The 57,671-nt window shown below is 72.9% G+C and carries 44 protein-coding genes and 1 pseudogene (2 of these 45 cut by a window edge); 27 read left to right on the top strand and 18 right to left on the bottom strand.

From position 1 onward, the window contains the following. Together ACMTAK_RS07135 and ACMTAK_RS07140 are read right to left on the bottom strand one after the other, a co-directional pair. On the bottom strand, positions 1-143 hold the start of the coding sequence (locus tag ACMTAK_RS07135) for a class I SAM-dependent methyltransferase (RefSeq protein WP_413805389.1). 721 nt of this gene lie to the left of the window's left edge; only the first 143 of its 864 coding nucleotides appear in the window; its start codon is at positions 141-143; its stop codon lies beyond the left edge, outside the window. A 353-nt stretch (positions 144-496) separates the two neighbouring features. Further along, complete coding sequence (locus ACMTAK_RS07140) at positions 497-634, bottom strand: hypothetical protein (protein WP_413104709.1); 138 nt, start codon at positions 632-634, stop codon at positions 497-499. Here ACMTAK_RS07140 and ACMTAK_RS07145 point away from each other — a divergent pair. Beyond that, a complete protein-coding gene (locus ACMTAK_RS07145) occupies positions 633-1,658 on the top strand; it encodes a CapA family protein (protein WP_413805390.1) in 1,026 nt (341 codons plus the stop codon). The genes ACMTAK_RS07140 and ACMTAK_RS07145 overlap by 2 nt on opposite strands. 21 nt (positions 1,659-1,679) lie before the next feature. Here the strand turns inward: ACMTAK_RS07145 and ACMTAK_RS07150 are convergent, their stop codons facing one another. Together ACMTAK_RS07150 and ACMTAK_RS07155 are read right to left on the bottom strand one after the other, a co-directional pair. Next, complete coding sequence (locus tag ACMTAK_RS07150; protein ID WP_413805391.1) at positions 1,680-4,295, bottom strand: ATP-dependent Clp protease ATP-binding subunit; 2,616 nt, start codon at positions 4,293-4,295, stop codon at positions 1,680-1,682. 110 nt (positions 4,296-4,405) lie between these two features. After that, a complete protein-coding gene (locus tag ACMTAK_RS07155) occupies positions 4,406-5,464 on the bottom strand; it encodes a PP2C family protein-serine/threonine phosphatase (RefSeq protein ID WP_413805392.1) in 1,059 nt (352 codons plus the stop codon). A gap of 191 nt (positions 5,465-5,655) precedes the next feature. Between ACMTAK_RS07155 and sigJ the strand changes: the two genes are divergently transcribed. After that, the gene (gene sigJ / locus ACMTAK_RS07160; protein ID WP_413805393.1) at positions 5,656-6,528 is read left to right on the top strand and encodes an RNA polymerase sigma factor SigJ; all 873 of its coding nucleotides are present in this window, start codon (positions 5,656-5,658) and stop codon (positions 6,526-6,528) included. A 74-nt stretch (positions 6,529-6,602) separates the two neighbouring features. Further along, positions 6,603-7,685, top strand: a complete 1,083-nt coding sequence (locus ACMTAK_RS07165) for an NAD(P)/FAD-dependent oxidoreductase (protein ID WP_413805394.1) — start codon at positions 6,603-6,605, stop codon at positions 7,683-7,685. Positions 7,686-7,699: 14 nt separating this feature from the next. On the opposite strand, the gene ACMTAK_RS07170 is transcribed toward ACMTAK_RS07165, so the two are convergent. Further along, positions 7,700-9,160, bottom strand: a complete 1,461-nt coding sequence (locus ACMTAK_RS07170) for an aldehyde dehydrogenase family protein (RefSeq protein WP_413805395.1) — start codon at positions 9,158-9,160, stop codon at positions 7,700-7,702. A gap of 138 nt (positions 9,161-9,298) precedes the next feature. Continuing rightward, a pseudogene (locus ACMTAK_RS07175) lies at positions 9,299-9,808 on the bottom strand (ABC transporter substrate-binding protein); the annotation flags it as partial. Positions 9,809-9,872: 64 nt separating this feature from the next. Between ACMTAK_RS07175 and ACMTAK_RS07180 the strand changes: the two are divergent. Then, positions 9,873-12,287, top strand: a complete 2,415-nt coding sequence (locus ACMTAK_RS07180) for a tetratricopeptide repeat protein (protein ID WP_413805396.1) — start codon at positions 9,873-9,875, stop codon at positions 12,285-12,287. 111 nt (positions 12,288-12,398) lie between these two features. Here ACMTAK_RS07180 and ACMTAK_RS07185 read toward each other — a convergent pair whose 3' ends face one another. The 6 genes from ACMTAK_RS07185 to ACMTAK_RS07210 all read right to left on the bottom strand — a co-directional run bounded on the left by ACMTAK_RS07185 (position 12,399) and on the right by ACMTAK_RS07210 (position 16,863). Continuing rightward, positions 12,399-12,728 carry a hypothetical protein gene (locus ACMTAK_RS07185; protein WP_413805397.1) on the bottom strand — a complete coding sequence of 110 codons (330 nt, stop codon included), beginning with the start codon at positions 12,726-12,728 and terminating at the stop codon, positions 12,399-12,401. Positions 12,729-12,835: 107 nt separating this feature from the next. Next, positions 12,836-13,408, bottom strand: coding sequence for a hypothetical protein (locus ACMTAK_RS07190; protein WP_413805398.1), 573 nt, complete (start codon positions 13,406-13,408; stop codon positions 12,836-12,838). Between the two features lie 154 nt (positions 13,409-13,562). Beyond that, positions 13,563-13,889, bottom strand: a complete 327-nt coding sequence (locus ACMTAK_RS07195; protein WP_086881029.1) for an MmcQ/YjbR family DNA-binding protein — start codon at positions 13,887-13,889, stop codon at positions 13,563-13,565. Positions 13,890-13,953: 64 nt separating this feature from the next. Next, positions 13,954-14,730 (bottom strand): GNAT family N-acetyltransferase, encoded by a 777-nt coding sequence (locus ACMTAK_RS07200; protein ID WP_413805399.1) that lies wholly within the window; start codon positions 14,728-14,730, stop codon positions 13,954-13,956. A 64-nt stretch (positions 14,731-14,794) separates the two neighbouring features. Beyond that, complete coding sequence (locus ACMTAK_RS07205) at positions 14,795-15,730, bottom strand: pseudouridine-5'-phosphate glycosidase (protein WP_413805400.1); 936 nt, start codon at positions 15,728-15,730, stop codon at positions 14,795-14,797. Beyond that, positions 15,727-16,863 carry a PfkB family carbohydrate kinase gene (locus ACMTAK_RS07210; RefSeq protein ID WP_413805401.1) on the bottom strand — a complete coding sequence of 379 codons (1,137 nt, stop codon included), beginning with the start codon at positions 16,861-16,863 and terminating at the stop codon, positions 15,727-15,729. The genes ACMTAK_RS07205 and ACMTAK_RS07210 overlap by 4 nt, the downstream gene beginning before the upstream one ends. Positions 16,864-17,053: 190 nt before the next feature. On the opposite strand from ACMTAK_RS07210, the gene ACMTAK_RS07215 reads away from it, so the two are divergent. The 3 genes from ACMTAK_RS07215 (at position 17,054) to ACMTAK_RS07225 (ending at position 19,718) form a co-directional block, all read left to right on the top strand. Next, positions 17,054-17,971 (top strand): ATP-grasp domain-containing protein, encoded by a 918-nt coding sequence (locus ACMTAK_RS07215; protein WP_413805402.1) that lies wholly within the window; start codon positions 17,054-17,056, stop codon positions 17,969-17,971. After that, positions 17,968-18,801, top strand: coding sequence for an ATP-grasp domain-containing protein (locus ACMTAK_RS07220; RefSeq protein WP_413805403.1), 834 nt, complete (start codon positions 17,968-17,970; stop codon positions 18,799-18,801). The genes ACMTAK_RS07215 and ACMTAK_RS07220 overlap by 4 nt, the downstream gene beginning before the upstream one ends. 161 nt (positions 18,802-18,962) lie before the next feature. Then, entirely contained in the window at positions 18,963-19,718 is a 756-nt protein-coding gene (locus ACMTAK_RS07225) for a thioesterase II family protein (protein WP_413805404.1), read from the top strand. 23 nt (positions 19,719-19,741) lie between these two features. On the opposite strand, the gene ACMTAK_RS07230 is transcribed toward ACMTAK_RS07225, so the two are convergent. Then, complete coding sequence (locus tag ACMTAK_RS07230; RefSeq protein ID WP_413805405.1) at positions 19,742-20,956, bottom strand: DUF4032 domain-containing protein; 1,215 nt, start codon at positions 20,954-20,956, stop codon at positions 19,742-19,744. 173 nt (positions 20,957-21,129) lie between these two features. Between ACMTAK_RS07230 and ACMTAK_RS07235 the strand changes: the two genes are divergently transcribed. Then, positions 21,130-21,903, top strand: coding sequence for an SDR family NAD(P)-dependent oxidoreductase (locus ACMTAK_RS07235; protein ID WP_413805406.1), 774 nt, complete (start codon positions 21,130-21,132; stop codon positions 21,901-21,903). 61 nt (positions 21,904-21,964) lie between these two features. Then, the gene (locus tag ACMTAK_RS07240) at positions 21,965-22,711 is read left to right on the top strand and encodes an AraC family transcriptional regulator (RefSeq protein WP_413805407.1); all 747 of its coding nucleotides are present in this window, start codon (positions 21,965-21,967) and stop codon (positions 22,709-22,711) included. Between the two features lie 16 nt (positions 22,712-22,727). Here ACMTAK_RS07240 and ACMTAK_RS07245 read toward each other — a convergent pair whose 3' ends face one another. The 3 genes from ACMTAK_RS07245 to ACMTAK_RS07255 form a co-directional block, all read right to left on the bottom strand. Then, the gene (locus ACMTAK_RS07245; RefSeq protein WP_413805408.1) at positions 22,728-24,599 is read right to left on the bottom strand and encodes a CASTOR/POLLUX-related putative ion channel; all 1,872 of its coding nucleotides are present in this window, start codon (positions 24,597-24,599) and stop codon (positions 22,728-22,730) included. Positions 24,600-24,706: 107 nt separating this feature from the next. Beyond that, complete coding sequence (locus ACMTAK_RS07250) at positions 24,707-27,397, bottom strand: SpoIIE family protein phosphatase (protein WP_413812816.1); 2,691 nt, start codon at positions 27,395-27,397, stop codon at positions 24,707-24,709. Positions 27,398-27,644: 247 nt separating this feature from the next. Beyond that, a complete protein-coding gene (locus ACMTAK_RS07255) occupies positions 27,645-28,019 on the bottom strand; it encodes a hypothetical protein (RefSeq protein WP_413805409.1) in 375 nt (124 codons plus the stop codon). Between the two features lie 243 nt (positions 28,020-28,262). Between ACMTAK_RS07255 and ACMTAK_RS07260 the strand changes: the two genes are divergently transcribed. Further along, positions 28,263-29,642, top strand: coding sequence for a Gfo/Idh/MocA family protein (locus ACMTAK_RS07260; RefSeq protein WP_413805410.1), 1,380 nt, complete (start codon positions 28,263-28,265; stop codon positions 29,640-29,642). 58 nt (positions 29,643-29,700) lie between these two features. After that, the gene (locus ACMTAK_RS07265; protein ID WP_413805411.1) at positions 29,701-30,384 is read left to right on the top strand and encodes a DUF4232 domain-containing protein; all 684 of its coding nucleotides are present in this window, start codon (positions 29,701-29,703) and stop codon (positions 30,382-30,384) included. Between the two features lie 38 nt (positions 30,385-30,422). On the opposite strand, the gene ACMTAK_RS07270 is transcribed toward ACMTAK_RS07265, so the two are convergent. Both ACMTAK_RS07270 and ACMTAK_RS07275 read right to left on the bottom strand, forming a co-directional pair. Then, complete coding sequence (locus ACMTAK_RS07270; protein ID WP_413805412.1) at positions 30,423-36,791, bottom strand: SDR family NAD(P)-dependent oxidoreductase; 6,369 nt, start codon at positions 36,789-36,791, stop codon at positions 30,423-30,425. An 83-nt stretch (positions 36,792-36,874) separates the two neighbouring features. Beyond that, entirely contained in the window at positions 36,875-38,221 is a 1,347-nt protein-coding gene (locus ACMTAK_RS07275; RefSeq protein WP_413805413.1) for a beta-ketoacyl synthase N-terminal-like domain-containing protein, read from the bottom strand. Positions 38,222-38,745: 524 nt separating this feature from the next. On the opposite strand from ACMTAK_RS07275, the gene ACMTAK_RS07280 reads away from it, so the two are divergent. From ACMTAK_RS07280 to ACMTAK_RS07355, 16 genes are all read left to right on the top strand, one after another. Beyond that, positions 38,746-39,237, top strand: coding sequence for an Lrp/AsnC family transcriptional regulator (locus ACMTAK_RS07280; protein ID WP_020866202.1), 492 nt, complete (start codon positions 38,746-38,748; stop codon positions 39,235-39,237). A gap of 133 nt (positions 39,238-39,370) precedes the next feature. Beyond that, positions 39,371-40,180, top strand: coding sequence for a dimethylargininase (gene ddaH, locus ACMTAK_RS07285; protein WP_413805414.1), 810 nt, complete (start codon positions 39,371-39,373; stop codon positions 40,178-40,180). Then, positions 40,180-41,466: an ornithine--oxo-acid transaminase gene (gene rocD / locus ACMTAK_RS07290; protein ID WP_413805415.1), complete on the top strand. Its 1,287-nt coding sequence runs from the start codon at positions 40,180-40,182 to the stop codon at positions 41,464-41,466. The genes ddaH and rocD overlap by 1 nt, the downstream gene beginning before the upstream one ends. A gap of 308 nt (positions 41,467-41,774) precedes the next feature. Next, on the top strand, positions 41,775-42,371 hold the full coding sequence (locus ACMTAK_RS07295) for a hypothetical protein (protein ID WP_413805416.1): 597 nt from the start codon (positions 41,775-41,777) through the stop codon (positions 42,369-42,371). 77 nt (positions 42,372-42,448) lie between these two features. Then, positions 42,449-44,791, top strand: a complete 2,343-nt coding sequence (pabB, locus tag ACMTAK_RS07300) for an aminodeoxychorismate synthase component I (RefSeq protein WP_413805417.1) — start codon at positions 42,449-42,451, stop codon at positions 44,789-44,791. A 26-nt stretch (positions 44,792-44,817) separates the two neighbouring features. Next, complete coding sequence (locus ACMTAK_RS07305) at positions 44,818-46,410, top strand: AMP-binding protein (protein WP_413812817.1); 1,593 nt, start codon at positions 44,818-44,820, stop codon at positions 46,408-46,410. A 74-nt stretch (positions 46,411-46,484) separates the two neighbouring features. Further along, the gene (locus ACMTAK_RS07310) at positions 46,485-48,074 is read left to right on the top strand and encodes a class I adenylate-forming enzyme family protein (protein WP_413805418.1); all 1,590 of its coding nucleotides are present in this window, start codon (positions 46,485-46,487) and stop codon (positions 48,072-48,074) included. A 1-nt stretch (position 48,075) separates the two neighbouring features. Next, on the top strand, positions 48,076-49,293 hold the full coding sequence (locus ACMTAK_RS07315) for an FAD-dependent monooxygenase (RefSeq protein ID WP_413812818.1): 1,218 nt from the start codon (positions 48,076-48,078) through the stop codon (positions 49,291-49,293). Between the two features lie 153 nt (positions 49,294-49,446). After that, positions 49,447-50,280, top strand: a complete 834-nt coding sequence (locus ACMTAK_RS07320; protein WP_413805419.1) for an aminotransferase class IV — start codon at positions 49,447-49,449, stop codon at positions 50,278-50,280. Positions 50,281-50,356: 76 nt separating this feature from the next. Beyond that, the gene (locus ACMTAK_RS07325; protein ID WP_413104678.1) at positions 50,357-50,854 is read left to right on the top strand and encodes a carboxymuconolactone decarboxylase family protein; all 498 of its coding nucleotides are present in this window, start codon (positions 50,357-50,359) and stop codon (positions 50,852-50,854) included. Positions 50,855-50,908: 54 nt separating this feature from the next. After that, positions 50,909-51,523 (top strand): Rv1733c family protein, encoded by a 615-nt coding sequence (locus ACMTAK_RS07330; protein ID WP_413805420.1) that lies wholly within the window; start codon positions 50,909-50,911, stop codon positions 51,521-51,523. Between the two features lie 103 nt (positions 51,524-51,626). Continuing rightward, a complete protein-coding gene (locus tag ACMTAK_RS07335; RefSeq protein ID WP_413805421.1) occupies positions 51,627-51,917 on the top strand; it encodes a DUF1876 domain-containing protein in 291 nt (96 codons plus the stop codon). Positions 51,918-52,138: 221 nt separating this feature from the next. Further along, a complete protein-coding gene (locus ACMTAK_RS07340) occupies positions 52,139-53,395 on the top strand; it encodes a cellulase-like family protein (RefSeq protein ID WP_413805422.1) in 1,257 nt (418 codons plus the stop codon). A 161-nt stretch (positions 53,396-53,556) separates the two neighbouring features. Next, positions 53,557-54,939, top strand: a complete 1,383-nt coding sequence (locus ACMTAK_RS07345) for an MFS transporter (protein WP_413805423.1) — start codon at positions 53,557-53,559, stop codon at positions 54,937-54,939. Beyond that, the gene (locus ACMTAK_RS07350) at positions 54,930-56,102 is read left to right on the top strand and encodes an anhydro-N-acetylmuramic acid kinase (RefSeq protein WP_413805424.1); all 1,173 of its coding nucleotides are present in this window, start codon (positions 54,930-54,932) and stop codon (positions 56,100-56,102) included. The genes ACMTAK_RS07345 and ACMTAK_RS07350 overlap by 10 nt, the downstream gene beginning before the upstream one ends. A 161-nt stretch (positions 56,103-56,263) precedes the next feature. Next, a protein-coding gene (locus ACMTAK_RS07355; protein ID WP_413805425.1) for a hypothetical protein crosses the window boundary here: on the top strand, positions 56,264-57,671 show its 5' portion. 575 nt of this gene lie beyond the right edge of the window; 1,408 of the gene's 1,983 nt are visible here — the first part of the coding sequence; its start codon is at positions 56,264-56,266; its stop codon lies off the right edge, out of view.

Consider the following 57,671-nt stretch of genomic DNA (forward strand, 5'->3'; position numbering starts at 1 on the left):
TCGAGGACGGGGTCGTCCGCGTCGGCGGCGAGAATACGGAGCGCCAGCGGGTCGTAGAACACCCGGCCGGCCTCCAGCTCCTGGTGGGCGGCGCGAAACGCGGCCGCGCCGCGGGCGGTGATGCTGGGCCGGCCGATCTGCATGGAACGTCCTCCCCCGAGGTCCCACCGCGGATGCCGCGAGCGACACCTCCATGGTGTCAGCTCCGCGCCCCGCGCATACCGCTAACGGCCTTTGTTCACAACGGAGTTACCCGATGAACGGCCGTCCGGGGACCGCCCCGGCGGCGGCGCCGCGCGGCGGGCGCGCATTGTCCCATCGATGGACTCAGGACAGGGGTTGACCGGGCCCATCGGGTGCAACCTGTCGGCCGAACCGGTGAAGCTCCCCGCCACTCCGCTAGCCCCTCTGTTGTCGTGCAATAAATATGACAATCCGACAATCAGAACAAAAGGGTCCGGCATGGCCGGACCAGTGCGGAGTGCACCGTGTCCCATCACCCACGCCATCGGACGGCGCTCCTGGCCGTCGCCCTGCTCGGCGCCGCCACCGCGTGCGGCAGCGGGACATCGGCCGCCCCGAAGGCCGAGGCGAAGCCCTCGAAGACCTCGGCGGTGGCCAGGAGCGGGTCCATGAAGAACTTCACCCTCGTGGCCACCGGCGATCTGCTGGCGCACGCCTCGGTGATCCGGCAGGCGAAGGCGGACTCGGGCGGTGAGAGCTATGACTTCCGGCGCATGATCCGGGCGGCCGCGCCCATCGTCGCCCAGGCCGACCTGGCCATCTGCCATATGGAGACCGTCTACGGGGCCACCCACGGGCCCTTCACCGGCTATCCGACCTTCAAGACGCCTCCGCAGCTCGCCTCGGCCGTGAAGGACATCGGCTACGACTCCTGCTCCACCGCCTCCAACCACACCCTCGACGCCGGGCCGGAGGGGGTGGTCCGCACCCTCGACGCCATGGACAAGGCCGGGCTCAAGCACGCCGGATCGGCCCGTTCCGCCGCGGAGAGCGTCCGTCCCACGATCATGGAGGCCGGTGGCGCCAGGGTGGCCCATCTCGCCTACGCCTACGGCACCAACGGCATCCCGGTCCCCAAGGGCAAACCGTGGCTGGTCAACCTCATCGATCCGGCACGGATCATCAAGGACGCGCGGGCCGCGCGCCGCGCCGGGGCCGATGTGGTGGTCGTCAGCGTGCACTGGGGCACCGAGTGGCAGCAGGCGCCGGACAAGCTCCAGCTCTCGCTCGCCAAGAAGCTCACCGCCGCCAAGGACGGCGGCCGCCGCGACATCGACCTGATCATCGGCACCCACGCCCATATCCCCCAGGCGTACGAGAAGGTCAACGGCACCTGGGTGGTCTACGGCATGGGCGACCAGATCGCGGGGGTCATGCCCGACAAGCGGGGCCAGATGGGCTCGGCGGCGCGCTTCACCTTCACCCCGCCCTCCGCCCCGGGCAGGGCGTGGCAGGTGAAGAAGGCGGAGTACATCCCGCATGCCGTGGACAACGACCCGATCACCTTGGTGAACCTTCCCCGGGCCCTGGAGAAGAGCCCCGGCAACCCGGGTTACACCAGTGCCCTGAGCACCATCCAGGAGGCGGTGCTCAGCCGGGGAGGCAAGAAGGACGGCCTGTCCATGGGGCGTTGACCGGACTCGCTCCGGGTGGCGCTACCGCTCCGCCCCGCCCGGCCGCTCCGTGTGGCCCGGCGGACCGGGCTGACCCGTCCGGTCGGCGGCCTCCCGCGTGTGGAAGGTCAGCCGGTCGTCGCGCACATCGACCCGGACCCGGCTGTGCGCGCGCAGCTCGCCGCCGAGCAGCATCCGGGAGAGCGGATTGTCGACCTCGCGCTGGATGGTACGGCGCAGCGGCCGGGCACCGTACTCCGGCTGGTGTCCGTGCTTGGCCAGCCAGTCGACGGCGGCCGGGGTGAACTCCACGCCGACGTCCTGGGCGTGCAGCCGGCGCCGGGTCTCCTCCAGCAGCACATCGGCGATCTGCCGCAGCTGGTCGTCGGCGAGCCGGCGGAAGATGATGATCTCGTCGATGCGGTTGAGGAACTCCGGCCGGAAGTGCTCCCGCAGCGGGCGCAGCACCCGCTCCCGGCGCGCCGCGTCGTCGGCCTCCTCGCCACCGCCACCGCCGAAGCCCAGGGGGCCACCGCGGCCGGTGATGGCCTCCGAGCCGAGGTTGCTGGTCATCACGATGACGGTGTTCTTGAAGTCGATGGTGCGGCCCTGGGCGTCCGTCAGCCTGCCGTCGTCGAGCACCTGGAGCAGGATGTTGAAGACATCGGGGTGGGCCTTCTCCACCTCGTCCATGAGCAGCAGCGAGTAGGGCTGGCGGCGCACCGCCTCGGTGAGCTGTCCGGCCTCCTCGTGTCCGACGTATCCGGGTGGCGCGCCGACCAGCCGGCTGACGGTGTGCTTCTCCTGGTACTCGCTCATGTCGAGGCGGACCATGCGGTCCTCGCTGCCGAAGAGCGCCTCGGCCAGTGCGCGGGCGAGTTCGGTCTTGCCGACGCCGGTGGGGCCGAGGAAGAGGAAGCTGCCGCTGGGGCGGTTGGGGTCGGCGAGTCCGGCGCGGGCGCGCAGGACCGCGTCGGCCACGGCGGACACGGCCTCCTCCTGCCCGACCACCCGACGGTGGAGGTGCTCCTCCAGGCTCAGCAGCCGTTCGCGCTCCTCCTGGGTGAGGCTGGAGACGGGGATCCCGGTCTGCCGGGAGACGATCTCGGCGATGTCCTCGACGGTGACCTCGGCGACGCGCCCGCCGTGGTACTGCGTTCCGGACGCCTGCGCGATCCGGTTGTTCAGCTCGGCGATCCGGTCCCGCAGGGAGGTGGCGCGTTCATAGCTCTCGGAGGCGACGGCCTGATCCTTGTCCCGGGTGAGCTGCTCGACCTCCCGCTCCAGGGCGCGCAGATCGGTGCCGCGGGCGCTGGAGCGCAGCCGTACCCTGGCTCCCGCCTGGTCCATGAGGTCGATGGCCTTGTCGGGCAGGAAACGGTCGGTCAGATAGCGGTCGGAGAGCTCGACGGCGGCGAGCAGCGCCTCGTCGGTGTAGCGGACCTGGTGATGGGCCTCGTAGCGGTCGCGGAGGCCGCGCAGGATGGCGACGGCGTCCGCGGAGGTGGGCTCGGGGACCATGATGGGCTGGAAGCGGCGGGCGAGCGCGGCGTCCTTCTCGATGTACTGGCGGTACTCCCGGAGCGTGGTCGCGCCCATCACATGCAGTTCACCGCGGGCCAGCGCGGGCTTGAGGAGGTTGCTGGCGTCCATCTGGCCGCCCTCGGAGCCACCGCCGCCGGCGCCGACCACCGTGTGCAGCTCATCGATGAAGATGATCAATTCGTCGGAGTTGGTGCGGATTTCGTCGACGATGCTGGTGACGCGCTGCTCGAAGTCGCCGCGGAAGCGGGTGCCGGCCACGACGCTCGCGATGTCGAGCTGGACGACCCGGCGGCCGAGCAGGATGTCCGGCACATCGGCGTCGGTGATCCGCTGGGCGAGCCCTTCGACGACGGCCGTCTTGCCGACTCCGGCCTCGCCGATGAGGACGGGGTTGTTCTTGCCGCGCCGGGCGAGCACCTCGATGCTCTGCTCGATCTCCTCGTCGCGGCCGATCACCGGGTCGATCCGCCCCTCGCGGGCCAGTTCGGTCAGGTCGCGCCCGAACCGGTCGAGGTTCGGGGTCTTCCGCTGGTCCATGACGGGCCTCTGGTCTGCCGTGGGGGCGCTCGGGGTGAGGCCGCCGGTCGGCGGGCCGGGGGCCCGGGGTTCGAAGCGGGCGGCGCCCAGGATCTGCCCGGCGGTGGACTCGCGGTTGGCGGCGAGCGCGATCAGCACGTGTTCGGGGCCGATGTACGAGGAGCCGCGCGAGCGGGCTATCTCATGGGCGTCGAGCAGCGCACGTTTGACGGCCGGGGTGACGGCGACCGAGTTGCGCGGCGGCCCGCCCCCCGCCTCCCGGTCGATCTCCGCGGCGATCCGGTCGGGGTCGGCTCCGGCGCGCGAGACCATGGTGCGGGTGGGCTCGGCGGAGAGCGCCGCCCGCAGCAGATGTTCGGTGTCGAGGTCGGTGCTGCCGTGTTCGGCGGCGTAGGAGGCGGCGGCCGAGACGAGATGGCGTGCGTTCTCGCTCATCAGCCGGCCGAAGTCGACATGGCGTGAATCGGGCCGCTGCCCGGCCGGCCCGGTCCCGAGGAAGCGTGCGAGGAAGTCGCCGAGTGGATCCGGCCCGAAGTCCTCGGGGCCCTGATTCGGGCCCTCGTTCCCGCTGCCCATATGACCAGTTTACGAGCGATCGGGGCCGATGTCCGTTCCTGGGCGGTTCCGCGGGCGGGCACCGCGGCCCGGCCACGGCTTCCGGGCGGCGCCCGGCGCCACCGGGTGCGTCAGCGCTCCGCCCGGTGGCGTTCGAGGACGACCAGGGCGGCGTCATCGCCCTGGTGGCCGCCCGTGTGGCTGAGCAGATCGCGGCGCAGACGGTCGATGAGGTACTGGGGGCCGCCGCCGTCCGCTCCGGGGAGCCGCTCGGCGAGCGGGAAGAAGGTGCCCTCGCTGTTCCGCGCCTCGATGACCCCGTCGGTGTAGAGCAGCAGCCGATCGCCCTCGTCGAACGGGAAGTCCTCGGTGTGGTAATTGCCGGCAGCCAGGTGGCCGAGGCCCAGCGGCAGTGCGGGCGCCTGGCCCTCCAGGGCCTTGACCCCGGAGTCACACAGCAGGAGCGGCGGTGGATGCCCGCAGTTGACGAGGCGGACCACCGGCCGGTCGTCGGGGATCTCCAGCACGGCGGCGGTGACGAACGACTCCCCCGCCCCGGGCGCCTTGTCGCGGGGTTCGGTCCGCTCCGCGGACAGCGCGGTGTCCAGGTGGGACGCCAGATCGGTCAGCGGTACGGGCCAGTGGGCGATCGCGCGGAAGGCGCCGAGCACCAGGGAGGCGTCCGCGACGGCGGTCAGCCCGCTGCCCCGGACATCGCCGATGATCAGCCGGGTGGCGTTCGAGGTGCGCGCCGCCGCGTACAGATCGCCGCCGATCTCCGCCCCCGGCTCGGCCGCGAGGTAGACCGAGGCGATCAGCAGCGGGCCGACCCTGACGGGGAGCGGACGCAGCAGCACGCGCTGCGCCACATCGGCCACCGCCCGCACCCGGTTCAGCTCACGCATGTGCCGGTCGAGAACCGCCCGGAACAGCACGATCATCGCCGAGACCAGGGCCAGGGTGATCACCTCGGTCAGGCGGCCGGGAAGGCCGAGGAACCCCTCCGAGGCGTTCGCCGCGATCTGCGCGACGACGGCCAGCAGCCCGACGCACGCGGTGAGCACCGGACCGGCGAACGAGGCGGTCATGGCGGGGGCGGCGATCAGCAGCGGGCTGAGCCGGACACTTGCCGGGGCCAGCACGTCGCCGAGCGTGATCAGCCCGATGACCAGCAGGGGGATCACGACCAAGAAGCGGGTCCGCCACCTTGGCCGGCGCAGATCCGAGGGACCTTGCCGCGTGTGCACATCTACTGCTTACGCCTGCCGTGGCCCCCGCGCCAACCCGCCGGCCCGGGGCACGACCGCGCCCCCGGGAGGCGGCTGTCACACTTCCGGCCGCCGTCTCGTCCTCCTTCTCAGGCCGAGGAGAGGATCGGGACATGGCAGAGCTGACCGCATTCGAAGAGCAGCGCGACCGGCTGTGGGCCGTCGCGTATCGCATCACCGGCTCGGTCGCCGACGCCGATGACGCGGTGCAGGAGACCTGGCTGCGCTGGCAGGCGCTGCCCGCGGACGAGGTGGCCGACCCCCGCGCGTATCTGACCACCGTCATCAGCCGCATCTGCTACGACCTGCTGGGTTCGGCGCGGGTGCGGCGCGAGCGTTATGTCGGCCCGTGGCTGCCCGAGCCGGTGGTGGCGGCCGGCGGTCCGGAGGACCGGGTGACGCTGGACGAGTCGGTGGGTCTCGCGCTGCTCACCGTGCTGGAGCGGCTGACTCCGGCGGAGCGGACCGCCTTCATCCTGCACGATGTCTTCTCGGTGCCGTTCCCCGAGATCGCCGAGGTGGTGGGCCGGAGCCCGGAGTCCGTACGGCAGCTGGCCTCCCGCGCGCGCAAGCGGGTCCGGGCGGAGGCGCCACGGCGCTCGGTCGACCGCGAGGAGCACCGGCGGGCCGTGGACGCGTTCCTCCGAGCGGTCATGGGCGGCGACATGGACGGGCTGCTGGAGATCCTGGATCCCGAGGTCGTCTGGCGTTCGGACGGCGGCGGCAAGGTGGCGGCGGCCCGGCTCCCGGTGCTGGGGAACGAGAAGGTGGCCCGCTTCGCCCAGCGGCTGGCCCGGGGATTCGACCCGGCCACGATGCTGGTGCACCACCGCGACGTCAACGGCGCCCCGGGCCTGGTCATCGTCGACAGCGCGAGCGGTCAGGCCGTGGTCTTCGCGTTCTCCGTACACCAGGGTGTGATCACCGAGATCGACGCGATCGCCAACCCCGACAAGCTCCGCCACCTCGACCTGCCGAACCTGTGACCGGCATCACCGTCACATCTCGGGCCGCCGTGTCGTCCTCCTCGTGAACACCGACCGGCAAGGAGGCCGCCCACATGGAGAAGCAGCAGGTCCTAGTGCTCGGCGCGGGCTATGCGGGGCTGATGGCAGCCCTGCGGCTGGCCCCGCACACCCGCGTCACCCTGGTCGATCCGAACCCCGCCTTCACCGAGCGCGTGCGGCTGCACGAGCGGGCCGTCGGACGGCCCGACATCACGCATCCGCTCGACGCGCTCACCCGGCGGGCCGGGATCGTCCACGTGGCCGCCCGCGCCACCGAAATCGATCCGGCCGCCCGGCGGATCACCACCGACGACGGCCGCCGGCTCCCGTACGACCGGCTGGTGTACGCGCTCGGCAGCCGCACCGCCGACCCCGGTGAGCGCGCCTACACCCCGGAGACGGCGGCCGAACTGCACAAGCGGCTGCTGGACGGCCCGGGTGAGCTGACGGTGGTCGGCGGGGGACTCACCGGCATCGAGCTCGCGGCCGAGATCGCCGAGTCCCACGACGCCTGGAGGGTCCGGCTGATCACGGGCGAGGAGGTCGGCGCGGGGCTGTCGGCCAAGGGCCGCGCCCATGTCCGTACGACGCTCACCGGGCTCGGTGTCCGGATCGAGGAGGGCCGCCGGGTGGCCCGTCCGGAGGACATCGACGCCGACGCGGTGGTCTGGGCCACCGCGATGACCGCGAACACCGCGCTGGCCGAGGCCGCCGGGATCACCCTCGACCCGGGCGGCCGCGTCCGCGTCGACGCCACCTTGCGCTCGGTGTCCCATCCGGAGATCTACGCGGTGGGCGACGCGGCGGCCATGACCGCCCCGGCCGCCGGTGCCCTGCGCATGGCCTGCGCCACCGCGATCCCGTCCGGTTCGCACGCCGCCTCCTCGATCATCGCCGAGACGCGTGGGCGGGAGCCCAAGCCGTTGCGCTTCCGCTACGTGGCGCAGTGCGTGAGCCTGGGCCGCCGGGACGGGCTGATCCAACTGGTGCGGGCGGACGACTCCCCGCGCGAGACGGTGCTGCGCGGTGGCACGGCCGCGCGCGCCAAGGAGCAGGTGGTGCGCTCCACGGTCAGGGCGCTGCGGCTGGCGGCGCGCCGTCCCGGGGCCGTCCCCCTCATTCCCGGGATCGGCTGACGGGCGCGCGGTCGTCAGAACGGGTAGTGGGCGTGCTGGGTGGTGAGGGTGATCCACCGGGTGTCGCTGAACGCCTCGATGCCCCAGCGGCCGCCGAACCGCCCGTACCCCGAGTGCTTGACGCCGCCGAACGGGGCCTGGGGTTCGTCCGCCACCGACTGGTCGTTGATGTGCACGATGCCGGTCCGGACACGGCGGGCGACCTTGAGCCCATGGGTCCCGTTCTCGGTGATGATGCCGCAGGTCAGGCCGTGATCGGTGGCGTTGGCCAGGGCCACGGCCCGATCGTCGTCGGTGAAGGTGTCCACCACACAGACCGGTCCGAAGGCCTCGGCGTGGTGGATGTCCATGTCCGGGGTGACATCGCTCAGCACCGTCGCCGGGTGGACCGCGCCGTCCGGTTCGCCACCGCCGGTCAGCACCGTGGCGCCCTTGTCCACCGCGTCCTTCACCAGGGCCGCCACCCGGCGCGCCGAGTCGGCCGTGATCAGCGGGCCGACCACGGTGGCCGGTACGGCCGGGTCGCCGCACGGCAGGGCGGCCACCTTGGCGGAGAACTTCGCGGTGAACTCCTCGGCGAGGCTCTCATGGACGAGTATCCGGTCGCCCGACATGCAGATCTGACCGGAGTTCATGAACACGCCGAAGGTGGCGGCGTTCACCGCGTGGTCCACATCGGCGTCGTCCAGGACGATGATGGCGTTCTTGCCACCCAGCTCCAGCACGGCAGGCTTGAGGTGCCGCGCGGCGAGTGAGCCGATGGTCCTGCCGACTCCGGTGGAGCCGGTGAAGTTGACGATCCGTACGCGGGGGTCGGCGATGAGCGCCTCGGCCACCTCGGCGGCGTCCTCACGGGCGTTGGTGACCACGTTGAGCACCCCGTCGGGCAGCCCGGCGTCGCGCAGCACATCGGCGATGAAGAGCCCGCAGGCGAGCGGGGCGTCCTCGCTGGGCTTCATCACCACCGTATTGCCCGCCGCCAGGGGCGCCGCGACAGAGCGGACCCCGAGGATGACCGGGGCGTTCCAGGGGGCGAAGGCCGCGACGACACCGGCCGGTTCGCGGACGGCGAGCCCGAGCGCGCCCGCCTCCTGGGCGCTGAGCACCTCACCGCGCGGGGCGGTGATCGCGGCGGCGGCCTCGCGGAGGATGTTCGCGGCCAGGCCCACGTTGAAGCGTGCCCAGGGCGCGGTGCCCCCGGTCTCCTGGGCCATGATCTCGGCGGCCCGCGTGGCGCGCGACTCCAGCAGGTCCGCCGCGGTCAGGAAGATCGTACGGCGCTCGAACGGGGCCAGCTCCGCCCAGGCCGGGAAGGCGGCGTCGGCGGCGGCCACCGCACGCGCCACGTCCTCGGCCCCGGCGGCCGCGACGGTGGCGAACACCTCCCCGGTGTAGGGGTTGAGGTCGTCGGCGGTGCGCCCCGAGACGGCCGGGGTGTCCTTGCCATCGATCAACAGATCGCGGTGGAGGGTCATATCGGATGTCCTTTGCGGTGCCTCGCCCCAAGGGTGTGTTCGCGCAGTGAACTTCGGTTCACTCCGCGCGGACCGTCAGTCTCCGACGCACCCCGGGCAGTCGTCAATGCGGAGGGCGCCGACGGGGCCATCGCACCCCGCCTCGCGGGCGGCGGCACGGACGGCGGGGTCGGCGAAGGGGCCGGAGCGGGTGTTGAGGAAGAGGGCGGTGGTGCGGGCGGTGGGCACCTCGCGGAGGGTGGCCTTGTCGAGGGTGGCCGCCTGGGAGACCGGGACCGCCTCGGCCATGTCCACCTCGCCGCCGCGCAGCGCGTTGGTGCGCGCCGTGCCATCGGCGATGAAGCGGACGTCGAGGCCGGAGGCGTGGGCCAGGCCGCCCCAGTAGTCGTCGAAGCGGTGAAGGGTGGCGCGGGTGGTACCGGTGGCCCTGGTCAGCGTGGACGGACCGGTGGCGGTGCCGGCCGGATCGACCGCCGCCGTCCCGCCCACCGTCTCCCCTTGCCTCGTACCGGCCTTCGTGCGGTACGCCTTGGGCGAGAGGACGGCCAGGCTTGCGGAGTCCGCGGTCGCGGTGGTGACCCGGACCCGCCGCTCCCCCACCGCCTCCGCGGTGGGCGCGCCCCCGGTGAGCGCGGCGGGCGGCGGATCGGTACGCAACAAGCCCGCCCGCCGATCGCACTGGCAGACTGGATCCCAAGGGGAGGAGGGGCCGATGGGGCGGGCATGGCCGTCGATGCAGGAGCTGATCCAGCGGCGCAGGAACGCCGGATTCGTGGGCCGGCGCCGGGAAGTCGACGCGTTCAGGGACAATTTCGGGCTGTCGCCGGAGGACGCGCGGCATCGCTTCGTCTTCCATGTGCACGGCCACGCGGGCGTGGGCAAGACCTGGCTGACGCGCCGACTGGAGCAGATCGCCCGTCAGGAGTACGGCGCGCTGACCGCCCGTGTCGACGAGACGGCGAGTTCCGCACCCGAGGCGATGGCCACGATCAGCGATCAATTCGCCCGCCAGGGACGGCAGTTGACATCCTTCGACCGACGGCTCGCCACCTATCGGCAGCGCCGCCACGAGGCGGAGTCGGTACCGGCGGAGGGCGAGCGGCAGGGGCCCAGCACCGGCGGTATGGCCGCCGCGCGGGCGGGTCTCGCGGGGCTCGGCCTGGTGCCGGGTGTCGGGGCGCTGGCGGGCGCCGTCGATCCGGTGCCGCTGGCCGAGGGCACCGACCGGCTGCGGGCCGCCCTCAGCTCGCGGTTCCGCGACCACAAGGACGTCCAGCTGGTGCTGGACCCGGTGGAGACGCTGTCCCCGCTGCTGGTCAGGGAGTTGTCGGAGGCGGCCGCGACGGTGCCGTGGCTGGTGCTGGTCTTCGACACCTACGAGCGCCTCGGACCGTTGCTCGACCCCTGGCTGCGCACCCTGCTGACCAGCGAACGCCTCGGCACCCTCCCTGCCAACACCGTGCTGGTGCTGGCCGGGCAGACCCGGCTGGACCCCGGCCGCTGGGGCGATCTGGCCGATGTGGTCGCGGAGCTGCCGCTGGAGCCGTTCACCGACGCGGAGGCCCGTCAGCTGCTGACCGCCAAGGGGATCATCGAGGAGCCGGTGGTACGGGAGGTGCTGCGGCTCTCCGGCCGGCTGCCGGTCCTGGTGTCCACCCTCGCCGAGAACCCCGGGACCGGCGGGGACGTGGACGACCCCAGCGCCACCGCCGTCGACCGGTTCCTGAAGTGGGAGCGCGATCCGGTGCGCCGCTCCGCCGCCCTGGCGGGCGCGCTGCCCCGGCGGCTCAACGAGGACATCTTCAGGGCGGCGGTGGACGACGACGGGGCGGGGCTGTTCGGCTGGCTGCGGTCGCTGCCGTTCATCGGCGACCGCGATGGGGCGGCCCGCTACCACGATGTGGTCCGCGCCCCCATGCTGCGGCTGCAGCGGACCACCTCACCGCAGCGGTGGGGCGCGGCGCACACCCGGCTGGCGGAGGCCTTCGCCGGGTGGCGGGAGGCGGCCGCCGGGCGGCTCGACCCACACGACGGATGGCGGCTGGACACCTGGAGCGGACCGCGCCTGGAGGAGTGGTACCACCTGCTGTGCGCACGGCCTTCGGCGGCGCTGCCCGGAGCGCTGCGGGACGGGATCGGCGCCTGCGACGCGGGCCCCGCGGTGGCCAGGCGCTGGGCGACCACCCTGGTCGAGGCGGGCGAGGACGCCGACTCGGACGCGGTGCGCGCCTGGGGACGGCACCTGGTGGAGGCGCTGGCGGACGAACGGCGGCGCGGTATCGAGGCGATGGGGCTGCTGCTGGCGCGGGCCGGGCTGGACACCACCGCCCGGGTCGCCGCCCTCGTCGTACGGGGCTGGCACCGCCGCTCGGTCGGGGAGTTCGACGGGGCGCTGGGGGACTTCCACCGGGCGATCGAGCTGGACCCCGGAAATGTGCGCGCGCACTTCGGGCGTGCCGTGGTCCACCGGGCGACCGGAGAGTTCACCGCGGCGATGGACGCGCTGGACCGGGTGGACGCGCTGGAGCCGGGCGCGGCCTGGGTCCAGCGGGAGCGCGGGGAGACCTGCCGCCGGGCGGGCCGGTACGAGGAGGCGCTGGCCCGGCTCGACCCGGTGATCGAGGCCGACCCGGCGGACCATGTGGCCCTGGGCAGCCGAGGCCAGGCCAAGATGGCGCTCGGCCGGATCCAGGAGGCCCTGGCGGACCTGGACCGGGCCATCGAGCAACACGGCGACTACACCTGGGCGCTGCTCCGGCGGGCCCGGGTCCGCAGCACCCTGGGGGACACGGCGGGCGCGCTGGAGGATCTGGACCGGGTGGAGGCGCTGGAGCCGGGCATCCCGGGAGCGCTCGGCGAACGCGGCGATGTCCACCGCTTCGCGGGCCACTACGAGGAGGCCATCGCGGTGTACGACCGGGCGCTGGCTCTCGACCCCGGCTACGCCTGGGCCCTCGGGAGCCGCGCGATGGCCAACGAGGCCCTGGGCAGACGCGCGGATGCGCTGGCGGATCTGGAGCGCGCGGTGGCGCTGAATCCCGGCTACGCCTGGGCCGTGGCGCAGCGCGAGCGGTTGCTCTCGGGCGGGGATTCACCGGAGGGCGGACGGGACGACGGGCCGGTGTGACCTCCCGGCACCCGTGCTTCCGGCTCCTCTCCCTCGGTGGCCGGTCAACGGTCAACGGCCGTGCGTCAACGGCCTTGTGTCACCGGCCTCGCGTGTCACCGGCCTTGTTCGTCACCGGCCCTGCCGTGACGCGCGTCCGGCGAAGCAGGACGACACGGCGTGGCGTACGGCACGCGGCAGGGCGCGGCAGCGCGACAGGTACCGGGACGGGCGGGCCCGGCGCACGGGGCGCGGTGCGGCGGATGGAGCCGGTACGGTCGACGGAGCCGGTACGGCCCCCTCGGGGGGCGTGTCCCGAACGGTGGCGGCCACCTGGGCGGGAGCGGCCGGATCCACCGCGGGCGGCGAGGGATCGGCGGTGTCGGCCCGCGGGGTGACGGGGCGCCGGGTGGCTTCCGCGCGCAGCATCGCGCGCATGGCGGCATAGACATCGATGGGCATGCGGATACTCCTGCGGTCTCGGACGTCCTACGGCTGAGCGGGCAGGCCGGACCGCATCCGGGATCCGCGACGGACGCGGAAACGGAATGACGGACGGCCGGGCCCGGTCAGCAGCGCAGAACGACGGACCGCGAGGAGAGCCGGCCGACCGGGACGCCGCCTCCGGCGCCGAACGCGCCGACGCCCGGCGCCGGGTCGGCGGGGCGACCGCGGACCGCGCCGAGCACGAGGGGGCCGAGGGACGTGGAGAGGGACCGATGGGCGCCGAACGAGGCGCCATGAGCCACCCGCCCGGCGTGCCGGGCCGGATGCCCGGCACCGTCCCGGGCGGAGAACACGGCCGACGCCGAGGAGGCGGAGCGCTCGTCCTCGGCCTCCGGCGCCACCGGAACAGGGGTGACGGGAGCGGACACACCGGCGGGCCCGGACGCGGCGAGCGCACGGGCCGAGACGGGAACCCCCGCGTCACCGGGCACGGACGTGGCCGGGGCCCGGTTCGGCACCCCGGCCGCCCCGGCCTTCCCGGCCGCGCACCGCTCCGGCCCGGTGGAGGGCGTGGCGCGGACGACCCCCAGGGCCAGCACGGCGTGCAGCAGTGTGGCCGCCAGCAGCAGAAGGACGGCGGCCGTACACGGGCCGCCGCACACCGCGGGGCGGTTCGTCCTGCCGCCGTGCACCATGCGGCCTCCCTCGCTGATCCCCCTCCAGGGAACCCCGCACAGCGGAGGACGGCACTCCGATTACCGGGAAAAGTCCAGACTTTCACCCGTGTCGGTTATTCGCTCGAACATCCATAACGCCCCATTTCGAGGAGTCATGGGCCGCGTGCTGTGATCATTCGAGCAATGCGGCCGGTGCGGCCTGCCGCCAGGAGTCGAGCAGGATGTCCCGCAGCTCATCGAGGTCGTCCAGCGCGGCGAGCCGCACCCGCACCCAGGCCGAGCTCGCCTCATGGGCGGCGACCCAGAACTTCTCCGGCTCCGCCAGCACCAGCTCCTCCCGCTCCACCTTGGGACATCTGACGGCCATCGAGGTCTCGTCCTCGGGCAAGGTGGCGAACATCTTCCCGGCGACCCTGAACGTGGGCATCGACCAGGCGATCTTCTCTGTGGTCTCCGGCAGCGACAGGGCGATGGCACGGACATCATCGGAGGTCGTCATGGCCAGACCGTAGAACACCCCACCGACAACGCCCCGGCCACGTCCGCCCCGGCCCCGGCTGTCGTCAGGCCCGGTACACGTACGGCGTGGTGGTGGTCAGGGGCACGAAGCCGAGCCGGCGCAGGATCGGGCGGCTCAGGCTGGACGCGTCCACCTGGAGATAGCGATAGCCGCGGTCGGCGGCGGTACGGGCCCGGAACGCGACCAGGGCGCGGTAGACGCCCCGGCCGCGCCACTCCGGTACGGTGCCCCCGCCCCAGAGCCCGGCGAACTGCGCTCCCGGCGGCAGCTCCATCCGCGCCGCGCTGACCGGCCGGTCACCGTCCATGGCCACCACCGCGACGACCGTGTCCGGCGCCTCGGCGAGCTGGGTGAGGAGCCGGTGCCGAAGCCCGGCGCCGTCGTCGCCGAACGCCCGCTCATGGACGTCCACCACCCGTTCCACACCGGCCGCGTCGGTCACCGGGAGCAGCCTGATGTCCTGGGGCGGTTCGACGGCGGTGTCCAGCTCCGCCACGTGGGCGACCATCAGCGTCTCCTCGGGCTCGGGGACGAAACCGGCCCCCCGGAGCCGTTCACCGAGGTCGCCGGGGCGGTCGTGCGCGTACAGCTTCCACTCGAACGCGCGGTCCGCGCCCCCGAAGTACCGTATCTGCGCGGCGATCGCCGCATCGGCGGTGGCGTCGTCCAGATCCGACCACAGGACGCCGTTCCAGTCGTCGCGGCCACCGGTCTGCCGCACCACCGCGCCCACCCGCTCGACCCGGACGCCCGGGCCGTCGGCCCGCGCACCCTGTCTCATCTCACGGTCGTACAGCTCACGCACCACATCACGGTCCATGCGCCCACCCCAGCACCGGGCCCCTCCGACGGCAATCGATTATCGGGCCCCCGATGTCGGCGCGTTACGGCGCGCCCTTCGCCCCGGCGGCGTAGTGGATCGCGATCCGCGCCCCGAGGCGTGCGTTGTTCTTGACCAGGGCGATATTGGTCCGCAGGCTCTCGCCCTCCGTCAACTCCACGATCCGGCCCAGCAGATACGGGGTCGCGTCCTTGCCGCCGATCCCCGCGTCCGCCATCTCGGCGAGGGCCCGCTCGATGATGCCGTCCATCCGGTCCGCGGGGATCTCCTCGGCCTCGGGGACCGGGTTGGCGATGCTCAGCCCCGCCGTCATGCCCAGCTCCCACTGGGCCCGCATGGTGGCGGCGATCTCCTCGGGTGAGTCGACGCGCAGCGGGGAGCGGAAGCCGCTCACCCGGGAGTAGAAGGCGGGGAAGTCGTCGGTGCCGTAGGTGAGCACCGGGACGCCCAGGGTCTCCAGCTTCTCCAGGGTCAGCCCGATGTCGAGGATGCTCTTGACCCCGGCGCTGATGACGGCCACCGGGGTGGTGGCGAGCTCGGTGAGATCGGCGCTGATGTCGAAGGACCGCTCCGCTCCCCGGTGCACTCCGCCGATGCCGCCGGTGACGAAGACCCGGATCCCGGCGAGCGCGGCGAGCCGCATGGTGGACGCCACGGTGGTCGCGCCATGGGCGCCGCGCGCGATGACATGGGCGAGGTCGCGCACGCTGACCTTGCCCACCTCGGGGCTGGTGGCGAGCAGTTCCAGACCGGCCCGGTCCAGACCGGCGCGCGGCCTGCCGTGGAGAACGGCGATGGTGGCGGGGACCGCGCCCTCGGCGCGGATGATCTCCTCGACCTCGGTGGCCATCTCGACGTTCTGCGGATACGGCATGCCGTGGCTGATGATCGTGGACTCCAGCGCGACCACGGGACGGCCGTCGAGCAGGGCCTCCGCGACCTCCTCGGTGAGGGTCAGCCGGGGGTGGGGGGTGGTCATGTGGTCCTCCGCAGCGGGGCGTCGAGCGCGTCCTCGATCAGACGCGGGGTCAGGTCGGGTCGTACCGTGGCGGGGGTGGCCACGGTCAGCGCGGCGGCGGCGTGGCCGTAGCGGGCGGCGTCCACCGGGTCGGCGCCGCCGAGCAGGGCGTGAGCGAACGCGCCGAGCATCGCGTCACCGGCCCCGGTGACGTCCCGCACCTCGGCCGGTGGCGCCTCCAGCGGCGCCCGGCCCTCGTCGAGGGTGCTCAGCAGGGAGCCGCGCGCACCGAGCCGCACCCACACATGCCGCACCCCGCGCTCATGGAGGACGGCCACGGCCCGGAGCAGCTCCGGGTCGTCCGCGTCCGTGGCCCCGTCGAGGTCCCTCCCGGCGAGCGCGCCCAGCTCCGCCACGTTCGGCGTGACGGCGAGGACCGGCCGCCCGGCGGCGAACAGCGGGGCCAGCAGCGCCGCCTTGGGGACGCTCACCGGGTCGATCAGCGTCTGGACACCGGTGGCGGAGGCGATGTCCAGGACGTAGGAGAGCACCCGCGTGGAGAGGTTCCCGTCCAGCACCAGCAGACCGGCGTTGCCGATGAGTTCCCGCGCGGTGTGCAGGTGCTCGGGGGCCAGCGCGTCGGTGGCGGCCATGTCGGCGATGGCCACGACCAGATCGCCGTCGGCGTCCAGCACCGCCGTATACGTGCCGGTGGGATGCGGGCCGCGGTGCACATGCTCGATACGCACCCCGGCGGCCCGGGTCTCGCTCAGCAGCCGCTCCCCCGCCGCGTCCTGCCCCACGGCGGCGATGAGATGGGTGGGGGTGCCCAGCCGGGCGAGGTTCTCGGCGATGTTGCGGGCCACCCCGCCGGGGCTGGTGTGGGACCGACCCGGGTTGCTGGTGCGGTACGCCACGGGGGCGAGGCTGCGCACCTTGATGTCCACGTTGGCCCCGCCGATGACCACCACCGCGTGCTCCTGGCGCAGGATGTAACCACGCCCCAGGATGGCGCCCTTCTTGCCCAGGTTGGACAGGTGCACATTGACCGCAGCCCGCGTGGTCCCGAGGGCGTCGGCGATGGACTGGGCGCCGGCCAGCGGGTCCCGCCGCAGCAGCGCGAGTATCTCCCGCTCCCTGCGCGTCAGCGTCATGTTCAGCAGACTAAAGCAAACTTAGCCCGATAAACAGGCCTCATCGGGGGCCGATGTACGGGCCACCGACGGCCATGGGTTGGCCCAGGAGATCGTAAAAGAACGGCGGATGACATCCTGAGGAGCCATGGCGCGCCGGACACTCTCGGCAGCGGCCCGGGAACCTGTCCGGTGACGAGGAAGAAGGCCGATGAGACTCTGCTTTCTGGTGGAGGAGCGCTATCGCCATGACGGCATGCCGCGTGAGGTGATCCGTCAGCTCTCCGCCTGGGGCCACCAGGTGGATGTGATCCGGCCGGGTCGTTCCCTGATGCGGATGTCCGACGCGGTGCGGGCGGGCAGCCATGACGCCTGGGTGCTCAAGACGGTGTCCGGAGGCCCCGGGCTGATGCTGCTGGAGGCCGCGGCGGCGGTCGGGCTGACCACCGTCAACGACGCCCGCTCCATCCGCGGCGTACGGGACAAGGCCCTGGCGGCCGCCATCGGGCGCAGCCGTGGCCTGCCGATGCCGCCCACCTACGCGGCGGCCCGGCCCGAGGCGCTGGAGGAGATACCGGAGGCCGAGTTCCCGCTGGTGGTCAAGCCCGCGGACGGCAGCTCGGGGCGGGCCGTGCGGCTGGTGCCGACCCCGGACCGGCTCAGCGCGCTGCGCGCCGAGCTGGCGGCGGAGGGCATGCTCATCGCCCAGCCGTATGTGCCGAACTCAGGGCTAGACCTCAAGGTGTACTGCGTGGGCGGGGAGTTGTACGCCACCGAGCGGGGGTCGCCGCTCGGCCCCGACGGGGGCGCACGCGGCCGGAGGGTGCCGCTGTCCGCCGAAGTGGCGGCCATCGCCGCGGAGGTCGGCGCGGTCTACGGCCTCGATCTGTACGGGGTGGACCTGCTGCTGGGCCCGGACGGGCCGGTGGTCGTCGATGTGAACGACTTCCCCAGCTTCAAGGAGGTGCCGGACGCGGCGGTCCGGGTGGGGCGCGCGGTACTGGAGTTGGCCCGCGGGGGCGGTGGCCGGTCCGGGCCCGAGTTCATCGGCGCACTCACCGGAGCCGAGCCGCCGGTACATGCTTCCGAGCCGGTCCCGGCCACCGCCACGGTGAGCGGCGGCCGATGAGGATCGGCCTGATCACCGCCGACCCCGGCCATCAACTCCTCGCCGACGCCACGGCCTTGCTCACCCCTCGCCATGAGGTGGTGGCGCTCGACCCGCGTGGCCACGACGGAACCCAGACGCGGGACCCGGCTTCCCCCGGGGAGCTCGCCGACGTGTATCTGCTGAAGGCCCGGACACCGCCCGCGCTGGCACTCGCCCGGTCCCTGGAGCGGCGTGGCGCCCCGGTGGTGAACTCCACCGCCGCCACCGCGTGGTGCCAGGACCGGACGGCGATGGCCGAACGGGCGCTCCGCGCCGGTCTGCCGTTCGCCCCCACCCGTACCGTGGTCTCCCTCGCCGGACTGGCGGCGGAGCCGCCCCGCCGTCCCGTCGTCGTCAAGAGCCGTCACAGCCGCCGCCATGACCTGGTGGCCCGCGTGGACGACACCGCACAGCTGCGTGCCCTGAACGCGGACTGGGCGGATGAGCCCGTGGTGGTGCAGGACTTCGTCCCGAACGACGGCTGGGACCACAAGCTGTGGGTGGTCGCGGGCCGGGTGTTCGCCGCGCTGCGCCGGTCGGAGCTGGCGGCCGGTGGCCGCGGTCCGAACCTGCCGCTGGCCCTGGGCGCCCTGCCACCGGGCTGGCTGGATCCGGTGCTCCGGGTCGGTTCGGTGTTCTCGCTGGACGTCTATGGTGTGGATCTGATCGACGCGGGCGGCGGCGCGCCGCTGATCGTGGACATCAACGCCTTCCCAGGAATCCGCGGTCAGGCCGGGGCTCCCGAGGCGCTGGCGGCCCTGGCGCTGCGGACGGCCGAACGGGGCGGACTCACCGCCTCCCGCATATGACCGACACGAGGGAAATACTAGGGGACTCCCGGCCGAAATAGGGGTGGCCTCAGCTCGGATGGGACGGGCAGGGTGGTCTACTGGTCTGCGCGCGACCCGAGGCACGCGCGTGACAGCCACCCGACAGCCGCCGCAGAGCGAGCGGCACGAAAGGACATCACGTGACCGCAAACCCCACCGGCACAAGCCTGTGGATCAGGCAGTTCCACCCCGCGCCGGCAGCGGCGACGCGACTCGTCTGCCTGCCCCACGCCGGCGGGTCCGCCTCCTACTACTTCCCCGTCTCCAAAGCCCTCTCGCCCACGGTCGACGTGCTCGCCGTGCAGTACCCGGGGCGCCAGGACCGGCGCAACGAGAAGTGCATAGACAACATCGCCGAACTGGCCGACGCGCTGGTGCCCGAGTTGCTGCCCTATACGGACAAGCCGATGGCGCTTTTCGGCCACAGTATGGGTGCCACACTGAGCTTCGAGGTCGCCCTGCGCCTGGAGCAGAAGGGCGTGCAGCCGGTGGCGCTGTTCGCCTCGGGACGGCGCGCCCCGTCCTGCCACCGTGACGAGTCCGTCCACCTCCGCGACGATGACGGGCTGATCGCCGAGGTGAAGGGCCTGAGCGGCACCGACACCTCGCTGCTCGGCGACGACGAGATCCTCCGGATGGTGCTGCCCGCGATCCGCAGCGACTACAAGGCGGCCGAGACCTATCGCTATACCCCCGGCCCGCGGCTGGCGACGCCCATCCACGCGCATGTGGGGGACGACGACCCCAAGGCGACCGTCGAGGAGGCCCGCGCCTGGGGCGAGCACACCACCGGTGGCTTCGATCTCCAGGTCTACTCCGGCGGCCACTTCTACCTCAACGACCAGGCGCCGCGGGTGATCGCGTCGATCCGGGACGTGCTGACCTCGAAGTCCTGAACACCCGCCCGGCCGCAGGGCGTTCAGCCGCCTGGTTGGTGGGTCAGGACGGTCCGTATGTAGTCCTCGACGGTGGCGTCCAGGCCCACGTCCCGGCCGGCCCGCTCGGACAACAGCCAGCGGTGTTCCAGCAGTTCGTAATAGATCTGCGCGGTGTCGGTGGCACCGCGCAGTTCCTTGGGGACGGTCCGCACGGTGGGCCGGAAGACATCGCGGACCCACCGGTGGGCGAGCACCTCCGGGCGGGCGCCGAGCGGATCGCCGGGCGCGTAGTCGTCCTGGGTGGCCATCCAGGTCTCCAGGTCGTTCAGGAGGCTTCGGGCCTGGTTCTCCTCCGCGTCGAGCCCGGTCAGCCGCAGCAGCTGCCGCTGGTGGTGGCCCGCGTCCACGACCTTGGGCACGAAGGTGACGGCGTCGCCGTCCGGCGAGCGCTCGATCTGCATCTCCGCCACGTCGAACCCGAGGTCGTTCAGGCGCCGGACCCGCTGGTCGATGGCGTGGCGCTGGGCGAGCGGATAGACCGACTGACGGGTCAGCTCATGCCACAGGTCGCAGTAGCGGTCGACGATGGCCTGGCCGAAGAGCACCGGGTCGACCGAGGGGTGCAGCGAACCGCCGGCCTCCAGGTCCATCAGCTCGCCCGCGATGTTCACCCGCGCCACCTCGACGTCGTACTCCCGCTGTCCACGGGTGAGCCTCGGCTGGATCTGCCCGGTCTCGGCATCCACCAGATAGGCGGCGTACGCGCCCGCGTCGCGCCGGAAGAGGGTGTTGGACAGCGAGCAGTCGCCCCAGGCGAACCCCGCCAGATGCAACCGCACCAGCAGCACGGCGAGCGCGTCGAGCAGCCGTCTGATGGTGCTGGGCCGCATGGTCGTCTGAAACATCGACCGGTACGGCTGCGACCCCACCAGATGGCGGGTGATCAGCGCGGGTTCCAGCGGATCGCCGTGTTCGTCGGTGCGCCCGGTCACCACCGCGAGCGCGTCCACCGCGGGCACCGCGAGCCGGTCCAGATCGCGCAGCAGCCCGTACTCCCGCACCGCCGCCCACTCGCCGACCTCCTTGACCGCCACGATCTCGCCGCCCGCCTGCGCGAAGCGCACGACATGGCGGGAGATGCCCCGTGGCAGCGCGACCAGGTGCTCCTCCGGCCACTCCTCCAGCGGGACGTTCCACGGCAGATCGAGCAGGGACGCCGGATGCTCGGGCGAGGTGGCGGTGATCTGCAGCTCCATGACACCCCAGTGTGCGGTACGGAAGTGTCATCGGAGCCGGTCGTACGGCGGCCCGACGGACGATCAAATGGACAGAATCTGTCCGGATACATACGCTGAAGATCCAATCGGACAAGATCTGTCCCGCTCAGGGAGGCCGCCGCGACAGACCGACACCTCGAAGGGAGCCCTGCATGAGCCACCTCGCCGGCACCACCGCGGTGATCACAGGAGCCGACGAGGGCCTCGGCTACGCCATCGCGGAGGCCTTCGCGGTGGAGGGCGCCGACTTGGTGCTGCTCGCCCATGACGGGGACAAGCTGGAGCGGGCCCGCCACACCCTGGCCGGGCACGGCACCACCGTACGCGGACTCCGCGTGGACCTGGCCGACCCCGGCGCCGCCACCGCCGCCGCGCGTCAGGTGCTCGCGCTCACCGAGCGGGTGGACACCCTGGTCAACAACGCGGGCACGGCACACTTCAGCCCGCTCGCCCAGACCTCGGCCGACTCCTTCGACGCCATGCTGCACCACAATGTCCGGGTGCCCTTCCTCCTCGCCCAGGCGCTGCTGCCCGCGCTCGTCGAGGGGCGTGGCACCATCATCAACATCAGCAGCTACTGGGCCCATACGGCGTCCGCCGACCGACTGTCCGCGGCCTACTCCGCCACGCGTGGCGCCATCAACGCGATGACCCGGGCGCTCGCCAGTGAACTGGGCCCCTCCGGGGTCCGGGTCGGCGGCATCGCCCCCGGCGCCGTACCCGCCCCGGCGTGTGAACGGGACCGCCTCCTCGCGATGAGCGCCGGGGAGCGGTACGGAGCCGGGGGCGCCCCGGACGGCCGTCCGCCGGCCCGGGCCGGCGAACCCCATGAGGTGGCCGCCGCCGCGGCCTTCCTCGCCTCCCCCCGAGCCGGGTGGACCACCGGCACCATCATGAACGTGGACGGCACCCTGGCCGTCCGCTGACGGCCGCGACGGAATCCACACCCCGGCCACCGGCTCCGGTGGCCGATATCATGAGGCCGCGATGGAGAGAATCCGCCACGCTCCCCAGGCGACGACGGGCCAGCGCCCGCTGCCCGCCGGTGGTGGCATCGACGCGCACCGGCACGACGAGCACCAGATCGTCTACGCCCGGCGCGGGGTGCTGGCGGTCACCACCGAAGCGGGCAGCTGGATCGCGCCCGCCAACCGGGCGCTCTGGATCCCGGCCGGGACCGTCCATGAGCACCGCGCGTACGGCGCCACCGACCTCCATCTAGTGGGGCTGGCGGTGGCGGACAACCCGCTGCGGCTGGAGCAGCCCGCGGTCCTCGGCGTCGGCCCGCTGCTGCGCGAGCTGATCATCGAGTACACCGCTCGGCCGGCGGACCTGGGCGCCGAGCGCCGCCGGCTGCGCGCCGTACTGCTCGATCAGCTCCGCCGGTGTGCCGAGCAGCCGGTGTATGTGCCCGCCGCCAGGGATCCGCGCCTGGCGGCGGTGTGTTCCATCCTCCACGACGACCCGGCGGACAACCGGACCCTGCGGCAGCTCGGCGCCGCGGCCGGGGTCGGCGAGCGCACCCTGACCCGGCTGTGCGGGGCGGAGCTGGGGATGACCTTTCCGCAGTGGCGCACCCAGCTGCGGCTGCACCACGCCCTGCGGCTGCTGGCCGAGGGCGTCCCGGTCACGACCGTGGCCCATCGCTGCGGCTGGGCGTCCAGCAGCGCCTTCATCGATGTCTTCCGCCGGGCCTTCGGCCACACCCCGGGTGTCCATCGCGCGCTCGGCTGACGCCCCGGGCCCGCGTTCAGTCCTCGGCCAGGACCACGACCGTATCGCCCTCCTCCAGGGTCAGCGGCGCGGACTTGGACGGGTTGAGGTGGACTCCGTAGAGCGGTGGCTCGTCGCTGTGCCGGGCCAGCCGGTAGCCGATGGCCGTCTCACCGCGCTGGCGGGCGGCCTCGATGACGGTGGCGAAGTTGGCCTCCGCGCCGGGTATCAGATAGCTGGGCGCCGGTTTGAGGTAGATCTCGGACCCCTGCGGGTCGAAGAGGTCGGCGAAGACCGCGTACAGATGGCGGTTCTCGGTGAGCTGGGTCAGCAGCAGGCTGATCACCTTGGTGGAGACGATGAAGTCGTCGGCCTTGGTGACCTGCGCGACCTCGCGGTTCGCGTCGTCGTGCATCTCGGTGACGATGGAGTACGGATCGCCCAGCTGGATCTCGATGTCGCGCAGATGGAGCAGGGTGACCAGGGTACGGTCGTCGGCGCGTCCGGGGTCGATCCCGTCGTCCGTCAGCACCACGATGTGGCGGTAGCCGTCCAGCCCGAGTGCCTCCAGCGACGGACGGCGGGTGGGTTCGCAGTACTTGAAGCCGACCGTGAGGTTCTTCAGCTCCCGGTTCGCCTCCTCCCGGGGCGGGCGCGCGGCGGCGATGTCCACCACCGACCCGGGTTTCACCAGGAGGTCGAGCTGCGCGATGATCCTCTCCGCGCGGGAGTTCCAGCCGATCAGCAGCGTCCGGTCCGGCACCGGTGGCCGGAACTCGGCCATGGCCATCGCCGGGCGCAGGATACGGGGCCGGGTGGCCGCGGCCTTGATGAGCAGATCGTCCTCCGCGACCATCAGCAGCCGGTCCCCGCGCCCGATGACGGTGTCCATGGGCGGGTTGACGAGCACCTCGCCGTCCGCGCGGTGCACGCCGATGGGCACACCGAGCTCAAAGGCGTTCAGCGACTCCCCGTAGGTGGAGCCGGCCAGTGCGGGCTCCTCCCAGGGGTAGATCTCATTGCCGACGAAGCTGAGCAGTTCGTTGAAGACGGTGGACAGACCGGACTGGCGGTGGGACTGCACGATCAGCCCGACCGCGATGTCATCGGCGTCGATCACCAGAGCGGTGTCCCCCGCGGCGAGCCGGGCGGCCGCCAGGTTCGCCGAACTCTGCACGGCGGCCACCACATTGGGCCGGGTCCCGGTCCAGGCGCGGCTGTTCAGCAGCAACAGCGACTTGATGACGTCGATGTCGCTGTCGTCCCCGATGGGCGAGAGCACCATGATGGCCTTGGCGCTGTCCGGGCTCACCAGCTCCAGGTCGCCGCGCTGGAGCGGATTGCCGGAGCGGCAGACCACCCGGGTCTTCCCGGTGTCCGGGATGCGGCGCCGGATCTCGTCCTCCATGTCGACCTTGTCCCGGTCGGCGAGGACCACCACACAGGAGCGCCGCTCGCCCTGATTGGCCTCCACCAGCTCCGCTATCACCGTGAACACCTGCTCCGACCAGCCCAGCACAATGGTGTGGTTGCGCTCGATCAGCCGTGAGGTGCCCTTGCGCAGCTGCTGGATCCGGGCCTCCAGGCCGGTGGTCATCACGCCGATCAGCGCGCTGACGATGAAGATACCGCCGATGGTCACCGTGAGCATGAGGACGAGGAACAGCGGCCGGCCGCTGTCCCCGCCCATCGTGCCCGGGTCGAGGGTGCGCAGCAGGCTCATCCAGACGATGCCCGGCCAGCCGCCGTTCTCCTTGGTGTCGTTGTGGGCGAAGGCGACCGCCGCCCCGGAGACCAGGGTGATCAACGCCAATGAGGCCAGCCCCAGCCAGCCGATCAGGGCCGGGGTGCCACGGTCCATCGTCCCGTCGAACCAGTACCGCAGCCGCTCCCGCAGCCTCTTGCGCATGCCGCATTCCTCCATAGCCCATCGCGCCGCCGGGCCCAACGGCCCGTGGTGAGCGGCGCTTTACGCCATGAGGGTGTCGTCTGACGGGGCTTCGGCGCCAATCGGGGTCAGCCGGGGAGGTCGGCCCACTGGTCGAGGAGGTCGTCGCCCGTGGCGTCGCCCACCGGGGACACCGGGGCGGTCAGGGGCTGCTCGGCCCAGATGATCTTACCGTTGGGGGTGTAGCGGGTCCCCCAGCGCTGGGCGTACTGGGCCACCAGGAAGAGCCCTCGGCCGCCTTCGTCGGTGGTGGCGGCGCGGCGCAGATGCGGGGAGGTGCTGGAGCCGTCCGCCACCTCGCAGATGAGGGTGCGGGCGCGCAGCAACCGGACCCGGCTGGGGCTGCATCCGTAGCGGATGGCGTTGGTCATCAGCTCGCTGAGGATGAGTTCGGTGGTGAAGCCGACCTCCTCAAGACCCCATGCGCTCAGTTGCTCGGCGGCCTCGTTGCGGATGCGGGCCACCGCGGCGGGGTCGGAGGGCAGCTCCCATTCGGCGACGTGCCCGGGGTCCAGCAGATGGGTGCGGGCCACCAGGAGGGCGATGTCGTCGCCGGGGTGGGAGGACGCCATGGTGTCGAAGACGGCCTGGCAGGTCTCCTCCGGAGTGCGCTCGGGCAGTCCGGCGAGGGTGGTGCGCAGCACGCCGAGCCCCTCGTCGAAGTCCCGGCCGCGGTCCCGGATCAGCCCGTCGGTGAACAGGGCCAGCCGGCTGCCCTCGGGCAGCTCCAGCTCGACGGTCTCGATGGGCTCGCCGCCCAGGCCCAGCGGCGGGCCGAGGGGGACGTCGGGGAAGGTCACGGTGGAGTCGGGGAGGACCACCGCCGGGCCCGGGTGGCCGGCGCCCGCCATCGTGCAGCGGCCGGAGACCGGGTCGTAGATGGCGTACAGACAGCTGGCACCGCTGATCCCCGGGGCGTCGGTGCCCGCGGCGGCCTGGTCCTGGTCGAACCGGCTGACCAACTCGTCGAGATGGGCCAGGAGTTCATCGGGTGGCAGGTCGAGCGCGGAGAAGTTGTGCACGGCGGTGCGCAGCCGGCCCATGGTGGCGGCGGCGTGCAGTCCGTGGCCGACGACATCGCCGACGACGAGGGCGACCCGGGCGCCGGGCAGGGGGATGACGTCGAACCAGTCGCCGCCGGCTCCGGCCCGGGCGGGCAGATAGCGGTGGGCCACCTCCATGGCGTCCTGTTCGGGCAGGCCCTGGGGCAGCAGGCTGCGCTGGAGGGTGGCCGCCATCGCGTGTTCGCGGGTGTAGCGGCGGGCGTTGTCGATGGCGACCGCGGCGCGCGCGACCAGCTCCTCGGTGAGCGCCACGTCGTCCTCGTCGAACGGCTCGGACTTCTCCGAACGCCAGAAGGTGGCGATGCCCAGGTTGACGTCCCGCGCCCGCAGCGGGATGGTGATCATCGAGTGGATGCCATAGTTGACGATCTTGGTCGCCTGTTCGGGGTCCTGCTCCTGCCATCCCTCGTAGGTCCGCAGATCCGCCTCGAGCACCGGCCGGCCCGCGCCGAAGCCCAGCGCCTGGGGCACGGTGCCGCTGTAGGTGATCATCTTGCCGACCCGCCACAGCGGATGGTCGGACCGGATGCCACAGGTGGCGGTGCGGCGCATGGCGCTGCCCACGGGGTCGTCGCCGCGCAGCACGGGGTCCACGAGGTCGACGGTGGCGAAGTCGGCGAACCACGGGACGGCGAAGCGGGTCAGCTCCTCGGCGGTCGTCACGACATCGAGGGTGGTGCCGACCTTCGCGCCGGCCTCGTAGAGCAGCCTCAGCCGCCGCTCCGCCACTTCGGCCTTGCCGGACAGCGCGCGCAGTTCGGTGGAGTCGCGGAGCGTGGTGACGGTTCCGGACATCCCGCCGTCCCACCGGGTGTGGCGCTGGTTGACGGCCAGCAGCCGCTCCCCGGCCAGATGCACCTCGTCGGTGGCGACCCGGCCCGAGGCGAGCAGCTCGGCGGTGCGCGGCTCGATGCCGAGCTCGGTGACGGGGCGGCCCTCGGCGCCCGGGGGCAGGTCGAGCAGCCGGCCGGCCTCGTCGTTGGCGAGGACCAGGCGGCCATGGCTGTCGACGATGAGCACGCCTTCCTTCACGGAGTGCAGAACGGCGTCGTGGTGCTCGTACATGCGGGTCATCTGGGCGGGGCCGAGCCCTCGCGTCTGCCGCCGCAGCCGCCCGCCGACCAGCGCGGTCCCGCCGGTGGCGAGCGCGAGCGCACCGGCGGCGGAGCCGAAGACCAGCGGCAGCTGGCGCTCGACCCGGCCGCTCACATCGGCGGCGGTCATCCCGGCGCACACCACACCGGCCACGGTGCCGTCGCCCTTGGGGATCGGGACGGTGGCCTGGACCTCCCGGCCGAGGGGCCCCTGCACGGACTCGGTGACGATCTTGCCCTTCACCACGGGCCGCCAGTCGGCCACCAGCGTCTTGCCGATGTACTGCGGCTTGGGGTGGGTGTAGCGGATGCCGTGGGTGTTCGCCACGACCACGAAGTCCAGATGCGCCCGCTGGCGGGTCTTCTCGGCCCGGGGCTGGAGCAGGGTGGTCGGATTCTCGGTGTACATCGCGGACGCGGTGCCCGGGGAGGTGGCGAAGGTCTGGGCGACGGCGGTGGCGCGGTTGAGGGCCTCCTGCTCGCTGTCGATCCGGGCCTGGAGGATGAGCGCCGTCGTGGCCGCCACGATGAGCAGGCACACAAGCAGCACCTGGACAGCGAAAACCTGCCCGGCGATGCTGCGCACGCTCAAGCTGCGCAGGCGCAGGAGCGAGCGGAGACGCGTCCGGGAGGGGGTGTGTGGGGCAAGCCTTGATCGACCGATAACTCCGATCACGCACCCTTCCTACCATTTATCCCCCTCCGGCCGGGAAGTCCCATCGCATACGATCCACGGCCGTCCCGGTGCGTGATACACATCGGCACGGTACGTGGTGCCTCGGCCACGCAACGCTCACCCTGGCCACTCGACGGGCGTCACCGGCCCGCCCGGGGCGGGGGGAACACGGTCACACATCGAGCCGGAGGGCCACACCGCACATCATCGCCCTCGCGGCGTCCAGATCCGCCCGCGCCCGGTCGGCCACCAGATAGAGGAAGACACCCTGGCTGGCGCGCTGACTGAGCGGACGGATCAGGTGGTACTCGGTGTCCAGTGTGACGACGATGTCCTCGAGCCGCTCCGGGCCGTAGCCGAGAAACTCCAGAGTGGACAGCTTGGCCCGCAGCACATCAGTGTCCCCGTAGGCCACCTTCTCCAGATCCGGTCCCTGCGGGGTCTGGACGGCGCCCAGGGTGATCCGGCTCAGATAGTCGACGACCGAGGCCGCCAGCGCGCCCTCGCACTCCATCATCTCGCGCAGCGACTCCTGGATATCGGTCATGGCCCGTCGCCCTCCCGGGACCTGTGAGGGGCTCCGACAACACCGGCCGGACACGTCCACCGCGCCGGGACTCCGGACGCCATGTCCATATATTTCATCCTTGCACAGGGTTCGCCGGCGCACCCGCGCGCGGCCGCCACGCCGCCGTGCGGCATTCCCCGTGGTGGCGGGTCGCCGATCGTCCTATCCTGCGCAGGCGTTGATCGACTTCGGATTGAATCGTTTGCTTCCGCTGGAGGACGCATGACCGTCGGCAGCACCCCGTCCCGGGCCGTGGTGGTGGGCACCGGCTCCCGGGCCCAGATGTTCACCGAGGCGCTGGCCCGCCGCCCACGCCTGAGGGTCGCCGCGCTGTGCGATCCGAACCCGGTGCGCATCGCCCACCACCAGCGGCTGCTGAAGGAGGCGGGCGAGCCGGAGGCGGCCGCCTGGAGCCCGGAGGAGTTCGAGCGGCGGCTGCGCGCGGACGATATCCAGGAGGTGGTGGTGACCTGCGTGGACGCGCTGCATGACGCGTACATCGTGCCCGCGCTGCGGGCCGGCTGCCGGGTGGTCACCGAGAAGCCGATGACCACCGACGCGGCCAAGTGCCGCCGCATCCTGGAGACGGTCCGGGAGACCGGCAACCATCTGGCGGTCGCCTTCAACTACCGCTTCAACCCGGTGCACGAGGAGGTCCACCGGCAGCTGTCCGGCGGCGCCATCGGCGAGGTGCTGTCGGTGCACTTCGAGTGGCTGCTGGACACCCGGCACGGCGCCGACTACTTCCGCCGCTGGCACCGCGAGAAGGAGCACAGCGGCGGGCTCATGGTGCACAAGTCCAGCCACCACTTCGACCTGGTCAACTGGTGGCTGGGGGCGCGGCCGGAGGAGGTGTTCGGCTACGGCCGGCTCGGCTTCTACGGCCGTGCGGCGGGCGAGCGCAGCGGCTACCGGCGCGAGTACGAGCGGGCCCACGGCGCCGCCGCCGCCAGGGACGACCCGTTCGCGCTGGAGCTCGCCGAGAACGACGCGATGCGCTCGCTGTACCTGGACGCCGAGGGCGCGGACGGCTACCACCGCGACCGCAATGTGTTCGGCGACGACATCACCATCGAGGACGACATGGCGCTGCTGGTCCGCTATGACACCGGCGCCACCATGACGTACCACCTGACCGCCTACTCCCCCTGGGAGGGCTACCGGGTGATGTTCAACGGCACCCGGGGCCGGCTGGAGCTGGAGGTCGAGGAGAGCGCCTGGCAGCCGCCGCTGCTGGGCACCGCCTCCGGCCGCGGCACCATCCACGGCGACCAGGCCCTGGCCAACGCGGGTGGTCCGCGGCTGGTGCTGCGGCCGCTGTGGGAGCCGCCGCGGGAGGTGGAGCTGCCGGCGTTCGACCACGCGGGGCACGGCGGCGGGGACAAACGGATGCTCGATGTGCTCTACGGCCCGGTGGATCCGGGGGACGGCCCGGTGGATCCGGCGGCGGCCACCGAAGCCGCGGCCGTGGACGCCTCGGACGCCTCCCGCCAACGGGCCACCGAGGAGGACGGGGCGCTCGCCCTGGTCACCGGGCTCGCGGCCAACCAGTCGTTCATCAGCGGGAGGCCGGTGGCCACGGCGGACGTCGTGACGCCGTAACCGGGGCGTTCGGTCCAACGCGGCTCATCCCGCCCGGCCTTGGGGCAGGATGAGCCGCATGGACACGGATGCGATCACCACACCCCGGGCGCCCCTCTCCCGGAGCGCCGCGCGGCACCGCCGAAGACGGCTGCTCGGCTCGCTCGCGGCGGCCGGTCTGCTCACCGCGTGCGGTACGCAGTCCTCGTCGGGAGTGGCCGCGGTGCCCGACGAGGCCACGTCCCGCCCTGCGGGTCCCACCGCCACCCCGGACACCCCCGCCCCCACCGCTCCCGCGGCCTGCCCCGACTCGGGGGTGCTGCTGCGGGCCGCGGAGGCCGACGCGGCGATGGGGCTGCGGGTGCAGCAGATCGAGCTCGTGAACTGCGGCACGCGCGCCTATACGGTGAGCGGCCATCCGTCCGTCCAGGTACTGGACGAGGATCTGGAGCCGCTGGAGGTCACGGTCAGCCACGGGGCCTCGGCCATCGCCACCCTCGACGGCTTCGAGACGGCCACCGGACCGGTGCGGCTGAAGCCCGGTGAACGGGCGGTGGCGCGGCTGGCGTGGCGGAATCTGGTGACGGACGTGACGCGCCCCGCCGCCGACGGACGCTATCTGAAGATCGCGCCGAACGGCGGGGGTGAGGACGCGCAGACCGTGCCCGACCATGTCGACCTGGGCACCACCGGCAAACTGGGTGTGAGCGCCTGGGCCCGCCCGGCCCCGGATTCCCCGGAGCGCCCGGGCACGCGCCCGTAGCCGCCCGCCGGTGGCACCGATGAGGTCTCGCGCTTCCGTCAGCCCGGAGCGCCCAGCCGCTCCTCCGGCCGGTCGGCCGGATCGAGCTCCAACTGCTGGGCGAGCCCGGCGGCCAGGGCCTCCACGGTCGGATGCCGCCAGACGAAGTTGCCCGCGAGCTTGATGCTCAGCCCCGTCTCCAGCCGCACCCGCAGCTCCATGGCGAGCAGCGAGTCGAAGCCCAGCGACTTCAGCGGGGTCCGCGGATCGAGGGTGGTGCCGCTGAGCCGCAGCACCGCTCGGATGTGCTCGGTCAGATAGGACTCCAGCACGGTGCGGCGGGCCGGACCGGCCGGGAGGGCGGCCAGCCGGGCGCGGATGTCGTCGGTGCCCTCGCGGGCGGCCGCCGGGGCGTCGTCGCCGGGGAGCAGCCCGGCGAACAGCGAGGACCGGCGGCCGGTGGCGGGGATCCAGCTGGCCGGTTCGCCGGGGATCACCCCGGTCTGCACCCGCCGATGGGCCAGCAGGGCGCCGAGCGCGCGCAGCCCCTCCTCCGTGGGGATGGTCCGGTAGCCGCGGTCGGCGAAGCCGGTGGCCACTCCGGTCTCGCCCCACGGGCCCCAGTTGACCGCGAGGGTCGGCAGGCCGTGTGCCGAGCGCCAGGCGGCGAAGCCGTCCAGCCAGGCGTTGGCGGCCGCGTAGGCGCCCTGTCCGGCGTTGCCGAGCAGGGAGGCCATCGAGGAGTACACCACGAACCAGTCCAGCCGGTGTCCCTCGGTGGCCTGGTGCAGCCGCCACGCCCCGGTGGCCTTCGGCGCCCATACGCGGCGCAGCTGGTCCTCGCGGATGTTGGCCACGGCCGCGTCGTCGAGAACCATCGCGGAGTGGACGACGCCGTGCGGGGACTCCCCCTCGTCGGAGGTGGCGGCGGCCACCAGCCGCTCGGCCGTGTCCGGGCGGGCGATGTCGCCGGTGACGACGGTGATCCTGGTGCCGGCGGCGGAGAGTTCGGCGAGCGTCCGCGCGGCGGCGCCGACCGGTGCGGTCCGTCCGTTGAGCACGAGGTGGCCCGCGCCCTGGCGGGCCAGCCAGCAGGCGGTGGCGAGCCCGAGGCCGCGCAGACCGCCGGTGACGATGTACGTCCCGCCGTCCCGCACCGTGCGGGGTCCGTCGGGCAGCACCGCGTCGACCTGGCCCTCCTGCGGGATGGTCAGCACGAGTTTGCCGATGTGGCGGGCGCCGGCCATCTGCCGGAACGCGTCGGTGACCTCCGCGAGCGGATAGGTGGTGCAGCGCAGTGGCTTGAGGCGGCCCTCGCCGATCGCGGTGAGCACCTCGCGCAGCATCGCCGCGTACTCCCGCGGGCGCTCCAGCTGGAGCTCCCTGAGGTCCACGGTGGAGAAGGTGATGTTGTGGCGCAGCGGGGCGAGTCCGAGCGGGGCGTCGGAGAGGATGTCCCGGACGCCGAGTTCGACGAAGCGGCCGAAGGGGCGCAGACACTCGAGACCGGCCCGGATGGCCGCCCCGGAGAGGGAGTTGAGCACCACGTCGACGCCCTCGCCTCCGGTGGCCGCCATGACCTCGTCGCGGAAGTCCAGCGACCGGGAGTCCATCACCCGGGCGATGCCCATCCCCCGCAGGAAGCGCCGCTTCTCCTCACTGCCCGCCGTGGCCAGCACCTCCGCGCCCAGCAGCCGGGCCACCGCGATGGCGGCCAGCCCGGTGCCGCCGGTGGCCGAGTGGATCAGCACCCGCTCCCCCGCGCTCACCCGGCCGATGTGGCGCAGCGCGTACCAGGCGGTGAGGAACGCGATCGGCAGCCCGGCGGCGGTGTGCGGGTCGAGGCCCTCGGGGAGGGGCGCGGTGCGGTCGGCGGGGACGACGGTGAAGGAGCCGAAGGCGCCGCCGTGCACATCGGCGGCCACCACCCGGTCACCGGCGCGGAGGTGGTCGACGCCGGGCCCCACCGCGCTCACCTCGCCCGCGCATTCGAAGCCGAGCCGGTAGCGGATGTCCTCGTCGCCGGGGAGCAGGCCCATGGCGGTGAGGACGTCACGGAAGTTCAGCCCCGCGGCCAGCACCCGCAGTTCCACCTCACCGGGTCCGGGCGGGCGGCGGGCGTTGGTGGTGAGCTCCAGGCTGCCGAGGTCGCCGAGGCGGCCGGCGCGCAGCCGGAAGCCGTCGGTGCCGCAGCGCACGGTGCGGGCGGCGGCGGTGGTGCGCTCGGTGTCGGTGAGGGGCGCGTGGTCCAGTTCGGCGGTGTAGCGGGCTCCGTCGCGCAGCGCGATCTCGTCCTCGGGGCCGTCGGCGAGGAGTTCGGCGGCGAGGGTCTCCGCGCGTTGGTCCGGGGCGGCCGGGTCGGTGTCCACCGAGGTGGTCCGCAACTCGGGGTGTTCCAGGGCGAGCACCCGCAGCAGTCCGCGGAGTGCGCTCTGTCCGGGGTCGGCCAGGTCGCCGGGGGCCACGGTGCGGGCGCCCGAGGTGGCGGCGTAGAGGCGGGGCGGTTCGGGGAAGCGGGCGGTGAGTGCCTGGGCGGCGGCGAGCAGCCGGCGGGTGCGGCAGAGCCCGTCCTCCGCGCCGCCCTCGGCGGGGTGCGGGCCGCACACGAGCACCACGGCACGCGGCCGTTCCCCGGGGCGGGTGAGCCGGTTGGTGAGACCGTCGCGGAACGCGTCGAGCCCCTGGTCGGCCAGGGGCGCCTCCCACACCCGGGCGGTGGCACCGGCGGCGCGCAGGGCGGCGGCCACCGGGCGGGCGGTGCCGTCCGCCTCCCCGACGATCAGCCACCGCCCCGGGGGCCGGGTGGCCGGGGGCCGGGCGGCGCGCCGCCAGCCGACCTCGAGGAACCACTGGTCGACCTCGGCCGTACGCTCCAGGGCCCGGTGGACGATCCGCAGCCCGTCGACGGCCAGGACCGGCCGGCCGGCCGCGTCGAGCAGGCGGACGTGGCCGATGGTGGCTCCGGGGGTGCTCTCGGCGAGCCGGGCGTGGCAGTACACGGCGGTCTCGGGGTCGCCGAGGACGCGTACGCATCGCATCCGCGCGGGCAGCAGCAGCCGCCGGTCGCCCTCGTCGAGCAGTCCGGCGATGAGGAGTTGGGCGCACAGGTCGACCAGGACGGGGTGGACACGCAGCCCGTGTCCGGGCTCGCGGGCGGCCTCGGGGACCCGCACCCGGGCCCAGAAGCTGTTGCCGTGGCGGGAGGCGGACACCTCGGTTATGCCCTGGAACGCCGGGCCGTGTGCCACGCCCCGGGCCCGCAGATTGGCGTACAGCGCTTCCGCCTCGATGGGCGCGGGATGGCGCAGGGCGAGCGTACGGACGGAGGCGGCGCGGGACCGGGGCGGTACGGCGAGTCTGCGGAGCACCGCGGTGGCCTGCCGCACCCAGGCGCCGTCCTCGTCGCGTCCGAAGATCTCGCATTCGGCGCGGTCGGCGGCGGCGAGGGTCACCGTGGTGGACAGGTCGGTGTGGTCCGCGAGCCGCAGCAGTTCACGGAAGTGCAGATCGGTGACCTCGACCTCCTCGGGCCCGGCGCCGAACGCCTCGCAGGCGGCGGTGAGCGCGAGGGCGTAGGAGGCCGCGCCGGGCAGGACGGGGGCGCCGTGCACCCGGTGGTCGTCGAGCCAGGGCAGGGCCGCGGTGCCGGTGCGGGCGCGCCAGAAGTGGCGGACGGGTTCGCCGGGCACCTCGAGGTGCGCGCCGGGCAGCGCACCGGCCGAGACCGCGTCGGCGGGGGCGGGGAGCGGGGCGTCGGCCCAGTGGCGGGTGCGGTCGAAGGTGATGGGCGGTACGTCGGCGAGTGCGGCGTCCGCGTACAGCACGGACCAGTCGACGGGGACGCCCGCGCAGTGCAGCGCGGCCAGATGGGTCCGGAAGGTGGTCGGCTCGTCCGCCTCGCGGCGGAGTGTGGGCAGGACGACGGGGTCCTCCACCAGACCGGCGAGACCGGCCAGGACGGGGTGGGTGATGACCGGGTGGGGTGAGATCTCGACATACACCAGGTGGCGGTCGGCCGCGGCGGCGGCGACGGCCGCGGAGAACCGGACCGGGTGGCGCAGATTGGCGCACCAGTAGTCGGCGTCGAAGGCGGGCGGGGTGTGCGGATCGTCCAGGACGGTGGTGTAGAAGGGCACCTCCGGGCGGCGGGGTTCGAGGTCGGCGAGGGCCGTGCGCAGATCGGCCAGGAGCGGGTCCACCTGGGGCGAGTGCGAGGCGACGTCCACGGCGATCGGCGCGGCGGGGACGGAGCGGGCCTGCCAGCCGGCGACGAGCCGTTCGATGTGTGCGGTGTCCCCGGCCACCACGGTGGAGCCGGGCGCGGCCATCACGGCCACGGTGACGGCTTCGGCGGCGCCGCCGCTGTCGAGTTCGGCCTGCACCTCGTCGGCGCCGAGGCCCACCGTGGCCATGGCACCGTTTCCGGCGACGCGGGTGAGCAGCGCGGAGCGGCGGCAGATCACCTTGGCCCCGTCGGCGAGGGAGAGCGCCCCGGCCACCACGGCGGCGGCGACCTCGCCCATGGAGTGGCCGATGACCCCGGCGGGCTCCACGCCGTGGGCGCGCCAGGTGGCGGCGAGCGCGGTCTGGAGGGCGAACAGCACGGGCTGCACCCGGCCGCAGCCGGTCACCGGCGCGCCGCGGCGGACGATGTCGAGCACCGAGAAGCCGGACTCGGCGGCGATGAGGGCGTCGGCCTCGGCGAGCGCCTCGGCGAAGACCGGTTCGGTCTCCAGCAGCCGCCGTCCCATGCCGGGCCACTGGGAACCCTGTCCGGAGAACACCCAGACCGGCCGGCGGGAGACCGCGGCGCCCACGGCCCCGCTCACCACGGCGGGGTGGGCCTGACCGTCGGCGAACGCCCTCAAGGAGCCCACGAGTTCGGCGCGCGAGTCGGTGATGACGCCGAGCCGCCCGCGACCGGTGCCACGGCGCAACGCCAGGGTGTGGGCGATGTCGCGCAGCGGGGTGTCCGCGCCGTCGCCCTCCAGCCAGTCCGCCATCCGGCGGGCGGCGCCGGGCAGCACGGCCGGGGAGCCCGCCGGGACCAGGAACACCTGCGGAACGGCGCGGGTGGCGGGCCGGGGCCGTGGCGGTGTGGGGCGGGGCGCGGGTGCGGGCGGCTGTTCCAGGACCATATGGGCGTTGGTCCCGGAGAAGCCGAAGGAGGACACGGCGGCCAGCCGGGGACCGGTCCGCACCGGCCAGTGGGTGAGCTCGCGGGGGATGAAGAAGCGGGTTCCCTCGGCGGTGATGGCGGGATTCCACCGGGTGAAGTGCAGATTGGGCGGGATCTGTCCATGGCCCAGGCACAGCACGGCCTTGATCAGCCCGGTGACACCGGCGGCGGGCTCCAGATGGCCCAGGTTGGTCTTGGCCGAGGCCAGGGCGCAGCGGTCGCGGCCGGTCCCGTAGACCTGCGCGAGGCTGGTGAATTCGACCGGGTCGCCGACGGGGGTGCCGGTGCCGTGGGCCTCGACCATGCCGACGTCGGCGGGGTCCACCCCGGCGCGGCCGAGCGCCTCCTCGTACAGGGCGCGCTGGGCGGCGGCCGAGGGCGCGGCGAGCCCGTCGGAGTGGCCGTCCTGGTTGACGGCCGAGCCGCGCAGTACGGCCAGGATCCGGTCCCCGTCGCGCAGCGCGTCGGTGAGGCGTTTGAGGACGACGATGCCGCAGCCCTCGCCGCGGACGAAGCCGTCGGCGGCGGCGTCGAAGGCGTGGCAGTGGCCGGTGTGCGAGAGCATGCCCATCTGGTCGAACGAGCGGGTGGTCCGCGGCTCGAACATCAGCGTCACCCCACCGGCCAGGGCCAGTTCGCATTCCCCGGCGCGCAGCGCCTGGGCGGCCAGGTGGATGGCGACCAGGGAGGAGGAGCACGCGGTGTCCAGGGCCACCGACGGGCCATGGAGGCCCAGGAGGTAGGAGATCCGGCCGGTGGCGACGCAGTGCCCGTTGGTCAGGACGGAGCCCTCGACCTCCCGTTCCCGGGGGCGTCGGTCGAGCCGGTTCATGTAGTCGTTGTAGCTGACCCCGGCGAAGACGCCGGTGGCGGTGGAGCCGAGCCGGTCGGGTGGCATTCCGGCGTGTTCCAGGGCCTCCCAGGACACTTCGAGCAGCAGTCGGTGCTGGGGGTCGAGGACATCGGCCTCGCGTCCGGAGACGCCGAAGAAGTCGGCGTCGAAGCCGGACACATCGCGCAGATATCCGCCGCGTACGGGCGGTGCGGACGCGGGCCGGGCGGTCGTGGCGGGGTCGGCCGCCCAGAGCGCGGCACGCTCGGCGGGCGGTTCGCCGACGGCGTCGCGTCCGTCGGCCAGCAGCCGCCACAGGGCGGCGGGCGAGTCGGTGTCACCGGGGAGCCGGCAGCCCATGCCGACGATGGCGATGCGGCCGGGGGAACGGCCGGGGACAGGAGTGTGCTGACGCATCGGGGTCTCCGTGGGTGGTGCTCGGCCCGGGGTGGGGGCCGTGAGGGGCCGTGAGGTGGAGATCGCCGCGGGGTTGAACGGACTCAGGTGGCGTCCGGGCCGCCCAGCAGCATCGCGTGCTTCACGCCACCGATCTGGTAGTTGAAGCTGAGCGCGTGGTCGAAGTCGAGGGGACGGGTGCGGGTGCCGGGGACCGGGTCGAAGGGGAGCCCGTCGGCGGGTTGTTCGCAGTTGGCGGTGGGGCACACCTCGCCGTACTCCATCATCATCAGGGTCAGGGCGAGGTCGAGGCAGCCCGAGGCCGATCCGAGGTGGCCGAAACATCCTGCCTGGGAGGACATCAGCACCGTGGGGTCGGCGCCGTAGAGCTCGCGGACGGTGTTGGCCTCCAGGGCGGTGACGACCGGGTCGCCGTCACTCGCGCCGTTGATGTACGGCAACTGCTCGATCCCCCAACGGTCGCCCGTGCACAGGCGGACGGCCCTGATCAGTTGGGCGCCGGAGTCGTCGGCGGCGAGCGGGTTGGCCAGGCCGTCGCGGGTCAGGGCGGTGGCGAGCACCTGGCCGTAGATGTGGGCACCCCGCCGTTGGGCGTGCTCCCGGCTCTCCAGGATCACGGTGGCGGATCCCTCGCCGTGGTTGACGCAGTCCGCTCGCCGGTCGTAGGGACGCATCAGGGAGTCCAAGGAGGGCAGCAGATCGGGCATTCCGACGGCGTCCGTCGCGCCGTGGGCGTGCTGGGCGCCGCGCAGCAGCCGCTGGCTCTTCTGGATCAGGCCGACATTGAAGACGTCGACGCCGGTCACCAGCGCGAGATCGGTCTCGTCGGCCGCGATGAGCCGACGGGCGTTGCCGATCTGCACGGCGGCGGACGCGCAGCCGCAGGACACGGTGAAGCAGGGACCGACGGTCCGGGCCAGGGCTCCCTGGACGAGGACGACATCGGACGGCGAAACGGCCTGTTCGGTCGCGACGAGCAGCTCCACGGCGTCGAGGGGGGTGGCGGAGTCGGGATCGGCGCCGAGCAGGGTGACATAGCTGTCGACATTGGCGTCCACGCCGCCTCGGCCGACGAGCACGGCCGCCTCGCCCAGATCACCGGCGGTCACGTCCAGTTCCGCGTCGGCACACGCCTCGACGAGGGAGACCAGGCCGTAGCGGTGGGCGTTGGTGTAGTGGCGGGAGAAGAATTCGGGGATGTCGGGGAGGCGTTCGGCGAACTGCTCGGCACTGAGGCGCACCGAGCCGTAGTGGATGCCGTGCCGGCCGAGGACGGTACGGCCGTGGGAGGCGATGTCCCACACCTGGGCCGCGGTGAAGACGGGTCCGGCGCCGCCCGGGAGGCAGAAACCCAGCCCGGTGACGACGGTGTCCCGTGGGTTTCCCGGGCCCCCGGGGGCCGGCCGGGGTGGGTGCCGGCGCGGGCTCACGAGGCCCTGCCGGATCTGAGGAGGGTCATGACGGTGGTCCCTTTCGCTCACACCGGAGTACGGGGCCGCCGGTACGGCGAGTCGCCGAATGCACGGTGTGACCGCCGGTGTTCCGGAATCGGTTCATGGTGAATTCGGCGCGTACGGCGCGGCGTTGGACGTACTCGAAGCCTTTCCCCGTTGGATGGTGAGTCGTCTCCGTCGGGAGAGCCGCTCATCGTTCGGAAAGGACAGGTGAATAGCTGACGCTACGCCTGGAGGGGCAGGGTCCGGTAGGTGGTGTCGTATCACCGCGGGTGGATTCGACCGTTCCGGCGCACCGCCCTTGTACCCCCGGAGCCCATGCCGCGCGACCCCGGAGAAAAGGGGGCTCGTGCCCCGGTTCACGCCCCCTCTTGTGGAATCTTTCTGAAAGAGCGTAGAGAAAAAGACGCCTCAGGCACTCACTGAGTACGGGGCGGTTTTTGAGCGCAGGGAAGAGGCTCCTGCACACTGGGGGCGAAAGACGCAAAGGGTGATAGATGATGACACATCAGTCCGTACCGTTCGACGATCTGGACCGCAAAATCGTTGCGGCGCTGGTCGCCAACGCCAGGACCAGCTTCACGGAGATCGGCGCCGCGATCGGGCTCTCGGCCTCCGCGGTCAAGCGCCGCGTCGACCGGATGCGGGAGACCGATGTGATCACCGGCTTCACCACCACCGTGCGCCCGGCCGCCCTCGGCTGGCGGACCGAGGCATATGTCGAGGTGTACTGCGACAGCGCCGCGCCGCCCCGGCGCCTCGCGGAGGTCGTGCGCAACTATCCGGAGATCATCGCGGCCATGACGGTGACCGGCGGCGCGGACGCCCTGCTGCATGTCATGGCCACCGATGTGGAGCATTTCGAGGAGGTGCTGGAGCGCATCCGGGCCGAGCCCTTCGTCCGCCAGACGATCAGCTACATGGTGCTGTCGCACCTGCTCACGGGCAGTGCGGAGGCCGGCGCGGCCCCTCCCGCGACCGCGACGCAATGATCCGCCGCGAACCGGCCGCGGCACGCAGCATCGGTGCGCCGACGCGCAGTTTTCTTTCCTTGTCTCCCCTCTCTTCCGCTTTCTACCGTTGATTCATCCCCCGGTCGCCCGCGGAAGCGAGAGGAATCCTCCGTTGCCCCTTACGCGTGTGCCGCGCCCCAGGCGCTTCCTGACCTGTGACCCCAGATATTTCGATGTGCGGTATGCCATCAATCCCTGGATGCGTGAGGACACCGAGGTCGACACCGACCTCGCCCAGACGCAATGGGAGACGCTGATCCGCGCCTACCGCGACCACGGTCATCGGGTCGAATTCATCGAACCGGTGGCGGGACTGCCGGACATGGTGTTCGCGGCGAACTCGGCCCTCGTCCTCGAGGGCCGGGTCTTCGGCTCGCGATTCCACGCACCGCAGCGCCGGCCGGAACAGCTCGCCTACGAACGGTGGTTCAAGGCGGCGGGATTCGACGTCCATCCGCCGGAATCGGTGTGCGAGGGCGAGGGCGACCTGGTGCCGGCCGGGCCCTATGTCCTGGCGGGCACCGGCTTCCGGACCACCCGGGCGGCCCATCAGGAGGTGCAGGAGTTCTTCGGGACGCCGACCATCAGCCTGCTGCTGGTGGACCCGTACTTCTACCACCTGGACACCGCGCTGTTCGTCCTCGACGACCGGAACATCGCCTACTACCCGGAGGCGTTCTCCCCCGGCAGCCGTGAGGTGCTGGGGCGGCTCTACCCCGACGCCCTGATCGCCACCCGCGACGACGCCATGGCCTTCGGGCTCAACTCCGTCTCCGACGGCCGCCATGTCTTCGTCGCGCCCCAGGCCACCGGGCTCATCGACCAGCTCACCGATCGCGGTTACGTTCCCGTCCCCGTCGACCTGTCGGAACTGCACAAGGCCGGCGGGGGCATCAAGTGCTGCACACAGGAGATCCGCTGATGACCGCCACCACCCCCATCGCGTCCGACTCCACCGCCCCCGGTGCCACCGCCTCCGGTTCCGGCGCGGCCGTGGCCAACGGCGCGGCTCGCTCCTCGCGGGAGCTGATCCGCGCCGAGGAGACCTCGCTCGCGCACAACTACCACCCGCTGCCCGTGGTCGTCGCCGGCGCCGAGGGCGCTTGGGTCCGGGACGTCGAGGGGCGCCGCTATCTGGACATGCTGGCCGGGTACTCCGCCCTCAACTTCGGCCACCGCCACCCGGCGCTTATCGAGGCCGCCCACCGCCAGCTCGACCAGCTCACGCTGACCTCCCGGGCCTTCCACAACGACCGGCTGGCCGGGTTCGCCGAGGGGGTGGCGGAGCTCACCGGGCTCTCCATGGTGCTGCCGATGAACACCGGCGCGGAGGCGGTGGAGAGCGCCATCAAGGTCGCCCGCAAGTGGGCGTACGAGGTGAAGGGCGTCGCCCCGGACCAGGCCACCATCGTGGTGGCGGCCGACAACTTCCACGGCCGCACGACGACGATCGTCGGATTCTCCACCGACCCCGTGGCCCGCGACGGCTTCGGCCCGTTCGCCCCGGGCTTCCGCGTCGTGCCGTACAACGACCTCGCGGCGCTGGAGGCCGCCGTCGACGAGACCACGGCGGCGGTCCTCATCGAGCCCATCCAGGGCGAGGCGGGCGTCGTCATCCCCGATGACGGCTATCTGCGCGGGGTGCGCGAGCTGACCCGGCGCACCGGGACGCTGTTCATCGCCGATGAGATCCAGTCCGGTCTGGGCCGCACCGGCACCACGCTGGCCGTCGAGCACGAGTCGGTGATGCCGGATGTGCTGCTGCTCGGCAAGGCGCTGGGCGGCGGCATCGTGCCGGTGTCGGCGGTGGTGGCCGACCGTGCGGTGCTCGGGGTGCTGCGCCCCGGCGAGCACGGCTCCACGTTCGGCGGCAATCCGCTGGCCGCGGCGGTCGGCTCGGCCGTGGTCGATCTGCTGCGCACCGGCGAATTCCAGCGCCGGGCACGGGAGTTGGGCGAGGTGCTGCGGGATGGACTGGCCGCGCTGACCGGCAAGGGCGTCGTGGGCTACCGCTGCCGCGGGCTGTGGGCGGGCGTCGATGTGGACCCCGCGCTCGGCACCGGCCGTGAGGTGAGCGAGCGGCTGATGGCCGAGGGGATCCTGGTCAAGGACACCCATGGCTCGACGATCCGCCTGGCACCGCCGCTGACCATCACCCGCGCGGAGTTGGAGGGGGCGCTGGCGGCGCTGGAGAAGGTACTCCGCTGATCGAGGGACGCAGCCGATCGAGCTGATCGATTGATCGGGACCACGAAGCGCCGGGCCGCATTACGTTTCATACGGCCCGGCGCTTCATCATGTTCAATCGCGCTCGGAGATTCTTTATCGGCGACCCCGCCGCGGTCCTGTCAGAACCTCGAACCGTAGGTAACGCCCAGGTCACGGCGGCCTTTCCGGGTTTTTATGTACGTTGTTGAGCATTCCACTGTTCCCGATCGCACGGTGTGGAACACTTCGTGTCATCTCGCCGGGCACAACAGGCGAAGGTAACGGCACGGAAAGGAGTTGCGGCTGGAGTGGACAGTGAGCCGGTCACGGTGACTGCCGCATACCGGGTGGACCCCGGCCGCGAAAGCGAGTTCTATGCCTGGGCGATCGAGATGCTCAATGCCGCGGCAAGCCTTCCGGGATATCTCGGAGGCGGGGTGATGGGATCCGGTTCGGCCTCCTCGGAGTGGCACGTCCTCTACCGGTTCGAGGCGGACGGCCCGGCTCGGGCATGGGATTCCTCGCTGGAGCGGGCACGATTGGCGTCCCGTACCGGGCCCTTCGTCGAGGAAAAGGGAACACAGCGCACCTCGGGACTGGAGAACTGGTTCAAAGGGCCGGTGCGGCCACTGCCGCCACCGCCCAAATGGAAGCTGTGGCTGGTGAATCTGAGCGCGGTCTTCCCCCCGGTTCTCATCTTCAATGTGCTGGTGATCCCGTTCATCAAGGACGCCAATTTCCTGCTGCGGACCCTGGCTTTGTGTCTCGGTGTGACCGCGATGGTGACCTGGCTGGTCATGCCGCGGCTGCAGCGGCTTCTGAAGAAGTGGCTCTACCCACCGCTTCAGTCGATACGAGGACGTCACAGGCGGATGGCGGCCGACGGCCCTCGCGCTCGCCGGTAGGTGAGCGGGACGCCGCGCCCGAGGACCGGGGCGGGTGATACCCGGTCGGTTTTCTCATCGCAAGGAGGCAAATCCGGATGGAATCGCTGAGGACACTCCTCGTCGATCATTACGACTCGTACACGTACAACCTCTTTCATCTGCTGACCGAGGTCAACGGCGAGGAACCGGAGGTGCTTCTGCATGACGCGCCGGAGTGCGCGGACATCGATCTCTCCGCGTTCGACAACATCGTGCTCTCCCCCGGCCCCGGCCATCCGGCGGACCCCCGGGACTTCGGCGCCACCGCCCGGCTGATCGAGCGGTCGTCCATCCCCGTGCTGGGGGTGTGCCTGGGCCACCAGGGGATCGCGCTCGGCGCCCAGGCGCGGGTGGTGTCCGCGCCCGAGCCCAAGCACGGGCATCTGTCCCGGATCAAACACGGCGGGCGCGGGCTGTTCCGCGGCCTTCCGCAGGACTTCACGGCCGTGCGCTATCACTCGCTGTGCGTGGCCGAGCCGCTGCCGCTGGGCCTCCAGGGCATCGCCTGGTCCGAGGACGGTGTGCTGATGGGGCTGCGGCACCGGGCCCGGCCACTGTGGGGCGTCCAGTTCCACCCGGAGTCGGTGCTGACCGGATACGGCCACCGCATGCTCAGCAACTTCCACGATCTGACCGTTGAGCACGCCAACGGCGAGTCGGTGACCTCCACCGTCGCCCCCGCCTCCACCGTGGCCCCCGCCTCCGCCGAGGAGCCGCGCCACGCCCGTACCGCCTCCAAAGCCGCGAAAGCGGCCAGGACGGCCACCGCGCCGGACTCCCCGCCCATCCCCGCGGCGGACCCCCGAACCGAACTGGCCCGGCCCGCTCCCGAGAACGAGGCTCCGGCGGAGCCACCCCCGGAGGGCCCCGGCTACCGGCTGCACGCCCGGTGGCTGGCCGACGCCACCGACACCGAGGCGGCCTTCACCCGGCTGTACGCCGAGGCGCCGCACGCGTTCTGGCTCGACAGCTCGCGCGCCGAGTCCGGCGAGGCCCGGTTCTCCTTCCTCGGGGACGGCACGGGCCCGCTCGCCGAGTTCGTCCGCTACGACACCGACACCGGCGTGTGCGAGGTCGAGCGGGCGGGACGGCCCGCCGTCCGGGTCGAGGGCGGCGTCTTCGACTACCTCAAGCGGGAGCTGACCCGCCGCCGGATCAAGGCCCCCGAGCTGCCTTTCGACTTCACCGGCGGCTATGTGGGCTACTTCGGCTACGAACTCAAGGCCGACTGCGGCTCCCCCAACCGCCACCGGGCCACCACCCCGGACGCCTGCTGGCTCTTCGCCGACCGGTTCGTCGCCGTCGACCACCAGGAGGGCGTCACCTACATCTGCTGCCTCACCGAGGACACCCCCGACGGCCACCGGGAGGCGAAGGACTGGCTGGACACCACCGTGACCGTGCTCAGCGGGGTGCCGACGCTCACCGGACCCGCCCCGCAACCGCCCGCCCTCGCCACCACGGCCGCCGTGGAGCCCTGGCTGGTGCGGGACCGGGAGCGGTATCTGGCCTCGATCGAGGCGTGTCTGCGGGAGCTGCGGGCCGGGGTGAGCTATGAGATCTGCCTGACCAACTCCGCCTGGCTGCCCGCCCCCAGCGACTCCTACGCCTTCTACCGGGCCCTGCGGCGGTTCAACCCGGCACCGTACGCCGCCTATCTGCGGTTCGACGGCACCGATGTGGCCTGCGCCTCCCCCGAGCGCTTTCTGCGCATCACCCCCGACGGCACCGCCGAGGCCAAGCCCATCAAGGGCACCGCCCCGCGCGGCCAGCACCCGGAGAAGGACGCGCGGGCGCTGGCCGCCCTCGCCTCCAGCCCCAAGGCCCGCGCCGAGAACCTGATGATCGTGGATCTGCTCCGCAACGACCTGGGGCGGGTGTGCGCGTCGGGCAGTGTGTACGTGCCGCGGCTGATGAACACCGAGACCTACGCCACCGTGCACCAGCTGGTCTCCACCGTGCGCGGCCGGCTGCGCCCGGAGACCACCTCCGTCGACTGCGTCCGGGCCTGTTTCCCGGGCGGCTCCATGACCGGCGCGCCCAAGCTGCGCACCCTGGAGATCATCGACTCGCTGGAGACCGAGGCCCGCGGTGTGTACTCCGGCGCGCTCGGCTACCTCAGCTGCAACGGCGCGGCCGACCTCAACATCGTCATCCGCACGGCCGTGTTCACCGGCGGCCGGATGCACATCGGCGCGGGCGGCGCCATCGTTCTCGATTCCGATCCGGCCGAGGAGTACGAGGAGATGCTGCTGAAGACCGCCGCCACCATGCGCGCCTACCAGGCCGTGGAGCCCGTGTCCGGAGGAGAGCCCGCGTCCGCCGGGGAGATCGGCGATCTGCTGGTGGCCGCCGCCGCGGCACCGCCCGCCCCCGCGGCGAAGGAGCTCGGCCGGTGACCGCCGTATCGGTGTCCGCCCCGCCCATGCCCGTCGGGCCCACCGTCTCGGCCAATGTGGCCGCGCATCTCGCGGCGCTCGCGGACCGCCGCGGCTGGTCCGGCCGGGCCGCCTTTCTCGAGGGCCACCGGGTCTGGACCCACGGCGAGGTCCACGACCGCGCCGAGCGCGCGGCCACCGTGCTGGCGGGACGGGGGGTGGCGGCCGGTGACCGGGTGCTGCTGGCGTTACCGGACGGCGTCATGTGGGTGACCACGTTTCTGGCCGTCGCCCGGCTGGGCGCCGTGGCGGTGCTGGTCAACCCCGCGCTCACCGCCGACGACCACCGCTTCATGGCCGAGGACTCGCGTGCCGCGCTGGCCGTCTCCGGCCCCGGTCTCCAGGACCACTTCGACGGCGTCCCCTGGCTCGGCGCCGACCAGTTGTCGGCCCTGACCGGTCCGCCCGCCACGCTGGGCTCGGCGGTCCCGTCCCCGGCGGCGGAGCCGGTGACGGCCGCCACTGCGCTGTACGTCCAGTACACCTCCGGAACCACCGGCCGCCCCAAGGCGGTGGTCCACAGCCATGGCGATGTGGCCGCCTATCACGACCTGGTCGGGCAGGAGGTGCTGGACATCGGCCCGGCGGACGTGTCGTTCTCGGTGTCCAAGCTGTTCTACGCCTACGGCTTCGGGAACGCCTTCGCCTTCCCCCTCTTCTCGGGGTCGGCCGCGGTGCTCACCGCGGACCGCCCCGGACCTGCCCTCATCGACGACCTCGTGGCCCGGCACCGGGTGACCCTGCTGTACTCGGTGCCGTCCTCGTACGCCGCCCTGGTGGACGAGCGCGGCACCGGCCACTCGGCCTGCTTCACCTCCGTCCGCGCCGCGGTCAGCGCGGGCGAGGGGCTGCCGCCCGCCCTCGGTGAGCGGGTCGGTGAGCTGCTCGGCGCGCCGGTGCTGGAGCAGATCGGCTCCACCGAGGCGGGCCACGCCTTCTGCGCCAACACGGTGTGGGACAACGTCCCCGGCACCCTCGGCCGTCCGGTGCCCCGCTTCGAGCTGGAGCTACGGGACGGCGAGGGCGCGGTGGTGGCGGACGGCGCCGACGGCTCGGCCGAGGGCGAGCTGTGGGTGCGGGGCCCGACGGTGGTCACCGGCCGCCCGGAGGACGGCGGTTGGCTCGCCACCCGGGACCGGGCCCGGCGCGGGCGCGACGGGACCTATCGCCATCTGGGCCGGGTGGACGACCTGGAGATGGTCGGCGGGATCACCGTGTCGCCGTTGGAGGTCGAGGAGGTGCTGCGGCAGCACCCGTCGGTGCGGGAGGTGGCGGTGGCGGCCGTCCCCGACGAGCGGGGCGCGACCCGGCTGCGCGCCTATGTCGTACCGGCGGCCGACGCGGGTGGCCGGACGGACGATACGGACGGCCGGGACGGCTCTGGCAACCCGCGGCGCGGCAAGGGCCGCCCGGACGGCCCGGCGGTGGACGAGGAGAAGCTGACGGCCGATCTGATCGCGCTGGCCCGGCGGCGGCTCGCCGCCTACAAGGCGCCGCGCACCGTGCGCCTGGTGGCCTCGCTGCCGCGCACCCCGACGGGGAAGCTGCGGCGCCATGTCGTCCGTACGGGCCGCTGGTGACGGGTCAAACCGGCTTGCCGGCCGCGGCCGAGCGCGCGGCCCCCTGACCGACTTCGAACGATGAGGACCTCGATATGTTGCAGCGGCTTCTCCCCGAGCGCGGGTTCTATCTGGGGCTGATGTTCCAGGAGGCCGCGGCCCGGCACGGCCGGGTCAGGGTGACCCTGGACCGGCCACTGGACGTCGCCCCCGGCGCCGGTACCGACCTCGGCTACACCGAACTGGCCGATCTGGTCGACGACCTGGCCGCCCGGCTGTGGTCGGCGGGGGTGCGCCCGAGTGAGCATGTGGCGATCCTCAAGGGCGACAACGTCGACATCGTGCTGCTGACCTGTGCCGTCTCCAGGATCGGCGCGGTCCCGGCGCTGCTGTCGCCCTCGCTGGACGGACAGGCGGCCGCGGTGCTGCTGGACCGGCTGCACGCCCCCTGGCTGATCACCGACCGGGCGACACTGGAGTCCACGCTGAGCACGGTGGACACCACCCTGGCCCGGGGCGTGCTGACGGTGGACGAGGCGCCCGGGAACGCCATCGCGCTGGCCGCGCTCGCCGGGGTGGCGCGCCGCCCGGCCATCCGGCTCCACCCCCGGGAGCCCTCGCTGATCACCCACAGCTCGGGGACCACCGGGATACCGAAGCTGGCCGTGCACTGCCCGCACGCCATGTGGAACCGGCTGGTGCCCCAGCAGGCGCTGGGCCGGGCCACCCGCGGGGAGGCGGCCGCGCTGCACATGTCGTTCGTCCACTCCCGCTTCTACCATCTGCTGGGCGTGCTGCTGCACTTCGGCAGCCCGCTGCTGCTGCTCGTCGACCCCGACCCGGCCCACGCCGGTCCACTGCTGACGGCGCACCGCCCCGGCATCGTGGAGACGCATCCCAACACCTATGTGCTGTGGGAGGAGCTGGCCGACGCGCCGAACGGCCCGCTGTCCAACGTCCGGGCGTACGGCTCCACCTTCGACGCCATCCACCCCCGTACGGTGCGGCGGCTGCTCACCGCGTCCCGGCGCCGCGACCCCCGGCTCATGCAGCTGTACGGGCAGAGCGAGACCGGGCCCGTCGCCTTCGGCTGGTACACCCGGCGGGGCGCGGACCGGGTGGAGGCACGGCGGGTGGGCACCGGAATCCCCGGGTTCACCCGGATCCGGGTGGTGGACGAGCGGGGCCGCAAGTGCCCGCCGGGTGCGACGGGGGCCATCGAGGCCCGCACCCGCGGCCGGATCCTCACCTATCTCGGCGCACCGGAGAGTTACGCCCGGCAGGTGGACCGGGGCTGGTGGCGGATGGGCGACATGGGCTACCGCGACCGGTGGGGCGCGCTGTATCTGCTGGACCGCGAGGTGGACCAGATCTCCACCGTGGACAGCACACTGGAGGTGGAGGACGAGTTGCTGTCACGATTCGCCGACCTCCGGGAAGTGATCATCGTCCATGGTCCCGGGCGCGAACCGGTACCGGTGGTGTGCACCCGGGGGAACGAGCCGCTGGACCCCGACAGCTGGCGGCGGGCGACCGAGGATCTTCCGGCGCTGGCCGAGCCGGTGCAGTGCCGCTTCGAGGATCTGCCGCGCACCGCCACCTGGAAGATCAAGCGGCTGGAGATCGCCCGGCAGCTCGCCGCGGGTCAGCTGCCCACCCTGTCCACCACACCGGTCGGTGGCTGACATGGCGGCGGGCAAGGGCGGCGGGCCGGTTCTGGTGGTGGGCGCCGGGCCGGTCGGGATGACGGCGGCGCTCACCCTGCGCGCCGCCGGGCTGCCGGTCCTGGTGCTGGAGGCCGGGGCGCGGGACCGGGTGCGCCCCGGGAGCCGCGCGCTGTTCGTCCACCGGAGGTCACTGCGGCTGCTGGAGCGGGCCCGCCCGGGACTGGGCGCGCGGATCGCGGCGTACGGAACCACCTGGCGCACCCGGCGCACCCTCTACCGCGGCCGCGAGGTGTTCGCACAGACCTTTCCGCGGTCCTCCGGGGACGGTGCCGCCGCGGCCCTGCCCGCGTTCACCAGCCTGCGTCAGGTGGACACCGAGCGGTTCCTCCACGAGGCGTGTGCGGAGGCGGGCGTGGAGTTCCGCTTCGACGCCGAGGTGGACGGGGTACGCGCGGACGGCGACGGGGTGACGGTGACCGACAGGGCCGGCGGGAGCTGGACGGCCGGCCATGTCATCGCCGCCGACGGGGCCCGATCCGGGGTGCGCAAGGCGCTGGGCATCCCGCTGGAGGGCACCCGGTCCGACGGCTATCACGTGGTCGTGGACGTGGCGGATCCGCCCGGCGGGGAGCTGCCGGTCGAGCGGGTCTTCCACTACGAGCACCCCGGTACCGGCGGCCGCACCGTGCTGCGGGTGCCGTTCACCGGGGGCTTCCAGATCGATCTGCAGTGCCGCGCGGACGATCCGCCGGAGTCCTTCGGCACCGAGAAGGCGCTGCGCCGCTGGCTGCCCCGGCTGGTGGGCGAGGACTGCGCCCACCGGGTGCTGTGGGTGTCGCGATACCACTTCCTGCGCAAGGTCGCCGCGTCGTTCGCGGATCCGTCCGGCCGGGTGCTGCTCGCGGGCGAGGCGGCGCATCTCTTCCCGCCCTTCGGGGCCCGCGGGATGAACAGCGGGATCGCGGACGCGGTCGCGGCGGCGGAGGCGGTCGCGGCGGCATGCTCCGAGCCATCGCGGGGACCCGCGACGGTGGCCGGGTACGCCTCCGCCCGCCGGAGCGCGGCCCTCTACAACAGCGAGGCCGCCGGGGCGGCCCTGGACCATCTGCGGCCCCGGCCGTGGAAGCGGGCGACCCAGCGCGCGGCGGCCGCCCTGTCCCCGGTGGTCCCCCGCTGCGGGGAGTGGCTGGAACGCGCGCCCTACGGCCCCCGGGGCGGCCCGGCGCGCGGCTATTGACCGGCAATCCGGCGAGCGCGGCCAGGAACCCGGCCGGACAACGGAACAACGGAACGCGGACGTGGGTCATCGGGGCAGCGCGGCATCGGACATCGAGCACATCGAGCACATCGGGAACGTCGAGCGCATCGGGACGGAGACGTGGAAGCGGACATGGTCGCCACACAGAACATCGGTCACGCCGACGCGTCGGACCAGAAGCAGTGGACGCTGATGTGGCGCGAGGACGGCGGGCTGATGCCCTCCCGGGCGGTGCCGGACAGCGCGCTGCTGGCCGCCGACTCCTGGCTGATCGACGACGGGCGGGTACGCGGGCTCGACCACCACCGCCGCCGGTTCGTCGCCGCGTGTGTCGAGGCGAGCGGCGACTCCCCCGCCCGGATCGAGAGCTTCTGGCGCGACGCGATCGCCGCTCTGCCCCGCACCGAGCGCTGGTTCCCCCGGGTCGAGCTGGCCGGTCCCGAACCGGCCCGGCTGTTCCTGCGGGTCCGGCCCGCGCCGCCGCGAACGGTCAATGTGACCGTATGCCTGACCGAGGAGTTCGACCCGCGGTCGCATCCCCGCCGCACCGGCCCCGACCTCTCCCTCCTCGCGCATCTTCGGGACCGGGCGGCGGCCCGCGGCGCGCAGGAGCTGCTGCTCACCACCCCCTCCGGTCTGGTGCTCGAGGGCACGGGGGCGAGCGTCCTGTGGTGGGAGGACGACGTGCTGTGCCTGCCGCCCCCGGAGCTTCCGCTGCTGGCGGGCGTGACCGCGACCCTGATCCAGGACCGGGCGGCCGAGCTGGGCGTCCGCACCGAGCACCGCCGCCGCACCGTGCAGGAGCTGGACGGCCGTGAGGTGTGGCTGGTCAACGCGGTGCACGGGATCCGCCCGGTGACCGCGTGGCTGGGACGCCCGCTACGGGCGGGCCCGGCGCTGCGCGCCGCCTCCTGGCAGACCTGGCTCGACGGCGTTCCCGATCCCCTGACCGCCCCGGTCCCCTGACTGCCCCGAGCCCTGATGGCCCCGACCCCCTTGACCGCGACTGACCGCGACTGACCGCGACGAACGGAGTTCACCGATGACGACGACCACCCCGGCCCGCACCACCGCCCGGCTGGATCTGAAGGGCCTCGCCCCCGAGGTCTCCGCCGCGATGGGCGAGCTGCACCGGGCGGCGGTGCGGGCCGCCCGGGCGGCGGGGGTCGAGCCCGAGCTGCTGGAACTGGTCAGGATCCGCGCCTCGCAGCTCAACGGCTGCGCGTTCTGCCTGGACATGCACACCAAGGACGCCCGCGCCCAGGGCGAGACCGAGCAGCGGATCCACACCCTCGCCGCCTGGCGGGAGACCCCGTTCTTTACCGAGCGGGAGCGGGCCGCGCTCGCGCTGACCGAGGCGGTGACCTCGATCCAGGACGGCCATGTGCCGGACGAGGTCTACGCGTCCGTCCGCGAGGTCTTCGACGAACCGCAGGTGGCGGCCGTGATCTGGGCCGCCGTCGTGATCAACGCCTACAACCGCACGGCGATCAGCGCGCGGATGGTGCCCGGCGCCTATCAGCCCGCCCCGCGCACCTGACCCCGACGCCCGCGCGACCGCGCGCCGGCGTCAGCACCCGCTGGAGGCCAGACCATGAACACCCACGGACCGCGACGCGTATTCGGGCCGCGTCCGCCTCTGCTCAAGCGCCCGGCCAGGGGGCCCAACCCGCTGCGCCGCCGGACGGACCGGATCCAGACCTGGTGCACCGTGCTGTTCGCGCTGATCCTCGTGGTCGGGCTGCCGGCCGCCGCGATCAGCGCGGGGTACGCGGCACACGCCTCCCAGATGCGCGTCGTGGCCGCCGAGACCTCGGCCCGGCACCAGATCACCGCACGGCTCGCCGATGCCACCCCCGGCCCGGCCCACAGCGATGTGCGGGAGCCGCGGCAGGCGAGGGTGCGCTGGGTCGCGGATGACGGTGAGCGCCATACCGGCACCGCCACGGTGGCGGGCGACGGCGACGCGGGGGACCGGGTACGGGTCTGGGTGAACCGCGAGGGCGCCCTGGCGCAGCCGCCCTCCTCCCCGTCGACCGCGCGGACCATGGGCTGGTTCACCGGCTGTATCACCGCGGCGACGGTGGCCGTGCTCGCGTTCACGGGCCGGGCCCGGGTCCGGCGGGCCCTGGACCGCAGGCGTTACGCGCGCTGGGAGGCAGAGTGGAAGGTGGTGGAGCCCGCGTGGTCCGGCAGGAACCGCCGCTGAGCGGGGCTCCGGCCGCCGCCGCGGGGGCCGGCCGCTTCTGGCGCCAGAAGCGGCCACCAGAAGGTGCGGCCAGAAGGTGCCGCCAGAAGGTGAGGAGCAGACCATGTCGCACACAGTGGAGTGGAAGGTCCATCTCTATCTCTCCGAGGACCAGGGGCGGACCAGGGCGCGGGTGGAGCTGGACACCGGGTCAACGGCGCTCACCGGCCGAGGACTGGCCCGGTGCAACCCGGACGACGAGGACGTGCCCGTGATCGGCGATGAGCTCGCGGCCGGGCGGGCGCTCAGCGACCTGGCCCAGCAGCTGGTGCGGGCCGCCGAGCACGACCTGGAGGGCGTGGACGCGCCCCCGGCCTCGCGCAGACCACGGCCCGGCTACGGCTGGATCGCCTGAGGGACCACCCCCGATAGTCGGCGCGACCGCCGTACGGGTCGCGTCACGGTCCCGGACGGCCTCCGGCACCCGCCGTACCGGATGAAGAAGGTGGAAACCAGACCAGCCCCAGCACTGGCCATTATTTATGAATACATCTTGACAGCCCGTTGGCACCCCCGGACGATGAACCGATCTCTCATCTCTGTCATCGCCGAGCCGCCGACCGCGGGGAGCCCCCTGTGACGCTGTCGCCGCATCTGCCGGACAAACTGACCATCTCACTCTGGGACTTCAGCTGGTACACCCGCACCGGCCCGGATGAGCCCTTCGCCGATCTCGACCGCGCCTTCGGGGACGCCGTGGCCCGCGGCTACAACACGGTGCGCGTCTGCGCCATGCCGTTCCTGCTCTTCGGCTCCCGGCTCGATACGACCAAGCTGCGGCCGTCGTCGCTGGGCGGCGCGTACGGGCAGCGGATGCGCTGGTACGACGTGGGCGGCGGGGGCGAGATCGACGGACGGGCGTGGCTGCGCGAGCTGTTCGAGGCGGCTCTGCGCCATGACTGCTTCGTCATCCTCTCCAGCTGGGAGTACCAGCAGAGCCCGTCGTTCGGCGAGGACCGCGCCTGGTTCGACGCGCTGATGGCCGTCGATCCCGAGCGGCGCGCCGAGGCGCTCGCGGACGCGCTGGCCGATCTGATCGACTTCCTGGTGATCCACGGTCTGGACGACCGGATCGCCTTCACCGAGCTGCACAACGAGGTCCAGGGCAGCCGGCTCACCGAAGGGCTGGACGGTGCGGACAAGGTCGTCGCCCTGCGGCCTCGGCTGGAGCGGGGCATCGCCCGGTTCAAGGAGCGCCACCCCAACCGGCCGGTCACGGTCAACTACGCCAAGGTGCCGGTCGGTTCGCTGCGCGGGATCCCCCGCGGGGTGGATGTGGCGGTCTTCCACCCCTATGTCTACGGGGTGCTGGACGAGCTGCTGACCACCTTCGCCGTCCGCGATCGCGCCCGCCCCTTCCCTCAGGAGGCGGTCCGCCGGGAGCTGCTGCGCCCCGGCGCCCCCGATCTGGCCGACTGGGCCCCGCCGCCCGGCGATCGCTGGCGGCTGGAGGCCACCACGGTCGGCCCCCGGGAGATCTACGTCCACGACTGGTGCGACCCCGACCGCTGGGACGCCTGGCTGTACGACCGCTACGCCGTGCACCGGCTGGCGATGGACCAGCGGCTGGTCACCTGGATCGAGGCGGCCGCGGACTGGGCGGCCGCGAGCGGGGTCCCACTGGTCTTCGGCGAGGGCTGGATCGGCTACACCCCGCTGCACGGGACCTTCGAGGAGGGCCCGGTGGGGGCCGCGTTCTGCCGCCGCGCCGTCGAGGAGTCGGCACGGGTGGGCGCGTGGGGCGCGGTGGTGTGCTCCAACGCGGCGCCCCAGCACCCGATGTGGCAGGACATCGCGCTGCAGCGGGAGTGCAACGCGGTGCTGCGCGGCTGAGGGCGGTCCCGTACCGCACCGCGTTGACCGGCGCCCCGGGGCCGTAAGGGATCTGCCCGGACCTCGAGCGCCGCTGGAGCCGCGCTCGCACCGGTAACCACGCTCCCTGACGGGTACGGACATCACATCCCCTTGGCGGTGACGGCTGAAAGGGTCCGGATGTGACGACGTCCCCAGCGGATCCCAGCGAGCGTGTCGCCGGGCGGGCCCCGCGCCGTGCGCTGGTGGCCGGTTCGGTCGGCAACTTCATCGAGTGGTACGAGTTCGGTGTCTACGGCTTCTTCGCGACGATCATCGCCGCGAACTTCTTCACCCCGCACGGCGGCAACGAGCTCGAGGGCCTGGTCAAGACCTACGCCTCCTTCGGGATCGCGTTCTTCTTCCGCCCCATCGGCGCCGCCGTCTTCGGCCGGGTCGGCGACCGGATCGGCCGCCGGCCCACGCTGATCACGGTGCTGCTGCTGATGACCGGCGCCACGACGCTCATCGGGGCGCTGCCCACGTACGACACGCTGGGCGCGGCCGCGCCCTGGCTGCTCACCCTGTTGCGGATCCTCCAAGGTCTCTCCGCGGGCGGGGAGTTCGGCGGTGCGGTGTCGATCATGACGGAGTTCGCTCCGCCGGGCCGCCGCGGGCTGTACGGGGCGTGGCAGTCGTTCACCGTGGCGCTGGGGCTGCTGGCCGGGGCCGGGGTGGCGGCGGTGCTGGCCACCGTGATGAGCGCGGAGTCGCTGGGCGACTGGGGGTGGCGGCTGCCGTTCCTGCTGACCCTGCCGATCGGGCTGGTGGCCCTGTGGCTGCGGCTGAGGCTGGAGGAGACCCCCTTCTTCCGCGCGGCGGCGGACGGGGCCACCGGCACGGCGTCAGCCGCCGGGCCGGAGCGGGTGGCGGACCCCCGTGAGGTGGCCGGGGCGATCGTCATGGGGGCCGCCCGCATCATGGGCTGGGCGGCGGCCGGTTACACCTTTCTGGTCGTCATGCCCTCGTATCTCCAGGCCACTTTGAACGCCACCTTCCAGCAGGCGCTGGTCGCCACGGTGGTGGCCAACGCGGGCTTCGCGCTCTCCATCCTCCCGGCGGGGCTGCTCAGCGACCGGATCGGGCGGCGGCCGGTGATGCTGACCGGGGCCGCGCTGGTGGCGGTGCTGGCCTTCCCGCTGCTCAATGTCCTCCAGGATCCGGGCAGTCCGGCATGGGTCCAGGGGGCGGCGGTCTTCGTGGCGGGCGCGGTGGTGGGCCTGATGGCGGGGCCCGGTCCGGCCATGCTCGCCGAGATGTTCCCGACCCGGGTCCGCTACACGGGTCTGGGGCTGGCGTACGCGCTGTCCAACGCGGTGTTCTCCGGATGCGCCGGGCTCATCATCACCGAGGTGATCAAGCACACCGGCGAGGTCGACATCCCGGCCTACTACGTGACGGCGACCTGCGCCATCAGCGTGGTCGCCCTGTTCACCCTGCGCGGGGAGAACCACCGCGGCGCGCTGCCCGACGCGGCGCGGCCCACGACGGGGGCCGAGCGGGAGGAGGAGACACCATGCGGGTGATCGGACTGATGTCGGGCACGTCCCATGACGCGGTGGACGCCGCGGCGGCCGATCTGGTGCTCGACGGCGACACCGTGGTGCTGGCCCCGCTGGGGCTGGTCAGCGAGGCGTATCCGGAGGCGCTGCGGTCGGCGCTGCGCGCCGCGCTGCCCCCGGCGGCCACCACCATGCGGGACGTGTGCGCGCTCGACACCCGCATCGGCCAGGCGTTCGCCGCGCTCGCGGTCCGCGCCGACCGGGAGCTGTGCGAGGGGCGTACGGACCTCATCGGCTCCCATGGCCAGACGGTGTACCACTGGGCCGAGGGCGGGCGGGTGCACGGGACGCTCCAGCTCGGCCGGCCCGCCTGGATCGCCGAGGCCACCGGCCGCCCGGTGGTCTCCGATCTGCGCACCCGCGATGTGGCCGCGGGCGGCCAGGGCGCTCCCCTGGTCAGCCTGGTGGACGCCCTGTGGCTGCGCGGGCGGCCCGGTGTGTGCGCCGCCCTGAACCTGGGCGGGATCGCCAACATCACGGTGGTCTCCGGCGCCGGGGAGCCGCTGGCCTTCGACACCGGCCCGGCGAACGCGCTCATCGACGCGGCGGTCGGCGATCTGACGGGCGGGCGGCTCGACCATGACGCGGACGGCGCCATGGCGGCGCGCGGCACCGTCCACGAGCCGCTGCTGGAGCGGCTGCTGGCCGAGCCGTACTACGCGCTGCCCGCGCCCAAGACGACGGGCAAGGAGCTGTTCCACGCGTCCTATCTGCGCGCCGCCCTGGCCGCCACGGGCCCGGTGCCGGACGATGACGTGGTCGCCACCGTCACCGAGCTGACGGCCCGCACCGTGGCCGACGCCGTACGGACGGTGCATGCCACCGAGGTGATCGCCTCGGGCGGCGGCACCCGTAACCCCACCCTGATGGGGGCGTTGCGCCGGGAGCTGGGCCCCATCGCGCTGCGGACCTCCGACGATCTCGGCCTTCCGGCGGCGGCGAAGGAGGCGTACGCCTTCGCCGTCCTCGCCTTCCTGACCGCCCATGGGCTGGCCGGTACGGTGCCGAGCTGCACCGGTGCCCGCCATGCCAGCGTGCTGGGGTCGATCACCCCGGGGCGCCGCGGCCTCGGTCTGCCCGCGCCGGGGCGGCCCGCGCCCACCCGGCTGGAGATCTTCCCCCGCTGAGCGGGGGCGGCGCCTCGCGGCCGGAGAAACCTCAGGGGGAAAGGGATGTCGGCGCCGCCCGCACTCGGAGTACGTTGGGGAACGGCCCGCTATCGAAGGGGTGAATGTGGGTAAAGGACCCCTAGTTGCCGACGGGGGCCTGAACGGGGGGACGGGGGCACGTGGCGGAATCCGGAATGGGTGTGGGCTTAAGAGGCCGCAACGGGATCATCAGTCTGGTCGGGGAGTGTCTCAGGCTGGAGCCCACGGACGAGCGGCCGGTGATCATGCTGTTGGGGCCGCGCGGCAGTGGGGCCAGCGACGCCCATGGCGCGCTGATGGAGAAGTTCGGCCCCGAGACGCCGTTCGCGTATGTCAATGTCGGCGGTGAGCAGTCCCTGCTGCCGCGGTATGCCCTGGCGCTGCTCGCCCGCCAGCTGGAGCGCAAGCTGCCGCGCTACCGCCGCTCGCACTTCCCGCGGCTGACGCTCGGTCTGCTCGCCTCCGACCACCAGCTGCGGATGACGAGCCTGGCGGAGGGGCGGCGCAACATCCGGCGGGAGCTGGACACGTTCCAGGAGCAGGCGGAGGCGCGCTACGGCGACTATCTCGCCGCCTTCTTCGAGGTGGCCGGAGGCGCCGTGGGCGCTCCCGACGGCGCCTCCACGGCGGCGCTCGCGCTGCTGCGGGACGCGCTGCGGCGCGGCCGGAGGCGGCTGCCGGGCCGCAAGTTCACCAGCAGCGCGGCCTGGTACGGCGGCCATCCGCTGCTGCGGAGCCGGGATCCGTGGGAGGCGCTGGTCGAGCTCAACCTGTGGCGCCACGACGGGGACGAGGACGACCAGGAGCGGCTGGACCGGGTGCTGTTCTCGGCCCTGCTGGAGGACATGCGCGGCAATGTGCGCCACTCGTTCATGCCCCGCTCGTATCTGCTGCTGCTCGACAACTCGCATACCGAGTACGGCCGTCGCTTTCTCGATCTGCTGATCCGGGCCCGTCATGACGACGCCGTGGTGGCGGGCGCCGACTGCGATCCGCTCACCGTCGTGGCGAGCTCCAACCGGTGGCTGCCCCGCTGGGGCCCGGCCACCGGCGACCAGTGGCCGTGGCGGCTGCGCGGCCCGGACCGGGCCTCCCTGGCCGACTGGAGCGAGCACCGGCCGGGCCGGGACAGCGATGACACCTGGTGGTATCCGCTGCGGCTGCGCGACCTCAATCTGGACGAGGTGCGGATCCGGATCGAGCTGGAGCTGCGCCACCACCCCGACCTCGCGCCGTTCACCCGGCTCGCGCCCTTCGTCCACCGGCTGACCGCGGGGCTCCCCCGGGCGGTCAGCCTGGTCCTGGAGTTGCTCCGGCACTCGTCCGTGCCGGTCGAGGACGGCGCCGAGCAGGACCGCTGGCTGCGTACCCTGCCGGACCGCACACCCCGGGAGGGCGAGGACACCCGGACGCTGGCGGAGGCCGCCCTGGACCATCTGCTGCGCGATTTCGACCCCGCGCGGCGGGTGGCGCTGGAGGAGTGCGCGGCGGCGCGCGATCTGTCCATCGGCACCCGGCTGCTGAGCTCGGGCGACTCGCTGTTCGGCG

The sequence above is a fragment of the Streptomyces lacaronensis genome (assembly GCF_047337785.1).
In the GTDB taxonomy this organism is placed as follows: domain Bacteria; phylum Actinomycetota; class Actinomycetes; order Streptomycetales; family Streptomycetaceae; genus Streptomyces; species Streptomyces lycopersici.

Excerpts from the sequence above, each read along its gene's own strand:
- ACMTAK_RS07335 (WP_413805421.1), top strand. The coding sequence starts at position 51,627 with ATGTCGCACACAGTGGAGTGGAAGGTCCATCTCTATCTCTCCGAGGAC.
- ACMTAK_RS07280 (WP_020866202.1), top strand. The coding sequence starts at position 38,746 with ATGACACATCAGTCCGTACCGTTCGACGATCTGGACCGCAAAATCGTT.
- ACMTAK_RS07150 (WP_413805391.1), bottom strand. The coding sequence starts at position 4,295 with ATGGGCAGCGGGAACGAGGGCCCGAATCAGGGCCCCGAGGACTTCGGG.
- ACMTAK_RS07315 (WP_413812818.1), top strand. The coding sequence starts at position 48,076 with ATGGCGGCGGGCAAGGGCGGCGGGCCGGTTCTGGTGGTGGGCGCCGGG.
- ACMTAK_RS07165 (WP_413805394.1), top strand. The coding sequence starts at position 6,603 with ATGGAGAAGCAGCAGGTCCTAGTGCTCGGCGCGGGCTATGCGGGGCTG.
- ACMTAK_RS07180 (WP_413805396.1), top strand. The coding sequence starts at position 9,873 with ATGGGGCGGGCATGGCCGTCGATGCAGGAGCTGATCCAGCGGCGCAGG.
- ACMTAK_RS07230 (WP_413805405.1), bottom strand. The coding sequence starts at position 20,956 with ATGGAGCTGCAGATCACCGCCACCTCGCCCGAGCATCCGGCGTCCCTG.
- ACMTAK_RS07255 (WP_413805409.1), bottom strand. The coding sequence starts at position 28,019 with ATGACCGATATCCAGGAGTCGCTGCGCGAGATGATGGAGTGCGAGGGC.
- ACMTAK_RS07210 (WP_413805401.1), bottom strand. The coding sequence starts at position 16,863 with ATGACGCTGACGCGCAGGGAGCGGGAGATACTCGCGCTGCTGCGGCGG.
- ACMTAK_RS07270 (WP_413805412.1), bottom strand. The coding sequence starts at position 36,791 with ATGCGTCAGCACACTCCTGTCCCCGGCCGTTCCCCCGGCCGCATCGCC.
- ACMTAK_RS07170 (WP_413805395.1), bottom strand. The coding sequence starts at position 9,160 with ATGACCCTCCACCGCGATCTGTTGATCGATGGCAAGGACACCCCGGCC.
- ACMTAK_RS07140 (WP_413104709.1), bottom strand. The coding sequence starts at position 634 with ATGGACCCGCTCCTGGCCACCGCCGAGGTCTTCGAGGGCTTCGCCTCG.
- ACMTAK_RS07145 (WP_413805390.1), top strand. The coding sequence starts at position 633 with ATGAAGAACTTCACCCTCGTGGCCACCGGCGATCTGCTGGCGCACGCC.
- ACMTAK_RS07330 (WP_413805420.1), top strand. The coding sequence starts at position 50,909 with ATGAACACCCACGGACCGCGACGCGTATTCGGGCCGCGTCCGCCTCTG.
- rocD (WP_413805415.1), top strand. The coding sequence starts at position 40,180 with ATGACCGCCACCACCCCCATCGCGTCCGACTCCACCGCCCCCGGTGCC.
- ACMTAK_RS07350 (WP_413805424.1), top strand. The coding sequence starts at position 54,930 with ATGCGGGTGATCGGACTGATGTCGGGCACGTCCCATGACGCGGTGGAC.
- ACMTAK_RS07305 (WP_413812817.1), top strand. The coding sequence starts at position 44,818 with ATGCCCGTCGGGCCCACCGTCTCGGCCAATGTGGCCGCGCATCTCGCG.
- sigJ (WP_413805393.1), top strand. The coding sequence starts at position 5,656 with ATGGCAGAGCTGACCGCATTCGAAGAGCAGCGCGACCGGCTGTGGGCC.
- ACMTAK_RS07260 (WP_413805410.1), top strand. The coding sequence starts at position 28,263 with ATGACCGTCGGCAGCACCCCGTCCCGGGCCGTGGTGGTGGGCACCGGC.
- ACMTAK_RS07195 (WP_086881029.1), bottom strand. The coding sequence starts at position 13,889 with ATGACGACCTCCGATGATGTCCGTGCCATCGCCCTGTCGCTGCCGGAG.
- ACMTAK_RS07245 (WP_413805408.1), bottom strand. The coding sequence starts at position 24,599 with ATGCGCAAGAGGCTGCGGGAGCGGCTGCGGTACTGGTTCGACGGGACG.
- ACMTAK_RS07200 (WP_413805399.1), bottom strand. The coding sequence starts at position 14,730 with ATGGACCGTGATGTGGTGCGTGAGCTGTACGACCGTGAGATGAGACAG.
- ACMTAK_RS07325 (WP_413104678.1), top strand. The coding sequence starts at position 50,357 with ATGACGACGACCACCCCGGCCCGCACCACCGCCCGGCTGGATCTGAAG.
- ACMTAK_RS07185 (WP_413805397.1), bottom strand. The coding sequence starts at position 12,728 with ATGCCCATCGATGTCTATGCCGCCATGCGCGCGATGCTGCGCGCGGAA.
- ACMTAK_RS07190 (WP_413805398.1), bottom strand. The coding sequence starts at position 13,408 with ATGGTGCACGGCGGCAGGACGAACCGCCCCGCGGTGTGCGGCGGCCCG.
- ACMTAK_RS07235 (WP_413805406.1), top strand. The coding sequence starts at position 21,130 with ATGAGCCACCTCGCCGGCACCACCGCGGTGATCACAGGAGCCGACGAG.
- ACMTAK_RS07310 (WP_413805418.1), top strand. The coding sequence starts at position 46,485 with ATGTTGCAGCGGCTTCTCCCCGAGCGCGGGTTCTATCTGGGGCTGATG.
- ACMTAK_RS07215 (WP_413805402.1), top strand. The coding sequence starts at position 17,054 with ATGAGACTCTGCTTTCTGGTGGAGGAGCGCTATCGCCATGACGGCATG.
- ACMTAK_RS07320 (WP_413805419.1), top strand. The coding sequence starts at position 49,447 with ATGGTCGCCACACAGAACATCGGTCACGCCGACGCGTCGGACCAGAAG.
- pabB (WP_413805417.1), top strand. The coding sequence starts at position 42,449 with ATGGAATCGCTGAGGACACTCCTCGTCGATCATTACGACTCGTACACG.
- ACMTAK_RS07220 (WP_413805403.1), top strand. The coding sequence starts at position 17,968 with ATGAGGATCGGCCTGATCACCGCCGACCCCGGCCATCAACTCCTCGCC.
- ACMTAK_RS07240 (WP_413805407.1), top strand. The coding sequence starts at position 21,965 with ATGGAGAGAATCCGCCACGCTCCCCAGGCGACGACGGGCCAGCGCCCG.
- ACMTAK_RS07265 (WP_413805411.1), top strand. The coding sequence starts at position 29,701 with ATGGACACGGATGCGATCACCACACCCCGGGCGCCCCTCTCCCGGAGC.
- ACMTAK_RS07205 (WP_413805400.1), bottom strand. The coding sequence starts at position 15,730 with ATGACCACCCCCCACCCCCGGCTGACCCTCACCGAGGAGGTCGCGGAG.